At 62.0% G+C, this 57,466-nt stretch carries 55 protein-coding genes and 1 pseudogene (1 of these 56 cut by a window edge); 30 read left to right on the top strand and 26 right to left on the bottom strand.

The features are described from left to right. Positions 1-249, top strand: a pseudogene (locus EA473_RS13405) (IS66 family transposase); the annotation flags it as partial. Between the two features lie 277 nt (positions 250-526). On the opposite strand, the gene EA473_RS13410 reads toward EA473_RS13405, so the two are convergent. The 9 genes from EA473_RS13410 to EA473_RS13450 form a co-directional block, all read right to left on the bottom strand. Further along, complete coding sequence (locus EA473_RS13410) at positions 527-1,231, bottom strand: ABC transporter ATP-binding protein (protein ID WP_124196171.1); 705 nt, start codon at positions 1,229-1,231, stop codon at positions 527-529. Next, entirely contained in the window at positions 1,231-2,106 is an 876-nt protein-coding gene (locus EA473_RS13415; RefSeq protein WP_124196172.1) for an ABC transporter ATP-binding protein, read from the bottom strand. The genes EA473_RS13410 and EA473_RS13415 overlap by 1 nt, the downstream gene beginning before the upstream one ends. Then, entirely contained in the window at positions 2,099-3,430 is a 1,332-nt protein-coding gene (locus EA473_RS13420; protein ID WP_124196173.1) for a branched-chain amino acid ABC transporter permease, read from the bottom strand. Before EA473_RS13420 ends, EA473_RS13415 begins: the two co-directional genes overlap by 8 nt. Then, positions 3,427-4,557 (bottom strand): branched-chain amino acid ABC transporter permease, encoded by a 1,131-nt coding sequence (locus EA473_RS13425; RefSeq protein ID WP_124196174.1) that lies wholly within the window; start codon positions 4,555-4,557, stop codon positions 3,427-3,429. The genes EA473_RS13420 and EA473_RS13425 overlap by 4 nt, the downstream gene beginning before the upstream one ends. Positions 4,558-4,688: 131 nt before the next feature. Further along, positions 4,689-5,510, bottom strand: a complete 822-nt coding sequence (locus EA473_RS13430) for a metallophosphoesterase (protein WP_124196175.1) — start codon at positions 5,508-5,510, stop codon at positions 4,689-4,691. Between the two features lie 7 nt (positions 5,511-5,517). Continuing rightward, complete coding sequence (locus EA473_RS13435) at positions 5,518-7,362, bottom strand: hypothetical protein (protein ID WP_124196176.1); 1,845 nt, start codon at positions 7,360-7,362, stop codon at positions 5,518-5,520. Beyond that, entirely contained in the window at positions 7,359-8,633 is a 1,275-nt protein-coding gene (locus EA473_RS13440; protein ID WP_124196177.1) for a Single-stranded DNA binding protein, read from the bottom strand. Before EA473_RS13440 ends, EA473_RS13435 begins: the two co-directional genes overlap by 4 nt. Positions 8,634-8,764: 131 nt before the next feature. Continuing rightward, on the bottom strand, positions 8,765-9,493 hold the full coding sequence (locus EA473_RS13445; protein ID WP_207890182.1) for a DICT sensory domain-containing protein: 729 nt from the start codon (positions 9,491-9,493) through the stop codon (positions 8,765-8,767). Then, entirely contained in the window at positions 9,486-9,848 is a 363-nt protein-coding gene (locus EA473_RS13450) for a DUF7344 domain-containing protein (RefSeq protein WP_124196178.1), read from the bottom strand. The genes EA473_RS13445 and EA473_RS13450 overlap by 8 nt, the downstream gene beginning before the upstream one ends. 251 nt (positions 9,849-10,099) lie before the next feature. On the opposite strand from EA473_RS13450, the gene EA473_RS13455 reads away from it, so the two are divergent. From EA473_RS13455 to EA473_RS13465, 3 genes are all read left to right on the top strand, one after another. Further along, positions 10,100-10,456, top strand: coding sequence for a hypothetical protein (locus EA473_RS13455; protein ID WP_124196179.1), 357 nt, complete (start codon positions 10,100-10,102; stop codon positions 10,454-10,456). 204 nt (positions 10,457-10,660) lie between these two features. Further along, on the top strand, positions 10,661-10,870 hold the full coding sequence (locus EA473_RS13460) for a hypothetical protein (protein ID WP_124196180.1): 210 nt from the start codon (positions 10,661-10,663) through the stop codon (positions 10,868-10,870). Between the two features lie 379 nt (positions 10,871-11,249). Next, positions 11,250-11,447: a hypothetical protein gene (locus tag EA473_RS13465; RefSeq protein ID WP_124196181.1), complete on the top strand. Its 198-nt coding sequence runs from the start codon at positions 11,250-11,252 to the stop codon at positions 11,445-11,447. A 1,240-nt stretch (positions 11,448-12,687) separates the two neighbouring features. Here EA473_RS13465 and EA473_RS13475 read toward each other — a convergent pair. The 4 genes from EA473_RS13475 to EA473_RS13490 all read right to left on the bottom strand — a co-directional run bounded on the left by EA473_RS13475 (position 12,688) and on the right by EA473_RS13490 (position 15,743). Beyond that, on the bottom strand, positions 12,688-13,062 hold the full coding sequence (locus tag EA473_RS13475; protein WP_124196183.1) for a DUF7344 domain-containing protein: 375 nt from the start codon (positions 13,060-13,062) through the stop codon (positions 12,688-12,690). 208 nt (positions 13,063-13,270) lie between these two features. Beyond that, a complete protein-coding gene (locus EA473_RS13480; protein ID WP_124196184.1) occupies positions 13,271-14,068 on the bottom strand; it encodes an alpha/beta fold hydrolase in 798 nt (265 codons plus the stop codon). Positions 14,069-14,336: 268 nt separating this feature from the next. After that, the gene (locus tag EA473_RS13485) at positions 14,337-14,651 is read right to left on the bottom strand and encodes a HalOD1 output domain-containing protein (protein ID WP_124196185.1); all 315 of its coding nucleotides are present in this window, start codon (positions 14,649-14,651) and stop codon (positions 14,337-14,339) included. A gap of 129 nt (positions 14,652-14,780) precedes the next feature. Beyond that, positions 14,781-15,743 carry a winged helix-turn-helix domain-containing protein gene (locus EA473_RS13490; protein ID WP_124196186.1) on the bottom strand — a complete coding sequence of 321 codons (963 nt, stop codon included), beginning with the start codon at positions 15,741-15,743 and terminating at the stop codon, positions 14,781-14,783. A 215-nt stretch (positions 15,744-15,958) separates the two neighbouring features. Between EA473_RS13490 and EA473_RS22565 the strand changes: the two genes are divergently transcribed. Both EA473_RS22565 and EA473_RS13500 read left to right on the top strand, forming a co-directional pair. Next, on the top strand, positions 15,959-16,939 hold the full coding sequence (locus EA473_RS22565; RefSeq protein WP_124196187.1) for an ester cyclase: 981 nt from the start codon (positions 15,959-15,961) through the stop codon (positions 16,937-16,939). A gap of 284 nt (positions 16,940-17,223) precedes the next feature. After that, a complete protein-coding gene (locus EA473_RS13500; RefSeq protein ID WP_124196188.1) occupies positions 17,224-17,658 on the top strand; it encodes an ester cyclase in 435 nt (144 codons plus the stop codon). Positions 17,659-17,820: 162 nt separating this feature from the next. Here EA473_RS13500 and EA473_RS13505 read toward each other — a convergent pair whose 3' ends face one another. Next, complete coding sequence (locus EA473_RS13505) at positions 17,821-18,444, bottom strand: hypothetical protein (protein ID WP_124196189.1); 624 nt, start codon at positions 18,442-18,444, stop codon at positions 17,821-17,823. Positions 18,445-18,849: 405 nt separating this feature from the next. Between EA473_RS13505 and EA473_RS13510 the strand changes: the two genes are divergently transcribed. From EA473_RS13510 to EA473_RS13540, 7 genes are all read left to right on the top strand, one after another. Then, positions 18,850-19,527 carry a 2,5-diamino-6-(ribosylamino)-4(3H)-pyrimidinone 5'-phosphate reductase gene (locus tag EA473_RS13510; protein ID WP_124196190.1) on the top strand — a complete coding sequence of 226 codons (678 nt, stop codon included), beginning with the start codon at positions 18,850-18,852 and terminating at the stop codon, positions 19,525-19,527. Positions 19,528-19,639: 112 nt separating this feature from the next. Beyond that, positions 19,640-20,173: a peptide-methionine (S)-S-oxide reductase MsrA gene (gene msrA / locus EA473_RS13515; protein ID WP_124196191.1), complete on the top strand. Its 534-nt coding sequence runs from the start codon at positions 19,640-19,642 to the stop codon at positions 20,171-20,173. Positions 20,174-20,264: 91 nt separating this feature from the next. Next, complete coding sequence (locus EA473_RS13520; RefSeq protein WP_124196192.1) at positions 20,265-20,954, top strand: cob(I)yrinic acid a,c-diamide adenosyltransferase; 690 nt, start codon at positions 20,265-20,267, stop codon at positions 20,952-20,954. Positions 20,955-21,213: 259 nt separating this feature from the next. Beyond that, positions 21,214-21,969, top strand: coding sequence for an ABC transporter ATP-binding protein (locus EA473_RS13525; protein WP_124196193.1), 756 nt, complete (start codon positions 21,214-21,216; stop codon positions 21,967-21,969). Then, positions 21,966-23,459, top strand: coding sequence for a hypothetical protein (locus EA473_RS13530; protein ID WP_207890183.1), 1,494 nt, complete (start codon positions 21,966-21,968; stop codon positions 23,457-23,459). The genes EA473_RS13525 and EA473_RS13530 overlap by 4 nt, the downstream gene beginning before the upstream one ends. 139 nt (positions 23,460-23,598) lie before the next feature. Further along, complete coding sequence (locus EA473_RS13535) at positions 23,599-23,811, top strand: hypothetical protein (RefSeq protein WP_124196194.1); 213 nt, start codon at positions 23,599-23,601, stop codon at positions 23,809-23,811. Between the two features lie 153 nt (positions 23,812-23,964). Then, positions 23,965-25,638 carry a cobyric acid synthase gene (locus EA473_RS13540; RefSeq protein ID WP_124196195.1) on the top strand — a complete coding sequence of 558 codons (1,674 nt, stop codon included), beginning with the start codon at positions 23,965-23,967 and terminating at the stop codon, positions 25,636-25,638. A gap of 137 nt (positions 25,639-25,775) precedes the next feature. On the opposite strand, the gene EA473_RS13545 is transcribed toward EA473_RS13540, so the two are convergent. Next, positions 25,776-26,165, bottom strand: a complete 390-nt coding sequence (locus EA473_RS13545; RefSeq protein ID WP_124196196.1) for a CopG family transcriptional regulator — start codon at positions 26,163-26,165, stop codon at positions 25,776-25,778. A 146-nt stretch (positions 26,166-26,311) separates the two neighbouring features. Between EA473_RS13545 and EA473_RS13550 the strand changes: the two genes are divergently transcribed. Then, positions 26,312-26,563 (top strand): MTH865 family protein, encoded by a 252-nt coding sequence (locus EA473_RS13550; protein WP_124196197.1) that lies wholly within the window; start codon positions 26,312-26,314, stop codon positions 26,561-26,563. Between the two features lie 541 nt (positions 26,564-27,104). Next, positions 27,105-29,084, top strand: a complete 1,980-nt coding sequence (locus EA473_RS13555; RefSeq protein ID WP_124196198.1) for a bacterio-opsin activator domain-containing protein — start codon at positions 27,105-27,107, stop codon at positions 29,082-29,084. A gap of 200 nt (positions 29,085-29,284) precedes the next feature. Here EA473_RS13555 and hutH read toward each other — a convergent pair whose 3' ends face one another. Next, entirely contained in the window at positions 29,285-30,916 is a 1,632-nt protein-coding gene (gene hutH, locus EA473_RS13560) for a histidine ammonia-lyase (RefSeq protein ID WP_124196199.1), read from the bottom strand. Between the two features lie 381 nt (positions 30,917-31,297). Between hutH and EA473_RS13565 the strand changes: the two genes are divergently transcribed. Both EA473_RS13565 and EA473_RS13570 read left to right on the top strand, forming a co-directional pair. Further along, the gene (locus EA473_RS13565; RefSeq protein WP_243645263.1) at positions 31,298-31,564 is read left to right on the top strand and encodes a hypothetical protein; all 267 of its coding nucleotides are present in this window, start codon (positions 31,298-31,300) and stop codon (positions 31,562-31,564) included. Between the two features lie 85 nt (positions 31,565-31,649). Further along, complete coding sequence (locus EA473_RS13570) at positions 31,650-32,441, top strand: peptidase M10A and M12B matrixin and adamalysin (protein ID WP_124196201.1); 792 nt, start codon at positions 31,650-31,652, stop codon at positions 32,439-32,441. 317 nt (positions 32,442-32,758) lie between these two features. Here EA473_RS13570 and EA473_RS13575 read toward each other — a convergent pair whose 3' ends face one another. The 4 genes from EA473_RS13575 to EA473_RS22345 all read right to left on the bottom strand — a co-directional run bounded on the left by EA473_RS13575 (position 32,759) and on the right by EA473_RS22345 (position 36,318). Next, on the bottom strand, positions 32,759-33,118 hold the full coding sequence (locus EA473_RS13575) for a winged helix-turn-helix domain-containing protein (protein ID WP_124196202.1): 360 nt from the start codon (positions 33,116-33,118) through the stop codon (positions 32,759-32,761). Positions 33,119-33,226: 108 nt separating this feature from the next. Next, positions 33,227-34,129 carry a trehalose-phosphatase gene (gene otsB / locus EA473_RS13580; protein ID WP_124196203.1) on the bottom strand — a complete coding sequence of 301 codons (903 nt, stop codon included), beginning with the start codon at positions 34,127-34,129 and terminating at the stop codon, positions 33,227-33,229. Positions 34,130-34,132: 3 nt separating this feature from the next. Further along, positions 34,133-35,761 carry an alpha,alpha-trehalose-phosphate synthase (UDP-forming) gene (locus tag EA473_RS13585; RefSeq protein WP_124196293.1) on the bottom strand — a complete coding sequence of 543 codons (1,629 nt, stop codon included), beginning with the start codon at positions 35,759-35,761 and terminating at the stop codon, positions 34,133-34,135. Between the two features lie 380 nt (positions 35,762-36,141). Continuing rightward, positions 36,142-36,318, bottom strand: a complete 177-nt coding sequence (locus EA473_RS22345; protein ID WP_165875289.1) for a hypothetical protein — start codon at positions 36,316-36,318, stop codon at positions 36,142-36,144. A gap of 203 nt (positions 36,319-36,521) precedes the next feature. On the opposite strand from EA473_RS22345, the gene EA473_RS13590 reads away from it, so the two are divergent. From EA473_RS13590 to EA473_RS13620, 7 genes are all read left to right on the top strand, one after another. Further along, a complete protein-coding gene (locus EA473_RS13590; protein ID WP_124196204.1) occupies positions 36,522-37,250 on the top strand; it encodes an SCO family protein in 729 nt (242 codons plus the stop codon). A gap of 2 nt (positions 37,251-37,252) precedes the next feature. Next, positions 37,253-37,804 (top strand): TlpA family protein disulfide reductase, encoded by a 552-nt coding sequence (locus EA473_RS13595; protein WP_124196205.1) that lies wholly within the window; start codon positions 37,253-37,255, stop codon positions 37,802-37,804. A 1-nt stretch (position 37,805) separates the two neighbouring features. After that, positions 37,806-38,480, top strand: a complete 675-nt coding sequence (locus EA473_RS13600) for a cytochrome c biogenesis CcdA family protein (RefSeq protein WP_124196206.1) — start codon at positions 37,806-37,808, stop codon at positions 38,478-38,480. A gap of 353 nt (positions 38,481-38,833) precedes the next feature. Next, on the top strand, positions 38,834-39,256 hold the full coding sequence (locus EA473_RS13605; RefSeq protein ID WP_124196207.1) for a universal stress protein: 423 nt from the start codon (positions 38,834-38,836) through the stop codon (positions 39,254-39,256). A gap of 325 nt (positions 39,257-39,581) precedes the next feature. Then, positions 39,582-42,728 (top strand): bacterio-opsin activator domain-containing protein, encoded by a 3,147-nt coding sequence (locus EA473_RS13610; protein WP_124196208.1) that lies wholly within the window; start codon positions 39,582-39,584, stop codon positions 42,726-42,728. A gap of 482 nt (positions 42,729-43,210) precedes the next feature. Then, positions 43,211-43,909: a helix-turn-helix domain-containing protein gene (locus EA473_RS13615; protein ID WP_124196209.1), complete on the top strand. Its 699-nt coding sequence runs from the start codon at positions 43,211-43,213 to the stop codon at positions 43,907-43,909. A 260-nt stretch (positions 43,910-44,169) separates the two neighbouring features. After that, a complete protein-coding gene (locus EA473_RS13620) occupies positions 44,170-44,349 on the top strand; it encodes a hypothetical protein (RefSeq protein WP_124196210.1) in 180 nt (59 codons plus the stop codon). A 110-nt stretch (positions 44,350-44,459) separates the two neighbouring features. On the opposite strand, the gene EA473_RS13625 is transcribed toward EA473_RS13620, so the two are convergent. Further along, complete coding sequence (locus EA473_RS13625) at positions 44,460-44,828, bottom strand: methylglyoxal synthase (RefSeq protein ID WP_124196211.1); 369 nt, start codon at positions 44,826-44,828, stop codon at positions 44,460-44,462. Between the two features lie 201 nt (positions 44,829-45,029). Between EA473_RS13625 and EA473_RS13630 the strand changes: the two genes are divergently transcribed. From EA473_RS13630 to EA473_RS13645, 3 genes are all read left to right on the top strand, one after another. After that, complete coding sequence (locus tag EA473_RS13630; protein WP_124196212.1) at positions 45,030-45,455, top strand: VOC family protein; 426 nt, start codon at positions 45,030-45,032, stop codon at positions 45,453-45,455. A gap of 284 nt (positions 45,456-45,739) precedes the next feature. Next, on the top strand, positions 45,740-47,473 hold the full coding sequence (locus EA473_RS13640) for a cation:proton antiporter (protein ID WP_124196213.1): 1,734 nt from the start codon (positions 45,740-45,742) through the stop codon (positions 47,471-47,473). After that, the gene (locus EA473_RS13645; protein ID WP_124196214.1) at positions 47,466-49,142 is read left to right on the top strand and encodes a cation:proton antiporter domain-containing protein; all 1,677 of its coding nucleotides are present in this window, start codon (positions 47,466-47,468) and stop codon (positions 49,140-49,142) included. The genes EA473_RS13640 and EA473_RS13645 overlap by 8 nt, the downstream gene beginning before the upstream one ends. Positions 49,143-49,270: 128 nt before the next feature. On the opposite strand, the gene EA473_RS13650 is transcribed toward EA473_RS13645, so the two are convergent. Both EA473_RS13650 and EA473_RS13655 read right to left on the bottom strand, forming a co-directional pair. After that, positions 49,271-50,965, bottom strand: coding sequence for a cation:proton antiporter domain-containing protein (locus EA473_RS13650; RefSeq protein ID WP_124196215.1), 1,695 nt, complete (start codon positions 50,963-50,965; stop codon positions 49,271-49,273). After that, positions 50,958-52,715: a cation:proton antiporter gene (locus EA473_RS13655; RefSeq protein WP_124196216.1), complete on the bottom strand. Its 1,758-nt coding sequence runs from the start codon at positions 52,713-52,715 to the stop codon at positions 50,958-50,960. Before EA473_RS13655 ends, EA473_RS13650 begins: the two co-directional genes overlap by 8 nt. A gap of 314 nt (positions 52,716-53,029) precedes the next feature. Here EA473_RS13655 and EA473_RS13660 point away from each other — a divergent pair, with 314 nt between their 5' ends. From EA473_RS13660 to EA473_RS13675, 3 genes are all read left to right on the top strand, one after another. After that, positions 53,030-53,695 (top strand): HAD family hydrolase, encoded by a 666-nt coding sequence (locus tag EA473_RS13660; protein WP_124196217.1) that lies wholly within the window; start codon positions 53,030-53,032, stop codon positions 53,693-53,695. Positions 53,696-53,944: 249 nt separating this feature from the next. Beyond that, the gene (locus tag EA473_RS13665) at positions 53,945-54,640 is read left to right on the top strand and encodes a nucleotidyltransferase domain-containing protein (RefSeq protein ID WP_124196218.1); all 696 of its coding nucleotides are present in this window, start codon (positions 53,945-53,947) and stop codon (positions 54,638-54,640) included. Positions 54,641-55,161: 521 nt separating this feature from the next. Beyond that, on the top strand, positions 55,162-55,407 hold the full coding sequence (locus EA473_RS13675; RefSeq protein ID WP_124196219.1) for a hypothetical protein: 246 nt from the start codon (positions 55,162-55,164) through the stop codon (positions 55,405-55,407). 23 nt (positions 55,408-55,430) lie between these two features. Here EA473_RS13675 and EA473_RS13680 read toward each other — a convergent pair whose 3' ends face one another. The 3 genes from EA473_RS13680 to EA473_RS13690 form a co-directional block, all read right to left on the bottom strand. Beyond that, positions 55,431-56,558: an ATP-binding protein gene (locus EA473_RS13680; protein WP_124196220.1), complete on the bottom strand. Its 1,128-nt coding sequence runs from the start codon at positions 56,556-56,558 to the stop codon at positions 55,431-55,433. A gap of 300 nt (positions 56,559-56,858) precedes the next feature. Next, positions 56,859-57,254, bottom strand: coding sequence for a hypothetical protein (locus EA473_RS13685; protein ID WP_124196221.1), 396 nt, complete (start codon positions 57,252-57,254; stop codon positions 56,859-56,861). A 23-nt stretch (positions 57,255-57,277) separates the two neighbouring features. Further along, positions 57,278-57,466 carry the 3' end of a DUF2240 family protein gene (locus EA473_RS13690; protein WP_124196222.1) on the bottom strand. Its footprint extends 270 nt past the window's final position, so only the last 189 of its 459 coding nucleotides appear in the window; its start codon lies beyond the right edge, outside the window; the stop codon is at positions 57,278-57,280.

Consider the following 57,466-nt stretch of genomic DNA (forward strand, 5'->3'; position numbering starts at 1 on the left):
GGTGAGCCAGCGGTCTCCCCGACGAACAACGCAGCTGAGAATGCACTTCGTGAACCAGTCGTTCTCCGGAAAATCATCGGGACACTCCGGAACGATCGAGGTATGTTCGTTCACGAGACGATCTTGTCCCTGCTGGCGACATGGCGCCAGCAGGGACGCAATCCCTACGAAGAACTTCGCCGAGTCGTCAGCAACAATGAGATGATCTCACGGGCTCACGCTGTACCGGCTGTCGAGACTTCGGGGTAAACTCATACCACGAAGGTAACCTACGTGAATACTTCCCAGTCACATAATTGTTAACTTCAACCCCGGTAGTGGATATGGTACGGGCTAACACCGGCCCAAGATTACAGGGACTAGCGGCAAGACGCCCGATTATCGGCACGCGACGGGGGACTATCCGGCCGATTTTCTGTCGACGACCGACACTCGAGTGTGGATTTCATACTGCCGGAGAAAACGCCTCACACAATCGCCCTCGAGGGTGATCCGTACGAAGGCGACGCGAATCGAGAGACGATCGTTATCCACCGAGGAAGTCCTGGCGAACCTGCTCGTCGGCGAGCAACTCGTCGCCGCTTTCCTCGTATCGGTTCTGGCCCTGAACGAGGACGTATCCGCGGTCACAGCGTCGCAACGCCTCTTTCGCGTTCTGTTCGACGAGCAACACGGCCGTTCCGTCGGCGTTGATCTCGTCGATCCGGTCGAACATGTCGTCGACCAGATCCGGGGCCAACCCGGCACTCGGCTCGTCGAGCATGAGCAACTCCGGTTCGAGCATGAGCGCCCGACCCATCGCGAGCATCTGCTGTTGGCCGCCGCTCATGGTCCCCGCCTTCTGTTCTTTGCGCTCACGGAGGATCGGGAATCGATCGAAGACGTCCTCGAGTCGGTCTTCGGGAACCTCGTCGAGGATGTACGCGCCCATCTCGAGGTTTTCCATGACCGACAGCGACGGGAACACGTTGTCGTTCTGTGGAACGTAGCCGACGCCGGTCTGGATGATGTCCTCGGGTCGGTAGCCGTGGATCTCCCTGCTGTCGAAGACGATGGATCCGCCCATGTACTCCGTCAAACCGAAGATCGACTTCATCACCGTCGACTTGCCGGCCCCGTTGGGGCCGACGATCGTCACGTACTCGCCGTCCGCGACGTCGAGGTCGACGCCCTCGAGAATCTGGAGGTCGCCGTAGCCAGCATCGAGGTCGGAGACTTCGAGCAACACCATCAGATCTCACCTCCGAGGTAGGCCTCGATCACTTCTTCGTTGGATTTGATGTCCGCCGGATCCCCTTCGGCGAGAACCGTTCCCTGGTGCATGACGATGACGTGTTCGCAGTGGTTCATGATGACGTCCATATCGTGCTCGACGAGCAGGAACGTGTAGCCCCGTTCCTGTAGTTCGTGGACGTGCGAGAGGAGTTTCTTCTCGAGCGACGGGTTCACTCCCGCCATCGGCTCGTCCAGTAACAACATCTCGGGATCGGTCAACAGCGCCCGTGCGAGTTCGAGCAGTTTTCGCTGGCCACCCGAGAGATTTCCGGCGTACTCACCCGCGAGATGATCGATCTCGAAGAACTCGAGCATCTCCCACGCGCGCTCTCGAAGCTGTTCTTCCTGATCGACGACCTCCCGGCGGGCGATCGGCACGACGGATCGCCACAGCGACTCCCCGAGCTGGTTTTTCGGCGCGAGCATCATGTTCTCGAGAACGGTCATCTCGGGAAGTTCGCGGGCGATCTGGAAGGTCCGGACGAGCCCCTGGTTTGCGACCCAGTGTGGGTCCCGACCGGTGATGTCGGTTCCGTCGAAGACGACGGCCCCGTCGTTCGGGTCGTAGACGCCGGTGATGCAGTTGAACGTCGTCGATTTGCCGGCGCCGTTGGGACCGATGAGTCCCGTTATGCTCCCTCGTTCGACCTGGAAGTTCGCGCCGTCGACGGCGGTGATGCCGCCGAAGTGTTTGACGAGGTTTTCGACCCGGAGAATCGGATCGTCGACGGGACCACGACCCGTCCGTTCGGTCGCAGATTCGGCTGATTCCGCCGCCTGGTGAGGAGTCGCGGCGGCCTCGGATTCTGCTGTCTGTTCCGAGTCACTCATCGGTGTCACCTCCGTCGGTCGCCGTCGGTCGACGGGAGAGATCCGTGGCGGCGGCGAGTTCCTTTCGGTGACCCAGGAGTCCGTCGGGTTTCCAGATCATGAGCACGATCAAAACGACGCCGACGAGGACGAACCTGAGTTCGTCGAGCGTTCCGATCACGTAGCCCAAAAGCGGGAGTGGATCGCCAGCGGCGAGTTCGACCCCGGCGTCGTAGATCGTCTGCGGGGCTCGAACGTCGACGTTGGCCCGAACGATGCTCCTGATGAACCGCGGCCCCTGCCAGAGGAACGCGGCGAACACGAACGCACCGACGATGCTACCAGTGTTCGATCCGGATCCACCGACGATGAGCGCGACGAAGATGTAAAACGTCACGATCGGCATGAAGCTATCGGGGTTGACCCGACTCTGACTTCCCATCCAGAGGATTCCGGCGAGTCCCATCAACGCACAGCCGACGACGAAGACCGTGATCTTCACGCGGTCGGTGTTTTTCCCGAGCGATCGGGCCGCGAGTTCGTCCTCGCGGATCGCTTTCAGCACGCGACCGAACGGCGAGTACGCGATCCGGGTGAGAAACAGGTAAAACGCGACGACGAAGAGGAGCAACACGCCCGTGTACAGACCGCTCTGGATGATCGACGACTCGATGCCGACCATGTCCCCGAGTGCGAACAACTGATCGCCGGCGAAACCGATAATCGGTCGCTCGAGCAGCCACGGAATCACGCTGTCGACAGGCGTGTAACTGATACCGCTTCCGCCGCCGGTGCCGTACTCGGTGTCCCCGACTTCGACGGAGCGAAGCGATCCGGAGAGCAACGCGAGTCGGATGATTTCGGAGAGACCGAGCGTGACGATCGCGAAGTAATCGGCTCTGACCCTGAGGGCGGGAAGCGCCGCGACGAGTCCGACGAGACCGGCGGCGATCATTCCGCCGACGACGCCGATCGGGATCGGCAGTCCGAGGCCAGCGGGCGACCCGTCCGGCGACGCGGTCAGAAACGCCATCGTGTACACCCCGACGGCCATGAACCCGGCGACGCCGATGTTGAACATCCCGGTGTATCCCCAGTGTAAGTTCAACGCGAGGACGACTAGGGCGTAGACGGCGGCGAAAAACGTGACCAGACGCATGAAGCCGACGGTCTCGTTCAGGCCGACACCGGTCAGCAGACCGATAATGGCGAACATGGCGTACGTCGCGACGACGATGCCCGCGATCAACACCAGGTCCGAGGCCCACTGTGGCAGGTCGGTTTCCTCGAGCGGGTTGAGAGAGTTCCCCGCGTTTTCGCCGTCCAGTTTCGACGATCCGCTCATGCCGTTTCCACCCCGCTGAACAGGCCGTCAGGCCGGAAGATCAACACGATGATCATCAACGTGAACGCGGCGATCTCGTTCAGGTCCGAGGGGATCCAGATCAACGAGAGGTTGATCGTCAACCCGATGACGAGCGATCCCGCGAGCGCGCCGTAGATGGATCCGATCCCGCCGAGGATAACCGCTGCGAAGATCAACAGCAGCAGGAACCAGCCGAGGTTGATCGTGATCTGGCCGCGGTCGAGGACGATCAGGTAGCCGGCAACCCCGGCCAGACCGGATCCGATCACCCACGTCGCGAAGATAACTCGCTCGGTCGGAATACCGGTGATGAGCGCGAGGTCTTTGTTGTCGGACATCGCCCGCATCGATTTCCCGAGTTTCGTATACTGCAACAGGAGGTGAACGCCCAGAATCAGTGCGAGCGCGGCGATCACGAGCGTAGCCTCGTGGAGATTGATCGTCCGTTCGGCGAGAAACGCCGGCAACTCGAGCCAGACGAGCTCCGACAGCTCCGGCTGTGGCGGCGACGCGACGACGATTCGCGTGTCGGTCGTGTAGACGAACGCGATCAGATACCGAAGCGCGAGCGCGACGCCGACGCTGGCGATCAACAGCGGAATGCCGCCCGCATCCCGGAGTTGGCGGTAGACGAGTCGGTCGATCGCGAGCGCGACCAGAATCGTGACGATCGCAGCGACGACGAGTCCGAGAATAATCGCAACGGGCGCGGCCAGCACGTCCATTCCGACGCTTCCGGGCTGTGCACCGCCGTCCGCTCGAAGCAACAGTCGACTGCTCAGATCCGCGATCCCGATCCCACCGACGAGATACGCGACCGTCCACCCGGAGAACGCACCGGTCGTCACCAGATCACCGTGTGAGAAGTTCGCGAATCGCAGGATGCTGTAGGTCATCGAGAGGCCGATCGCGGCCAGCCCGATGTACAGCGAATCGACGATCCCGTTCCACGTGAACGACCACAGTCGACTGAGCGGAAGTTCGCCAGTGACGAGCAACCGGACCAGATCGAGAATAAGAATCCCGATCAGAGCCAGCAAGAGACCTCCCACGACCTCTTGTGCTGTGACGTTCGAAAGACGCCCCCTTCCGTACCCTGTACTCATACGTGCGAGTGTTACACCGCGAGTTGAAATAGTTCACGCCGCGCCTCCCCCGATTTCGGCCGGGAGCGTCCGAACAGTTCACGGGCGGTTCCCCGTCGGCGGGAACCGGTGAACGGCTCCGACAATCCCGATCAGACGTCGCCGTAGGTGCCGAGACGGGTTCCGTCGAGCAGGTACGCCTCGGCGTCTGCGATCCCTCGAGGAAGAAACGGCGAGAGAAACGACCGGTCGGAGACGTTGACCCACGTTCCGCCGACGAGGTCGTTAAACGCCGGGACGACGACGAGCTGTGGTGGCGTTCCGTCCTCGAGCCAGGCCACGTCCTCGTACTCGGGGCGTGCGCGAAACGGCTCCGGATCGGCACGTCCCCGCAGCCACGCTCGTTCGACCCGACTGCCGCCGATTTCGTCCTCGAGACGGACGCGAGGGTGTTCGTGTCCGAGACAGATCACGTCGCTCTCGAGGACCGACGGCGCCGGCCAGGTGTGTCCGTGACAGATGCCGAGTCCGTCGAGCGCGACGCCCTCGCCCGGAACGACGGTCACGGTGTTATCCTCGTCGTTCGATACGTCATCACCGAGCCAGGTTTCGATGAGCCCGTCGTGGTTTCCCTTGACGATCGTCACATCGAGTGTGGCCGGAACGGACTCGAATAGCACCTCGAGCTCGCCGCGCTCGGCACCGCCCGGATCGCCGATCGAGTGCATCAGATCGCCGAGAACGACCAGCCGATCCGGTTCGGTGCGCGCGACGAGTTCGAGCAATCGGCGCCGTCGGTCGGGACCGCGGCTGGGAACGTCGACGCCACGTTCGTATCGGAGAGCGTGTTCGTAGCCGGCGTGATAATCCGCCACGAGCAGCGCTCGCTCGGCGCCGTCGGTTGCGATCGCCGCGGGCTCGCCGGGGACGGGCTCGATCCGCGTACCCGATCCGGGTCGGTCGTCCGGTTTCACGTCGAATTCAGATCGGTTTCAACGTGCCGTCGTCGGGTTCGTAACACCGCCCGCCCATCAGCGCATCCTGGATGGCGTCTTCGACGTCGGCCGACGGTGCGCCGGTTTCCGACTCGACTTTTTCGACGACCGAGTCCCGATCCGCGCCGTCGCCGTCGTCCAGTTCCGTCATCGCTTCGACGACGTACTCCTGCAGATCGACGTCCTCGGCCGGCTCGTCGTCTTCGGGCTCGTCGGCGATTTCCCCGGCTTCGTCCTCCTCGTCGGTGGCATCGGTTTCGTCCTCGGTAGCGGCGATTTCGGCCTCGTCGTCCGTCTCGGCGGTTGCCCCGGCTTCGTCCTCGGTAGCGGCGATTTCGGCCTCGTCGTCCGTCTCGAGGTCGGTTGTCTCCTCGACGGGTGAGCTCACCGACTCTTCGTCGAGCGCCTCGTCGCCGGAGGATCCCACCGACTCCGCGTCGGCCGTCGATTCGTCCCCGAGCCGCGACGCCGGCGGGGCCCCGAGTTCGTCCTCGTCGTCGGATTCGGGCGTCGCGGTTCCGGTTTCCGATTTAGCGACGTCATCGGTCACGTCGGCACCCGACGCGCTCGAGGCGGATTCCGCGTCGTCGGCTCCGGAAGCGTCGTCGGCGTCCGGAACGTCGATGTCCGCCTCGCCGGGGTCGTCGACTTCGCTTCCCGTCGTAAACTCGGTGCCGAACTCCGACTCGAGCCGTTCGCGCTCGTCGTCGTCCATTTCGTACATCCCTGCGTCGGAATCGAGGTCGTCCTCGGTCTCTTCGCCTGCTGGTTCGGCCACGTCGTCTCCGTCCTCGAGAGAGGGGCCTGTCGTCGCGTCGGCCTTTTCGGCGGCGGAATCACTCGCCGAATCGGTGTCCGTTTCGGGCGCTGTAGCGGCAGGTTCCGTTAGATCCGCGCTATCACCGTCGGAACTCGATTCTACCGAAGTCGGTTCGTCCCTCGACCCGCCGTCCGGATCCGATTCGTCGACGGTACCGCCGCCGGCCGTTCCCGCGACCTGTCCCGCCTCCGCCGGGGTCGTTTCGGCGGGAGCGTTCGCAACCGGCTCTGCCGGCGCTTCGCTCGTCTCGAGGGCGTCGAAGCGAACGCTGGCGAGATTCGAAAGCGATTCGAACGTCGAATCTCCGGAGACGGAGTCGGACGGACCGACGTCGAGGGCGCTCACCTGGTCGCGCTCGTCGGCGACGACCTCGACCGCCTCGAGCGCACAGTCCCGGAGCGAAGCGAGGTAGGCGGGTGTCGTCCCGTAATGGTTCTGTGCGAGCGGGATGCCGGCCGCGAGGCCGTGCTCGACGTCCGACGCGAGCAGCGCCTCGGTGAGCGCCTCTCCGCCCGCCTCGAGGTTTGCAGCGCCGGCGTACGTGCCGATGCGGTCGAGGGTTTGCTCGGCGGCGCTGACGACCCAGCGATCTCGGGTGTCCGCGTCGACGGTCGCGATGCTCTCCGGGCGTACCGACGTGTAGATCCGATCGGAGTCGTCGGGCTGGAAGGTGCGTGCCTTGCCAGTCACCGCGACGAACGCCGGCGGCTCGAGCCCTTCGAGGACGGCCAGTTCGTCCGGCTGGTACTGGCCGGCGTAGACGACGAACGCGCCGGTCGGGTCGACGATTCGTGCCCGAACCATCTCGTCGTTGACCGACGTCACTTCGGTGAGCGTCCCGACGACGAACAGGCGGTTCACCCGAGCGCCAGTCGGCGTGACGACGTAGTTGGGCGCTCGCTCCTCGTCGCTTTCGGTGTGTGAAAGCGTCGCGTCGTCGTACTCGGCCGCAAAGAGGCGATAGGCGAGTTCGCGTCCCTGGAACTCGTCGTCGTCACCGTTCGCGCTCATGCGTCTACCCCCTCGAGGAAGGCGGTCGCACGCGCCTCGGGATCGTCGCTACTCTCCTCGAAGGTTTCGGCGTCGAGGTTCGCCCCGTACTCGTCGACCGAGAGGTGACCGCGTACGCGGTACTCCCGCCCGACGATCCGCTCGCGGATCCGGTCGGCGACGACCTCCTGATCCATCGCTTCGCGGGCCTGTTCGAGGGCGTCCTCGAGCGTTCCGCCGTAGACGTCCTGGGTGAGTTCGTCGTCGAGGACGACGGTGACGGCTCCGGTTCCGTCGTCGAGGATCGCTTTCACGCGCATGTCGTCGACCCCGTCGACCTCGCCGTGGGTTCGGCACTGTCCTTTCTGGATGACGCGGTGACACTCCGGACAGCGCTGGATGAGCCCGGAGCCGTCCCGGACCGCGATGAGGTTGCCGACGACCTCGACGTCGTAGATGCCGCCGGTTGCGACCGCTTCGCCGACGCCCATCTTCGTCGTGTCTGCACCGACGTCGATCTCCTCGTCGAGCGTCGTGACCGTCGAGAACTCCGAGACGTTGACCTCGGGGACGCCACGAAACTCCTGGACGTAAGCGTTTTCGATACGAACCGGGCCGCCGTTTTCGATTTCGGGTGCTGGTTCCCAGTTCGTAAACGGGAGACGCCCGCTCTCGTCGCCGAAGACACCGCTCAGGATCTCGGTCTCGCCGTCGCGTCCGTCGATCGTCCGTCGCTCACACTCGAGGACGGCCACGTCGACGGTCATCGCACGGTCGCCCGTCTCGAGGTCTGCGAGCCGCGCGTTGCCGCCGATCTCGTGTTGGATTTCGGGGGCGTCGTCGGTAAACGAGAGCGACGTGCTCTCGCCGAGGTTGAGTTCGGGTTCGCCGTCCCACTCGCGGACGCCGGCGTTGCCCGCTGTGATCGCGTCCCCGGGCGAGAGTCCGAAGTCCTCCCACGCGGTGTAATCGATGACACCCGTTTCGTCGCCGAGTCTCCCCTCGACGATGACGTGGTCGTCACCCTGGTACCGGATCGACCGCTTGCCGGCCGTCAGCACGACGCCGGAGACCGTGACGTTTCCGTCGTCGGGGTCGATGTCGGCGACGTCTTTCGTCGACGGCGCTGTGGCCCCGCCGCTCGAGCCGTCGCCGTACTTTCGTCGGAGACTCCCTTTGGCCTCGTCGATCGGGACACTGTACTCTACCAGGTTCTGCAGGTCGGATTTGACCTCCTCTTTGTCGACACCGAGGTCGGAGGCGAGATCCTCGGCATGATCGTCGAGTTCCATCACTCGGTTTTTCGGGCGGGGGCGTAAAAAGCGTTCCCGCACGCGTGACCGTCGTCGATCCCGATACCGTCTGCGGTGGTGCCCGAAAGAATCGCCTCGGAAGCGGCCGGCCCGCGACCCTCGGTCCGCGATCAGGGCACGTCGTACGTCCGCTCGAGGTGATCGATCAACTCGATTACTCGTTCGGACTCGTACGTCCAGAACCCGTAGTATCGTCCCTCCGATCGTTCCTCTGCGAGTAACGCACAGCACTGACGTTCGTCGTTACCGCCGTCGAAGACGACGAACCAGAAGTCGCCGAGTTCGCTGCCAGGTTCCGAGACGACGGCGACGTCTTCGACGGTCTCGTCCCAGTCGTCGTCGATGAACACCGTGATGGACAGGGTTCCGCGGCCGGCGAGCCGTTCGTAGACGTCTCGCTGTTCGAGAAACGGCGTCTTCCGCTGGAAACCGGTGTACAGCCGTCCGTCTCCCACCCGCCACGCTCGGTCTTCGATCTCTCGAGTCGTCGCCAGCATCTGTCGGCGATCGTACGCGGCAAACAGCGTATTCTCGAGGAAATCGAACAGGTCCTCCGTCTCGATTCCCGTGTCTCTCAACTCCCACGGCGGGTGTATCTCCGGAGAGAGAACGGCACCGAACTGGTCGAGTCCGAGCGCCCCCCGGAACGCTCCGTCCGGACCCCGTACGACGACGAACCCCGGCTCGCGCAGGCCGGTCACCGGGTTGTGAACGACGTCGACGTTGACCGTCGAAAACTGCTCTCGAAGCTCGCCCGCCACGTGGTCATCGGTCGTGTACACCGTCAGGTTCGATCGGCGTCGTTCGACGGCGTCGATAGCGTCGCAGAGGCTATTCATCGGTATCGACCCCGAGGAAGGTGTAGATCGGTTCGGGAACGTTCCGTTTTGCAACCGTCCCCGCCTTCGGGTCGAACTCGAGGAAGCCGTGATCCTCGAGGCGAGGAAGCGTCGAATGATAGAGGTGAGTCCGGGCGCGGTCGTACTCGGATTCGGTCGCCATAGACGCTTCGGAAACGGCGTCGTTCGCCGCGATAATCGCTGCGAGTTGATCGGCCGTCGTATCCGGATGGTCGTAGAGATAGATGATCGTAAGACGCGTCGCTGGCACCGAGAGCAAACGCAGCAGTTCGTCGACGGAGAGGTGGGTATCCGCCTCCTCGAGAACGCCGACTGGTCCGAGATCGTCGTCCATTTCGGTTCCCCTTCGTTGTTGGTAGCTTCGTTATCAACGGACAAGTACTCACTGCCATAACTGTTCATATAGGCTGTCAAGACGCCAGATATTTGCATTACATGTGTATAAGAGGATAAATAAGCCACAATCGAGTTAACATTCCCACAGCAGCCGAACGCATAGCGGTCCGACGAACCGATACTCTAGTCTGCGTCTTTTGTGGCACGTGCAGGCAACAGGATATCGTTCTGACTCGATGAATCGTTCGTATGGTCGTCGCCACAGCAGTCGTCTTCCTCGTCAGCCTCCTGCTCGGAGCAGTGGGTATCTACGCAGGCGCACGAATCATCGTCGGCGCGAACGACTTCGATCACGCGATCGTCACCGCCCTGCTCGGTGCGATCGTCTGGACCGTCGTCGGCTACCTCGTCGGCTGGATTCCCCTACTCGGTCCGGTCGTCGCGCTCGTCGCTTACGTCGGCGTGATCAACTGGCGGTACTCCACCGACTGGACCGCGGCCGCGATGATCGGTCTCCTCGCGTGGATCACGGTTCTCGCCGTGTTGTACGTCCTCGCGTTGGTCGGGGTCACCGGGTTCGAGGCGGTCGGCGTCCCCGGCGTCTAGTGGCGGTCCAAGACTGAACTTCACGGGGAGTGGCGGTTCAAGCATGGACTGACGGGCAAAATCATGTGGTGGGGCTCGATTCCGCTCATCAGTCGATGGTCGGAACGGATGATTCGTCACGTCTGGGCGAGCGAACGACCCGAGAGCGGTTACCCGGCTCCACTCAGACGGTGAATTCATTTGAGTGGCCGATCCGGTGTATCTATGGAACGAATCGGCGCGGCGCTGGGCGGACTCGCGTTCGTCGCGGCGATCTTCGGCGGCATCGTCGTCATCAGAATCCTCACGCGGGCACTGTACGCCGCTATCTGGTTCGCCGAGACGGTCGCGACGCTCGGGTTCGCCCTCCTGATCGGCTACGTCGTCTACCGCATCCTGCTCGGCTCGAGCGACGATCCCCGCCGGATCGATTGAGCTCTGTCGGACACTCGACCACGGATCGCTCGAGCGCGGCCGTCTCCGCCAGTAACGGCCGCCGCGGTTACGTAGTACGCTCGAGTTGGTACTCGGTCCAACTGCGACTAACGAACAATATCCTAACGTTCTTTACGTTGGTTGAATAACGTACAGACGCGCACTTAAGATGCGCAGGAGCCGGAGTTCTAGCTTGGAGGCTCAGACTCCGGCTCGTACGACTCCCGCGGAGCGGGAGCAATCCACCATAGAAAGCGGCGAAATAAAGACCTACCGACGTGTCGTCGACTCACGGTCGTCGTCGGTCCCCGAACCAGCAGCGACTGCTTTGGGTCTCTGGCTGGATCGTTCCCCGCTCCGTCGGGTCTCATCACTACACATGAGCACACAACTCACGATCCACTGCGACTGTGGTACCGACGTCCGGACGGAGACGACCGACGATGCGGTCGCCGGCGAGAGCGCGATCGTTTGTCCCGACTGCGAATCGGTGTTCGCGACGACGATCGTCGAACTCACTACCGATCAGGAGAGGCCCCGCACTCGCCACGGCATTCGCTCGTGTCGCGGCCCGTGAGGGCCTCGACCGGCCGGCTGCCACCGCTGTAAGAGTACGGAGACACCGAGGCGCGAACGTCGCTGCTCGAGTTTCCCGGCGGCGTCTCGGTTTGGTTCGAGTACGAGGACTACCGCGTCGTGTTCGGGCTCGAGTTCACTGGGGCCTACATCTTCGTTCAGATATCTCTCGCCGGTATTCGTCGGGGGATCATATCCGTCATCGGTACGGTCGAGAAATCCACTGCATCGGCAGTCGGTTCGAACCTGCTATAGTAACAACTGGAACTTTTTTACACTGATCGCACAGCTCACGGCTCACTTCGTTCCCCGCTCGCAATTCCGCGGTTCTCGCTCGTTCCACTCGCTCCGAACCGCGCACGCTCCGAACCGCGCACGCTCCGAACCGCGCTCTCGTCGTGCGATCAGGTGTGCAGTGACTTCCAGTGGCTACTATAGGTATACTTGCGTGTTGACCGCCGGCGGTTCTGGAAATTCTGACACCCATTTACAAGATTTTTAATACTTGTGTCATCTTGTATGGATATGCTGTCTGCCCTCCACTCACGTAGCATTTCTCAGGTATGGCAGATTGCGATATCCGGTATGCTGGTCGCACTATAGTAACAACTGAAACGATTGACACACCGATCGCCGATCTGTCTGGCGATCGGGTGTGCAATGACTTTCAGTGGCTACTATAGTTGTCAGTGTTATTCTCGGCTGGGTGCTGGAATTTGAAACGGACGGGTTGATAACGGTAATCGGTGCAGTCATTGCAGGAGGGATCGCAGGTACTCGGTCGGTTGACCCGAGCGCTGCTGGACTCCGCACCGGGCTTTTCGGTGCTAGTATCGGAATTTTGTTCTCCCTTTCCGACGTACTGATGATTGTTACGGAGTCAGCGGGCGTCATACCTGTGTTTATTTATACTAGTGGGTTCGCGCTGGTCGTAATGTCCCTGTTGGGGTGGGTCTTTGGTCGTCTTGGCGGGTGGGTGACGAATACGTTGAGTACACGCTGACCTGTACTGACCGGCAAATCAGTAGTCCACTGATCGGGGATAGTCGGTCAAACTACGTGGTAATCGGGAAATCACGGACGTACACTACATTTGCTTAGTGACCGCTTGGGTTCCTACCAATCAGCGTACCTCTTCGAAAAGTCGTGATGGATACAGGGCGCGAATGTGGCACAGACTAAGGGGCAATCTGCGAGGGGAGTGACCGATCAGCACAGACTATCAAAGTAAGTCTCTGAACTCAATCTACAGTAAGATCGTTCACTCGTTCGTATGCTGTTTCGAGACGTTCATTTTCGTGATAACGGATCGTTTGGCTCCGAATATCGTAGTCAATAACGCCTGCATCGGCCATTTTCGGGAGATGATGGTGCTGGAGATCAACCTGAATGTCGTCGTGATTCGGTTGTACACCTCGTCTCTTTCCTATTTTCAGTATTGTATGCTCGGTCGCTTCTTCAAACGATCCGCTATTCTCGGGTTTGTCCCACAGGTATTCTAATAGAAAGCGACGACGGTGATTTGCCAAAATGTCGAGAACGGCATCAAGAGATAACGGGATTTCGTGAAGCGACTGCTCCCCTGACTCGTCCGATGACTCGTTATTGGGTGTCATTCTCACTCACAGCCACTATCGTGTATAATATCCGAACAGATAGAGTTACGCCCGTAGGTTCGTGACGTTCCGTTCACAGGTTTCTACACCGGATGGTTCGAGGACAAATATCAAAGGCTAGCTGCACTCCTTCTCTGGATTCAGCAGGCATTTTCTGACAGAATCCGAGTAGGACTTCAGTCTTTGTTGAATGCATAGCGGGTCTGCATCAAAGAGATTCGACGAAGTCGCTCACCACATCATTAAACCGTTCTGGTTCCTCGACAGTTAGACAATGCCCGCTTTCCTCGAAGAGTTCGACTTTGGCGTCAGGGATCAGTTCCGCCGCGTGCTCAACCGCCGGGACACTTCGCCACTTCTCGTCTGCTCCGGCGCACACGAGTGTCGGGACGTCGATGGCAGGTAAGACGTCGCGGTAATCGCAGAGCAACTCGAGAAGCATCGCACTCTTGATCGATGGAGGCGTTCGAGACATTTCGTCGAACATCATCGTTCGCAGTTCCCGGGAGGACGCGTCTTTGAGCAGCAGGTCAATCGTCCGTTCGATGACTTCTGCCGGCTCCGACTGAATACGCCGGTGTAACTCTGTGAGTCCATCGACGTTGTATGACCCGTGCTCGTTGTCGTCGCGCTCCATCGGTGATGGCTCCATGTCCACATCAACGAGTGCTCGCACGCATTCGGTACCGAACCGGTCGATATACTCCCACGAGACGATTGCGCCCAGCGACCAGCCGACGATGACGACATCATCAAGATCGAGGTGATCGAGAATGGCGTGAACATCTTGGGCATATTGTGCGAGGGTATGACCGACTTCTGTCTTCGTCGACCGACCGTGGCCTCGAAAATCGAACGCGATGGTGCGGTACTCGGGGGAAAGGCCGGTTAGCTGGGCCTCGAAATATCGGCACCCTGCCCACGCGCCATGGAGGAAGAGAATCGGTTTCCCTGTTCCGTGATCCTCATAATAGATCTCTGCATCGTTGCAGCGCACGAGTGGCATAACAGTGATTACAGGCTGTACAAGTACATAATCATATCACGTACAACCGTAATGAAATGTTGCATCCACCCTCTGTATCTTGCAAGGACTCTTTGCCTGCTTCAGGATAGAGTGAGCGAGGCATGCGAGATACACGGTGCGAATGTCGCACGAGATATGGCCAAGAAATAGTTGAGCATAGTGTTTCCTAAAACAAGCAGTCCAAGGGACGTACGGTTTCTACGTCTGGATCTGAGTAGACATCAAGCCATGTACTAGCCGATAGAAGTCACTCAGAAGGCGTAACAGTCACAGCATCATCGTCGATTGTGATGCTACATCCCTCATATTGAAATGGCATCAAGCAGTTGGTCTGCTCTCCCGGTTCAGGGGTGAGAAGTGTATTAAGCGCGTCAGGATCGATGGCTTCGTAAAGCGGGGATAACGCGGCCACCTCATCCTCATCGCTACCAATTTCTGGAGTGATGGATTTTCCTGTTACGTTAGATACTGCAATTACAACCGACTCACTTGGCGATTCATCGAAATCACGTTCGTATCGAATCGGACTCGTACTGCCGATCTCCGAGTCCTTCTCGTTCATATTGGAAAGGCCCATTATAGAAATTGTCGAACGAAAATTGACCGGGAGTTAGTCAGTTACCCTGAAGATTCACCAGATGGCCGTCCGAAGGGTACACTGGTAACGAAGTATCAGAAGAACAGATAACGCTCACCCATACCGTTCCGTGGAAATGACGTCCAACTGGTTATCGTACGTGAGGTTGAGTTCCTCATCCTCCAGGTGGATCGTCATCCGGATACGAAGGGGATCCTCCGAAAGGAGCTCTTTCTCTACGTCAAGGAGGAGACCGAATTGTTCGGGCGTCCCAAAGTCGAATTCAACCCCGTGATCGTAGTAAAATGCAGCCACCGCCGGTTCTCTCGTCAGATAATTGGATATCGGCATCGACCAGCGGTACTCACACTGCTTACAGACGTGAGTCACGAGTATCCAGAAAATCGACTCGCAGTGCTCACAGAACTGGTATTCCTCCCAATCGGGCTGGTGATCATCACAGATATAGATCGAAGTGATGGGCATGTCACCCGCACACTCCGGACACACGCCATCAATGACCGATACCCGACGGTGGGCAGCCCAGATCCAATCAGCGTGGCCAATCTCGTTCGGGGTCCGGTTCCGCACTCCCGACGGCGGGAACTCGCTCATGCTGATGACGCCCGGGGGAAAGCTCGGGACACACCGCACGTCACAGTCGGTGCATTCTAGATAGCGCCATCCATCCCGGTAGCTGCACAGCGTCTGTCCACCACAATACGGACACGAGACGTCGATCTCGACCGGTTCGATCTCTGGATGCTCCAGGGCGATACCGGAGAGGAGCATTCGGACGATCCGTTTGCCCGATTCCCTGAGTTCGTAGCCCTCCTCGGAGTTGCGAACGAAGTGGGCCGTGAGTTTATCCAGGTGATAGTGGATTTGACCGGGGTCGTCGACGGTGACTCGCTCCCGGAGATCGGCGAACCGCATCGGCGACGAATCCGTCGGATCGTCGCCCTCCCAGAGGGCTTCCAATAATTCGAGCCGGGTTTCGTCGGATAGCAGCTTGAAGGCCTCGGTTGTGGCGGCCGTATCCGGTTGGCTCGTATCCTTCCGGGGCGATCCCTCCATACGTGTTGTTGACTAGCACGGCACAAAAACCCCCACCGCACGTCACTACGATCAAGTGCCGCGTTGGGTTCGGGCTCAGACCCCAGTAGATCGTCAGCCCAAACCTCAACAGCTAGTATACCTTATTGAAGATTCGTTCTATCGAAATTCCGATTGAAACCTCATTCAAATAACATTTATTTCGGAGTCCGTCGAATGGTAGTTGAGGATTGACGATGAGGGGTATGGAGACCCGAGCTGACCCCAACCAAGTCCGCGATAACCGAGGGCTCACTGAGCGAGCACTTGGTAGTCCGGTCAATCTTCAGCCCTCGAGGAGGCAATACATGTCACAGACACAAAAACAACGAGAAGCGAATAAACGAGCCGCACACCAGGTCTACGACGTTTGGGACGGTGGCGATATTGAGTCGCTTGACGACATCATCGCCGAGGACGTTGTACTCCATGGTCCCGAGCCGGTCGGGACCGTTCACGGGCGGGAGGCGTACACGGACAATCTCCGGATGATCCGGGCGGGATTTCCGGACTTGTCCTTCGAAGCCCACGATGTCGTCGCCGAAGGCGACACGGTGATGGCGAATTGCACGTTCGGGGGCACTCATAAGGGCGAACTGATGGGAATCGAACCGACCGGAACCTCGGTCGAGGTAAGGTGGTTCGGAAGCTACCGGTTCGACGACGGAGAGTTGGTCGAAGTGACCGGCCTCCCCGACCTGTTCGGCGCCTTCCTGCAAGTCGGCGCCGTCGACCCGCCTGGAAGCCCGTCAACAACGGAAGCCGAAAACAAGGAGATCGCCCGTACCTACGCACACGAAGTCATTAGTGAGGGTAACCTAGACCTTATTGATGAACTCTTTGCAGACGATTACGTCGAGTACAATTCTGCCCTCCCCGAGCCAATTCACGGCCCGGAGGGGGTCGAGGAATACGTTACGAAGCTTCGATCCGCGGTTCCGGATATCAATTGTGGGGTCGAGGATCTGATCGCCGAGGGCGACATGGTGGTCAGACGAGACCGGGCTACCGGGACCCACGAAGGCGGGTTCATGGGGGTCGAAGCGACGGGGGAGGCCGTGGTAGAGGGCCACCACATCCACCGAATCGAGGACGGGCAGTTCGTCGAGTCGTGGGCTCAAAACGACGTGATGGGGCTCCTGATGCAACTCGGTGTCGTCGAGCCACCCGGAAAATAACGCGACCCACCGTTCAATATTTTCTTCCTCGACGAATCGAAAACTCGAGGGGTGACAACGTGATAGATATATGCTCTGTGCTCTAAGTCGGTCACGCAGGTTCTGACAGTGATCAGAAGGATTGTTCGGGGGCTGCTGCAGAGAGAGCGCGAATGCAGCACAAGCTTCCTGTTCCGCTTGATGTTCGGTAGTCCTTATCATGGTGTGTGTCATAGAGCACATTAGTCCTTACTCGGAGTCCCCATTGGAGGCAGATTCCTTGTTTTGGGCACCTGGGGAAAACAATGGCAACAACAGCAGATACAGCGGAGAACAAACGAATTTCACGACGGTTTCCAGAAGAAGTCGCAACCGAGCGTAACCTAGACCTCATCGATGAGATCTGTGCCGAAGGTGTGATCGATCACAGCCCGCTTGGAGAGATGAAAAGCCGCGAGGAACTCAAGGAACAAATCGAGTACCTTCACACAGCGTTTGAGGACTTCTCCGCGACCGTCGAGGACATCGTCGCCGAAGGAGATACCGTCGCTATGCGTGTACTCCTTCGAGGGAGGCACAATGGAGAGTTCATGGGTGTTGCGCCTACTGGAGAAGAATTTGAGGTCGAAAATATGGTCTTCACCCGTATTGAAGAACGCAAAATCGTCGAACGATGGGTCCAGCCTGACATGCTCGGATTGTTTGTACAGCTAGGGATCATCGAACCACCCGGAGAATAATCCGGCCACCCCAATATTTCACTCCACACGAGTAAGTTATCTCAGTCACTGTCGATACTGCTTTGCCAAATTTAGGTCTGTATCGCGTCCGCTATTCCCCCAACTCCCGAATAGGTTGGCCGTCTAGTTCAATGACAAAATCGCGTATTCAGCAGCGGCGTTTTAGGCCGTCCCGTCTTCCAGTCTCTCGGCAAGCCGCGGCCTCGGTTCAGTCCGGAGAGCGGTGCCAACGCCAAGTAGTACGAGTCCCCATAGCACCATCATCACGAGAGCAACCACTTCGAGTTCCCAGAGAATCGTATTAGCGATGTAAACAAGAAGGAACACCCCTCCCGCCACCAATAATCCCCCAGTAATGCGTTTGACGGCCTCAGTCTTCCAGATGGCGGCCCCGAATGCCAGAAACCCGAGGGCGAGGGCAGCTAACGTCCCCATCCAAATGACGAGTTCGAGAATCCCGGGGTTCCAGCCGGTAACCGAAACGACTGCAAGCATGACCAACGCAAGGAGAGCACCGACGATAGCAATCGCTGCTCCGAGGGTACCGACATCGGTTAATCGAGCGGCACGATGCTGCAATTTCGGACGGAGTCCACCCATTCCAACCGCGACGAGCACGAATACGGCCACCAATGCCAGTTCGAGACCGATCTCTGGCACGGTCTCTCCGAGGGCGATGAGGCTTACTACGACGAGCGTGAATAACACGCCTCCGAGGAGGAATGCCAGGGCACTCGACTGTTCGAATGTCTCCCACTGTGGCTTGGTAACAATTCTCGTAGACATATGGTTGGTACGCGACTCAAGAAGATCAGCGTATATATTGGTCTGAAAACCAGATTGAAGGGATCACCGTAGGTATCTGCCTCACGTAATCGTTGGAAATATACGAAATTGACGCGACCACCTTGAGGAATACACGCTCTATATTCAGCAGCCGACTTTTAGCACATTTCGGATAGGCCAATATAGTAGCCACTGAAAGTCATTGCACACCCGATCGCCAGACAGATCGGCGATCGGTGTGTCAATCGTTTCAGTTGTTACTATAGCTGCTTCGGTAATTGCTTACCCTGTACTTACCGTCGTTGATGGATCGTTGATCCCTCCGGGTTCCAAATCTTCGGTGTCCGCGCCCAGATCTCGAGTCAGGACGCGGGTGTTCTTTAGGATGGGCGACGAGCACCACCTATGCACGTCGTCGTCAACGCGGCAATGAGCGCGGACGGCAAACTCTCTTCGAGACGCCGCGAGCAGATCGCGATCAGCGGCGAGGAGGACTTCGCCCGGGTCGATCGACTCCGAGCCGACAGCGACGCAGTCGTCGTCGGCGTCGGCACCGTCCTGGCGGACGACCCGAGTCTCACCGTCAAGGACGAACGGCTGTGTGAACGCCGACTCGCGAACGGCCGGTCGAAACACCCTGCGCGAGTCGTCGTCGACTCGAAGGCGCGAACGCCCTCGGACGCCGTAGTCCTCGACGACGCGGCGTCGACGTTCGTCTGCGTCGGCGAGGTCGCCCCCGTCGACGAACGCATGGATCTGGCCGCACACGCAGAGCTCGTGACGGCGGGCGAGGAACGCGTCGACCTCCTACGCGCGTTCGCGGCCCTCGAGTCGGCCGGACTCGAACGGATCATGGTCGAGGGCGGGGGCGAACTCATCTTCTCGCTTTTCGAAGTCGGGCTGGTCGACGAACTCAAGGTGTTCGTCGGCCCGAAACTGATCGGTGGCCGGGAGGCTCCGACGCTCGCCGACGGCGACGGTTTCGTCGCCGAGTTCCCGACGCTGACCCTCGAGTCCCTCGAACGGCTCGACGACGGGGCGTTGCTCACGTGGTCTGCCGGCGGTTCGTCGACGGACACGTGATCCGGATAGATTTCGAACCGTGTGACACCGGCCCGTATAAACCGACCGTCGACGACAGGCACTAACCTCGTTTCCCGTCACACCTTTCCTCGAGCGGGGCCTACGACCGGCTATGAAACGAGCGACGTTCGGCGGCGGCTGTTTCTGGTGTGTCGAAGCGGCTTTCGAGGAACTCGGTGGCGTGGAATCCGTGACCTCGGGCTACGCGGGTGGCGATACCGAGGAACCGACCTACGAGGCCGTCTGTTCGGGGAAAACCGGACACGCGGAGGTCGTCCAGATCGAGTACGATCCCGACCGGATCGCTTACGAGGACCTCCTCGAGGTGTTCTTTACGATCCACGACCCGACGACGCTGAACCGGGAAGGCCCCGACGTGGGCAGCCAGTATCGGTCCGCGATCTACGCCCACGGCGACGACCAGCTCGAGACGGCCGAGGCGTTCGCCGAGGAACTCGAGGCCGAAGGAGTGTACGACGGGATCGTTACCGAAATCGAACCGCTCGACACCTTCTACGAGGCCGAGGAGTACCACCAGAACTACTTCGAGAAGAATCCGACCGACGCGTACTGCCGGATGCACGCCGCGCCGAAAGTCGAGAAGGTTCGCGAGACGTTCGCGTCGAAGACGACGGGCGGCGACTGACGGGGGCCGTGAGCGGAGATCCGGTGTCCGGAGACGACCAGGCCACCGCGAATCGGACAGCTACATGTACGGTCGGCGCCAGATCATCCGTATGAACGACGATCGGCAGTCCGAGGCGACGCTCGAGAACACGCCGGGGCAGGGGCGGTCACCGGAGGCCAGCCGAATCGAAGCCGACGCGCCGGAGGAGTTCGGCCTCGTCCAGGTCTGGTGGGGTGACGGCAAGGGAAAGACGACGGCCACCCTCGGAATGGGGATGCGGGCCGCGGGCCACGGCTACCGGGTCCACGTCCTCCAGTTCATGAAAGGCGGTGCCTCGAGCGTCGAGGCGGTTCGGGGCGAGTACAACGCCATCGAGGCCCTGCCGGGGATCAGCTACGAGAACCTCGGCCACTACGGCTGGCACGGGATGGCCGACGGGAGCGACGAAGCAGACCACGAGCGCCAGGCCCAGGCGGGCCTCGACCGGGCGGAAACGCTGCTCGAGTGCGGCACAAATGCGGACCTCGATGCGCCGATCGCACTCGGTGCGCCGCCGGAAGACGGCGTTCACATGCTGATTCTCGACGAAGTGCTGTACGCCGCCGATCGGGGGCTGATCGAGACGGACGACGTTCTCGCGTTGATCGACGCGAAACCGGACTCGCTCGAACTCGTGCTCTCGGGAAGTCACGAACCGCCGACGTATCTCGAGGATCGGGCCGACCTGATCACGAACGTTCGCAAGGAGAAACACCCGATCGAGGACGGACAGCGAGCGAGACGAGGAACGGAGTACTGAGACGGTTTGCTGTCGGTCAGTGTCGGCGTAGCGGCCGTCCGAGTCACTGATGTGCCGGTACATCGGTCGATGCGCGGTACATCGGTACAGTAATTCGTAGTTACAGAAATTCGTAGGAGGCGGTCTGTTGAGGCGGTCGGCGACGGCGAACTCGCTCGAGCCGGCGCGCTGTCTGTCGACGAGTCCAGCCCACTCGAGGCGTCACCAAGGGCGCAACGCCGGTACGGTTATTATCTATCTCTGATAACAACATCGCCCGATGGACGCAATCCGCGTCGACGAGTTGTGCAAGTCCTACGGCAGCGTGCGTGCGGTCGACGGCATGAGTTTCGGCGTCGAACGCGGCGAACTCTTCGGTTTTCTCGGGCCGAACGGAGCCGGAAAGACCACGACGATACGTTCGCTGACTGGGCAGATACGTCCCGATAGCGGCGAGATAACCGTTCTCGGAACCGACCCGATTACGGATCCCCTCGAGACGCGACGGCGGGTCGGCATCCTGCCGGAACAGGGATCACCGCCGAGCTTTCTGACCCCGCGTGAGTACCTCGAGTTCGTCGGGACCGTCCGGGACCTCGAACCGGACCGTATCCGCGAGAACACCGAGCGCTGGGCTGATCGACTCGGCTTTCAGAACAAACTCGAGACGCTTCACACGGACCTCTCACGGGGCCAACAGCAGAAGGTGATGATCGCGCAGGCGTTCGTCCACGACCCCGAGGTCGTCCTCATCGACGAACCCCTGGCGAATCTCGACCCGCTGGTTCAAGAACAGGTCAAGCGGTTCCTCGTCGACTACGCGGCAAAGGGCAACGCCGTCTTCGTCTCGACGCACAACATCGACGTCGCGGAGTCGATCTGTACCCGCGTCGGCATCGTCGCCGACGGTGCGATCGTCGCCGAGCGATCGCTCGAGGACGGGGTCGACGACGCGTCGCTGCTCGAGGTATTTCTCGAACACGTCGGGGACGCGGACGCCCGGGACCTCCCGGCGACGGGATCGATCCGTCCATGACGTCCGGTTCCCCCCGGACCGATCCGTCCGCGACGCCCGATTCCGCCCGCTCGTCGAACACCGGACGGACGTCGAACTGGTTGTTGTTCGTGACGCTCCTCCGCGAGGAGTGGCGACTCCACACGAGACTGTTCGGAGGGTGGCGGTTCGCGCTCTTTCCGGTCGTGATCGCTGGCCTCTCGGTCGCCGCGTCGGTCGCACTCCTCGAAACCGGAACGCCGGCCGAGCGAATCGGCCGGTGGGGCCACGTTCTGGCGCTCGGCTTCGGCCTCTACAGCGGAACGGCCGCCTTCGCCGGATCGGACATGCTCGAGAACGTGTTCGGTCGGCTCTCGCTCGTGCTCTCGACGTCGTCGACGTTGCCGCTGTCCCGAAAACGACTCCTGAGCGTGTTTCTGGTCAAAGACGGGCTCTTCTACGCGCTCGTCGTCGTGCTTCCGATGGCGATGGCTGCCGTTCCGTTCGGCGAGCTATCCGGGTCGACGCCCGTGACGGTGCTCGGGTACTGGCTCTCGCTCTCGCTCGTCTTCGCGTTCGGGATGGCGGTAACCGTCGCGCTGGTCGCCGTTCGAAGCCGCGGCGTCCCGACGGTGGCCGTCCTCGGCGGGCTCGGAACCGGTGCGGTCGCCGCGATAGCGACTGGCTCCGCCGGAACGGTTCGACGCCTGCTCGTTCCGCTGGAGGCGGCGACGGTCGACGCGCTGGTTCTCGGACTCGTCACGGTGATCGTCGCCGTCGGGGCGCTCGCGACGTACGATCCGACGTACGGCACACCGACGCGGACGGCGAGCGATCGGTTCGCCCGACTGAGCGACACCCTTCCCGTCGGTGACGACGCGCTGGTCGCGAAGACGTTGCTCGACCTCGCGCGGTCGTCGGGAGGGGTCTGGAAGCCGTTCGTCTCGGCTGGAATCTTGCTCGCGCTCGTCGCAGCGCTCGTCGGCGTCGTCGACGCGATCACCGGAATCGAGCCCGCGCCGGGGGTCTTCTTCGGCGGCGTCCTCGGCCTGTCGGCGTTTACGACCTACAACTGGCTCACCCAGTTCGACTCGCTCGAGGCGTACCTCGTCTACCCCGTCTCCGTCGAAGCGGTGTTTCGTGCGAAACGAACCGCGTTCGTCCTCGTCGGCGTTCCGACCGTCGGCGTCCCGTATCTCGTGGCGGTCGTCTGGTTCGACGCGACGGCGGTCGACGCCGGCGCAGGCGCGATGATACTCGCAGGGTACGCCCTGTATTACTACGGCCTCACCGTCTATCTCGCCGGCTTCTCGCCCAACGAGTTCCTCTTCGACGCCGTCCGGTTCGCGACGTTTACCGCCGGCGTCGCCCTTCCGCTCGTCCCCACGCTGGTCGCCGGCTTCGTCGTCGTGCCGCCGTCGACGACCGTCGCCGTCGGTCTCGCACTCGCCGGCATCGGGTTCGCCATCGTTGGATACGCCCTCTCGAGTCGCGCGGGGCCTCGGTGGGAACGGCGACTCCTCGAGCGCTAGCGCGACTTTCCTCACGGAGGTCGAGAGTCGTCGACGAGACGATCGCACCGAATCGAGGGCCACAACCCACAGTCGATCCTGAAACTCCCTTTCGCTTGCAAGGCGGATCGGGAACAGCCAGTACGTCGATACGAATCGTATGAAAGTCGTCTTCAAACCCGGAAACGCGTACGAGGAGATCAACTGCTTCGACTTCCGCGAGTACGACCACGGAATCGTTCTCCACGACGAACAGGGGTACAACATCGGCTACGTCCCACACGAAATTCTGAGCCACATCGAGCCACACTCCGGGGAAGAAGTGGCGTTCGAAGGCGGTGAGCCACCCGAACGAGCGGACGAAGAGGACTGATTCGGATCGCCGTCACTGTGGACCTGAGACCGCGGGACGGCTCTCGGTCGCTTCGGACATGACGTACAGTAACCCGTCTGATACGGTTTCGCGCGACGGAGTCTGAGAATCGACAGGTCGATAGCCCCGCCCGGTCGAGTCGGTACCACGCAGATGACCCGGACGCTCCTCGTCGCCGGGACGGCGAGTCACGTCGGCAAGTCGACCGTCGCCGCCGGCCTCTGTCGACTGCTCGCCGACCGCGGCGTCTCCGTCGCCCCGTTTAAAGCACAGAACATGAGTAACAACGCTCGAGTCGTCGTTCGCCCTGACGGGGCGCCAGACAACGGAGCGAGGGACGACGTCGCCGGGAACGCCAGCGGGGCGGAGCGAAACGATCGACTGGATGCGGGAAACTGGGGGGAGATCGGCGTCTCACAGTTCGTACAGGCTCGAGCGGCGCGAACGACGCCGACGACCGACTGCAATCCCGTGCTGTTGAAACCGCGCGGCGATGGCGAGAGCCAGCTCGTAATCGACGGGGTGGCACGCGGGCACATGGCAGCGGGGAGCTACTACGAAGATCACTGGGAACGCGCTCGTACCGTCGCCGAGGCCGCGTATCGGCGGCTCGCGGCCGACCACGACGTGATCGTCGCCGAAGGGGCGGGCAGTATCGCGGAGATCAACCTCCACGACCGGGATCTGGCGAACGTCGAGACCGCTCGCTTCGCCGACGCCGACATCGTTCTGCTCGTAGATATCGAACGCGGCGGCGCGTTCGCGAGCCTCTACGGGACGCTCGAACTCGTGCCCGAGGCTCTGAACGAACGGGTCGTCGGCGCGGCGATCACGAAGTTTCGCGGTGATCCATCGTTGCTCGAGCCGGGTATCCGGGAGATCGAAGCCCGAACCGGCGTTCCGATCGTCGGCGTCATCCCGTACGACGACCCCGGGCTCCCCGAGGAGGATAGCGTCTCGCTCCCCGATTCCGAAAGCGGGGGCGTTCTCGGGGATGACGACGGCGTCCCGGACGACCGGCGCGTCACCGTCGCAGTCCCCCGGCTCCCGCGACTCTCGAACGCCACCGATATCGAGGCGCTGGCGGACGAATCGGGCGTCTCCGTGGCCTTCGTTCCGGTCGATCCCAACGGAATCGACGCGTCGTCCGAGACGTCGGGAAATCCGTTCCGTGGGGTCGACGCGGACGCGGTCCTGATTCCGGGAACCAAAAACACCGTCGACGACCTGCTCGCGCTCCGGAAGGCCGGATTCGAGGAGTTCTTGCGGGACTTCGACGGACCGATCGTCGGCATCTGTGGCGGCTACCAGATACTCGGCGAACGGATCACCAACGCTTCCCTCGAGGGGGTCGGCACGGCGGAGACTGTCGAGGGACTGGGTCTGTTACCGGTCGAGACCAGATTCGAGTCGGAGAAACACCTCGAGCGGACGTCGGTTCCGGTCGACGGATCTGTGACGCCGGTGCTCGCCGGTGCCGACGGGACCGCGTCGGGATACGAGATTCACGCCGGTCGGACGCGCGTCCTCGAGGGTGCGGACGTCGGCCGTCCGCTCGGTGACTCGAGTGCCGCGTCTGGCCTGGTTCTGGGGACGTATCTCCACGGATTGTTCGACAACGACGCCGTTCGGAAGGCGTTTATCGCGTCCGCTGCGGACGACGCGAGCCCCGAGGGACCGACTCGAGGCGAGCGTCCGGTCACGCCGTCCCCTGCTGGTCGGGAACGCGGACGGACGCCGTACGATCGAGCGGCGACACTCGTCGGCGACCACCTCGATCTGGACGCACTCGGCGGCCTCGCTGACGTGTGGACGGACGGTCGTTGACACTATCGGACAGGCGTCAGTAAGAGCTGGTCGCGAATTTTCGGCCGCCGCCACCTGAGTCGGTCGCAGGAGGGCGACCGATCTTCACAGATAGTAACAACTGCAACTATCGTTCTGTGCGATAGTGTGAGAATCCGCTATTCGGTTCCGTTTCGATAGGTTCCGAGCAGTTCCTCGAGGACGATACACTCCTGATCGGTCGCCTCGTAGTGGGTATCGATGAATCGTTCCGCTGCCTCGTAGTTACCACGAAGCCCCTGCTTTCGGACCGTGATTACGGCGTCGAGAAAGAACGTCCCGCCGTCGGTTCCGAGCGCCCGTGCGTGATCCGATTCCGAGATGTCGAGTTCCGATTTGATCTCCTCGAAGTTGAACGTCCTGACGTCGTGTTCCGGGTTGATGAGCGAGAGAACGTACTCCGCGGAGAACCGATAGAACTCGGATTTGCTCTCGAACATACCGTCGTCGACGAGCGTATCGATCTCCTCGACCACCTCGTCTGGGTACCTGACGGTATCTTTCGCCATGAGAAGAAATTCCACACCGCTCATTAATTATTGTTTCGGAGAACGCTCCAGACCGATCCTGTCCGGAAGATAGTAGGTTCACGCGCCTCGCCGGCGGTTCAACTACCTACAAATTTATTATTTATCGGGCGTAAGTGGATCACGCGATGACAGATGAAGACGAAATCCGCGAGCAGATGATCGACGCGTTCGAAGGCGCCGATTACCCGATCTCGAGTCCGATGGATCTCGTTCCGGCGCTCCCGGACGGACCCGGAACGAAATTCGAGTCCGGGGAGTTCTCGATGACGGCGATGGAACTGAATACGAAGACCTCCGGCGGTGAGTTCCCATACGACGACGTCGAGACGTTCGTCGACGACGTCATCGAGGATCTCAAAGAGCAAGGCGAATTGTAGCTCCCAGTTCGAAACGAATCCCCGGAAATCAGTTCCGTCACACCTTGACTCGTCTGTGTCTGTGCCGACAAATCGTCACGACACACCGCCGGAGTGATCCGGCCTCTGTTATGGAAACCGGGAGACGACAAACGGAAGAATCGCGCTCCCAGGGTACCGACGGAGTCCGTGTGGATTCGGCGAGCGAAACACCTCTCATACGGTTTACTGTCAGTCCTTACCGGCGCACCCGCCGCCCGAGTGGTCTGCATAAGTTCTGAACAAGCACCAAAGCTCGCTCAGGATCTTCTCTTTTCGGACGTGGTTTGCTCTCTCACTCAAGGGGTTCAGCTGTTGCGCTGATCACTCTGGTCGCGGGTGCGCCGGTAAACAGTGACAGTAATCCGTATCACGTGACGACCGCCGGAACGCGACGACGACAGCTCAACACCGGACCATCGGGTTTTTTATCCTACAACATTATTTTGAGTAGAAGGGAGAGGTGCGCTTGGAGAGTGAGATCCGGCGCGACCCTCCGAAACGCATGGTGTCTATCGACGGTATGAACGGTGACAGTGGTACCGGATTGATCGTCCTCGTAACCGACTCTCGAGGGGGAGAGTGCCGTACTGTCGAGGATCTGCGAGGTCGAACGGAGTACCGAGTTCGTCGTATTTCGGTCGACGCTCTCGGGAGCGTACTCGACGAGCGATGCCCGGACGGCATCGTACTGGCACTCGACGATCCCGAAACCGTTCGGGAACAGGGCGAACTGATCAACGGCCGGACGATAGACGTTCCGGTGGTCGTCGCACCCAGCGCCGGAGGGGAAGCACTCGCGATCGCTGCACTCCGTATCCGGGCAGCCGAGTACGTTCGGTCGACCGCCGACCGGCGCGTCGATCGGATCGTCGAGGCCATCGAAGCCGACTCACACGCGGATCGAGTTCGGGACGACGAATTTCGTCGGATCCTGGCCACCGAACTTCCCGACGAGGCCTTCGTCATCGGCGAAGACGGCACGTATCTCGAGGCGAGAGTTCGGCCGGAGTCGGAGGATCTGTACGAGATGGACGCTGCGGACCTCGTCGGCATGGAACTCGAGGGCGTTTTCCCGAACGACACCGCAGAGACGCTCCAGGATTGTATCGACACCGCGATACGAACGGACGAAATCCAGTCGGTGGAGTACGACGCCCAGACGAACGACGACTGGCTTCGGTTCGAGGCCCGCGTCGTCCCGATCGACGGCTGGATCGACGGCCAACGCGCCGTCGTCTGGCTCGCACGGGAGATCACCGAACGAGTGAAACGCGAACTCGAACTCCGGGCTCGTCAGGCGGAACTCGAGACGTTGAACCGGATCAACGCGATCGTGCGACAGGTGATCGAGACGCTGGTCGACGCCCCGAGCCGGAACGCGATCGAACGCGACGTCTGTCGACAGCTCGTCGATTCGGAACTGTACTGTGGCTCGTGGATCGCCGAGTGGACCGGTGACGGCCAGCTCAGATACCGGACCGGTGCCGGCGAAGCGACGGCCTACCTCGAGTACGTTCGCGAACGGACTCCCGACGGCAACCGCCCGTTCAGGCGGGCAGCGAGAACCGGTGAGATTCAGACGGAAAATTACGGTGTCGAGCGAGAATCGGTCCCCGAACCGCTTCGGGATGCCGTCCGCGAAGACGACGTGCGAGGCGTCGTCGCGGTTCCGATCACTCACGAGGGCACGGACTTCGGCGTCCTCACGGTCCTCGCCAGTCGCGACGATGCGTTCAGCGAGAGCGAGCGGGCCGGATTCAGACTGCTCGGCGAAACGATCGGATTTACGATCATGGCCGTCAAGAACCGCCAGCTGTTGTTCGCCGATACGGTCGTGGAACTCGAGTTTCGGATCGACGGCGGCGACACGTTCTCGTTCGACCTCTCCCGGGAGTACGATTGTACGTGTTCGCTCGAGTGGGCCGGGACGACCGCGAACGGACGTGCGTTCCAGTTCGTCACTATCGACGGTCTCGACGGGGAGACGGTGATCACGGAAGCCGCCGACCACGACTCGGTCGAGGAGTGTCGGCTCGTCCACGACGGTACCACCGGCTGTACGATCGAAATCCGCCTCTGTGAATCGGGCGTTCGGACGCTTACGAACCACGGCGTGACGATCCGCGACGTGACGGTCGAAGACGACGTCGGCACCTGTCTGATCGAAGTCCCACAGAACGCAAACGTCAGGGAGGTCGCGGACGCGCTGTCCGCTGTCTACGAGAACACGGAACTGGCCGCCCGCCGCGAAGTCGACCGGGAAGTCCAGACCGCGGCCGAACGTCGCAACCGAATTCTCGACGAACTCACCGACCGACAGCTCACGACCCTCCGACTCGCGTACTACGGCGGCTTTTTCGACTGGCCTCGCGAGAGTACCGGCGAAGAGGTCGCGGAGGCCATGGACGTCTCACCGCCGACGATGCACCAGCACCTTCGAAAGGGACTCAAAACGATTCTCGGCGAGTTCTTCGAGGCGGGTGCCGGGACGGTCGATTGACCGGAATGGACTGGCGTGCGTCAGTACCGCTATAAGACCGTATGTCCCGTCGGCGGGCGTTTCGCCGGCGTTCGGCCGACACTACCCCCCTCGTACAGATCGCCGTACTGATGTACCGCTACACCCGCCACCCGGTGATGTACCGCCACATCCGTCGCCCGGCTCGCAGATGCGCCGAAACTGACGGACAGTAAACCGTATCAGTCGGTCGCCTGTTCGAGTTCGTCGGCGACCACTCCGTCGGAGACGAGGTCGGCAACCCGCTGTACGTCGTCGGCCGGGGACCGATCGCCGGAAAGCGGTGGGACGACGTCCCGGATCAGGTCGTAGAGCGCCCCCGTTCCCATGCCGAGCGAGAGGCGGTCGGTCGTATCGAAGGCGTCCTGGACGTACTCCGCGGCCTCGGCGGCACAGACCAGTTCGGCGGCGACGACCCAGGTCGCGTCCTCGAGTGCCCGCCGGACGTGAAAGGCGGACTGGGCACTCATGCTGACGTGATCTTCCTGCCCGCCGCTGACGGGCGTGTTGTCCGTCGACGCCGGCCCGAGCGAGCGCAACTCGTTGACGAGCGACGCAGCCGTGTACTGGACGATCATGTACCCCGATTCGACGCCGCCGTCCGCTGCGAGAAACGGAGGGAGATGGGGCTCTTGCAGGTTCGGATTCAACAGCCGGTCGATCCGCCGTTCGGCGATCGCCGCGAGGTCGACCAGCGCGAGACGGACGTACTCGAGGCGCGTTGCCAGCGGTGCGCCGTGGAAGTTCCCACCGGAGAGGACCGATGCGTTGTCGGTCCCCGACGCGCGCTCGTCGACGCGGTCGGCCGCGAAGACCAGCGGGTTGTCGGTCGCGCTGTTGAGTTCGATCTCGACGGCCTCCCAAAGGTGGGAAACGGCGTCCCTGACCGCCCCGTGGACCTGGGGAAGACAGCGAAGCGAGTAGGCGTCCTGGACGCGATCGCAGTTGCGGTGGGCCTCGACGATATCGCTGCCCGCCGTGAACCGCCGGACGTTCGCCGCGGTCGTGCGCTGTCCCGAGTGCGGACGGACGTCCTGGATGGCGCGGTCTGACGTCGCGGTCGTCGCGAGCGTCGTCTCGGTGGTCAACGAACCGGCCCCGTCTGCGGCGAGGAGGAGACGTCGGCTGTCGACGACTGCCAACGCCGCCAGCCCGGTGGTCAACTGCGTGCCGTTGATCAGCGCCAGCCCCTCCTTCGGCGCGAGCGAGAGGGGCTCGAATCCGATCTCCTCGAGCGCTCGGTCACCGGCGAGGCGTTGTGCCGGCTCCGACCGGTCTGCGGTCGATTCGCCGGCCGCGGATTCCGCCCCCGCGGGCGGTTCGACGAACGCCTCGCCGTCGCCGATGAGGACGAGAGACAGGTGGGCAAGCGGCGCGAGGTCGCCGCTCGCGCCGAGGCTGCCTCGCGATCTGACGACCGGATGGACCCCGCCGTTACACATCGCGACGAGGTGATCGACGACGGCCTCGCGGATGCCGGAGTGGCCCGTCACGAGTGCGTTGATCCGAGCGACCATCATCGCCCGTACCTCCTCGCGGGTGAGCGTCCGACCCGCGCCGGCCGCGTGGCTGCGAAGGAGGTTGTGCTGGAGCGCCTCGAGTTTCTCCGGCGGTATCCGCTCGTCGACCAGTTCGCCAAAGCCGGTGTTGAGTCCGTACACCGGTTCGCCGCTCTCGACGACGTCCTCGACTCGCCGCCGCGACTCCCGAACGCGCTCGCGAGCGGCCTCCGAGACCTCGATTCGAACTCCGTCTCTTGCGACCGCGGCGACGGCTTCGGGCGTGAGGGTGTTTCCGTCCAGTTCGACGGTCATCGACGATCAACTCGGTAACTGATTCGTCTCGCGTGAGTTCCGATACCGGCCTCGGTCGAAGGGACCATATCCGACCCGTACGCTCGGGACGCTCAAGGAAATTCGGGTGATCCGAGAACACCGTCGGCCATTTCCCCAGGGGGCAGATCGGGTACAGTAATCCGTATGAAACGATTTCCACACCGGTCGCCGAGCCACCTGGCGATCGGGTGTGCAGTGACGTTCAGTGGCTACAGTACGCAGCTTCGTTCGGACTCCCGGACAGTCTCGATAGTATAAAAGTCTCCATTGTGAACCCGAGCGCCGATGTGGTCCAGACCGTATCGTCCGAACGAACATGACCGGCCGTCGCAGATGGGGAGCGCCTGTGGTGACCGATCCGTGAACGTCGTCGAGTCCGTGTACGAGGCATCGAACGGTCGGTACTACACCGACTGGCAACTCCACCGGCGACTCGAGAGCGGGCGCTGGCGGCGCTGTCTCTCCCAGCGCGATCCCGATCGGCGACTGGTCGAGGCGGACGGCGGGGAACTGCTCTTTCTCACTCCCGTCGACCCGGAGGAGTTGCCGAACTGGACCGAAATCCGTATCGAACGGCGAGCCGCCCACGTCGTCGAGACGCGCCAACCACTGTGCGGGCCGCGGTGACTCGAGTCCCCTCTCTCCCTTTCGGTCATAAAACGTGAATATGGTAACCGATACATAGAGTGTGCTCCACTCGCTACCGAACCCCGTGAATCGGCGGCACGTGCTGGGAGCGCTCGGTTCGTTCGCCTCGGTCGGGACGCTCGCGTACGCGACCCGCGACCCCGTCGAAACGCTCGAGTGTCGGATCTGGCTCTCCGAGCGCGCCGCCGAGTACGACCGCGTCGCAGACAGGGCACTCGAGTACGTCCAACGGCTCCTCGAGTTCGAGTTCTGGTCTCTCGAGGCCTCGATCGGCGGGACCGTTTCGGTCTCCACCGAAGACGGGGCTCGCGTGACGAGCGGCGGGGAGTGGCCGCTTGCCGTCACGATGGGAGCAGTCGGCTCCAGCGACCTCGACCCCGTCGCGGACGTCAACCTCCTCGTTACGGACGGCCAGATGAAGCGGGCACCGACGGGGTACGGGCTGCCACACATTGCCTCCGTCGGCGGTGCGCGGTACATCGACCGACTCCCTCCTTTCGACGAACTCGTCGGTTCGGGCCCCGAGGGAGACGTCGACCGACGACTCGTTGCGCTGACGACGCCGACGCGGACGATGCAGGTGCTCCTCCACGAGGTGGGTCACGCGCTGGGGTTGCACCACGACCACGGCGTCGCATTTCGCTACGGGGACGCCGTCGTGGCGACGCCGATGCTCAGCACCTACGCGTTCGATCCGGAGTATCGAGGCGATCGCTCACGGTGTGGAACGAACTACCCCGATCCGAACGGGCTAGAGCGACAGCTCAGTCTGGCGTTTTCCACCTGCGCACGTCGCGAACTCTCGACGTACAGCGGTGGAGTTCGGGTTCGAGACCAGTGTTGTGACGGTCTGTAAGGGTGACACCCGCACAATCCCGGTCGCCCGCTACGATCCCGGCCGTTTCGGGCAGATCGACTCGTGCCGTTCTAACCGTCGACTGACGAGCGATATCGGCTCCCTCCGCACGAGTTCGCTCACCAGTCCAGGGTCAAAACGCCACTCGAGGGACTGCAGACGAAGCGCCCTCACGAGATGCCGGTACGACCCCGATCGGTCTTCGATCGTATCGTCACCGAGTTACAACGCACCGACTCATACCGATTGCTGTCCCCGTCTACCGGAGCGCCCAGGACCGTCCCGCGGTCTTCGGAACCGACGTACAGCAGTCCGTATCACTCGCCGTCGCCGTTCCCGTCGGAGTCGTCGCCGCGGGCGAAACTCGCCTGGGCGTCGACAGTTTCGTCGACGTCTGCCGCGGACGGACCTTCGATGAGCGACTCGAAGTCGTCTGCGTCGTCGTACTGGTCCCGGTAAACGAGTGCCGCTTTGCCGAGGGTCGTAATCTCGTACAGTCCCGATCGTTCGGCGGGACCGATTTTCTCTACGAGCCCGTAATCCTCGAGCACAGGCAGTCTCGTGTTGATGTTCTTTCGGCTTTTGCCCGTGTGGGCGGCGAGGTTCGTCGCGACGTTCCGGCCCTTGTCCTCCAGCGCATCGAGGATCAAGAAATCAGTTGGTTGTCGTAATTTCACGGTCGTTCACTCTCTAGACACACTATATTTCCAGTGGTAACTAATACTTTCGGCTCGTTCCGGTTAATTACCAATGGGGGTGGCTAACACTTTCCGGAATGGAGCGGCTCATCCATCACGACTTTTCGGGAAGTACTCGAGATCGATCTGTCCCCGTGACGGGTACGCTCTCGGGGGGTCCACAGGGGTTTCGTCGCGTCGTCCGGACTGCTCGATCAGATCGACGCCGGCCGACCCGAGCCACTGTAAAAACGACACGACGTCGGTGGGCGAGCGAACTCGACAGGATGCGGCGGACGGATCGTCGGCGCCGACGCGAACGCCGATCCCGGCTGGTTCGACGACGCGAAATGCCGACTCGTCGGTCACGTCGTCGCCGACGTACACCGTTGCCGCGTCGTCCGGCAGTCCGGATGCGATCAGTTCGACTGCGTTGCCTTTCCCCCACGGAATCGCAGGACCGATCTCGAGGACGCGTTTCCCCCGTGATAACTCGAGTTCGTCATCGCCGAACCGATCGAGGATCGTCGTCGTTCGTCGATGAACGATCGGCCGAAGGGGCTCCGGGACGTTTCTGGTGTGGACCGTCGCGGTCAAGCGCTTGTTTTCGATGCGACTACCGGGGACCGGGGAGAGAACGGGCTCGAGTGCCGAGCAAACCTCGTCGATCGAGGCGGCTCGTTTGCGAGCGATCGGGTGAACCGAAACCGCTCCGGAACGGGCGAGTTCGAGGCCGTGATTGCCGGCGTAGGCGTCCGCCTCGTCGATACGGTTCCGAACGTCCGGCAGGGACCGACCGCTGACGATGGCCGTCGAAACGGTCGGTTCCGCTACGAGTTCCGAGAGGGCCCGCTCGTTCGCCTCGAGGGGTGTCGCCTCGTCCGGTTCGTCGACGATCGGGGCGAGCGTTCCGTCGAAGTCGAGACAGACGAGCAGGTCCGATGCTCTGGCGAGGCGTGATCGAATCTGTGGCAGTTGCTCGTCGAGTCGTGGTGGCGGTTCCTCAGACATGACTCACACCCGTGGCGTATACTCGGGAGAGTCGGGGTCAGTGTCGGGATCCTGATCGATCGCTTCCGAACTCGAGCCCTCGTGTATGCTTTGAATCCAGTCGAACTGGCTATCCATCCACGATCCGATGTCGTTTTCGAAGACGCGGTGTCGAAGCGTGTTCATCCGTCGCCGTCGCTCGTGGCGTGGCATCGACAGTGATTCGGCTATCCGTCGAGCGAAGGCGTCGGTGTCGGTCGGGTCGATACCGAGTGCGTGTGAGCCGAGTCGTTCGTATGCGCCGGTTCGATCGCTCAACAGCAACGCTCCGTCACAGTCGACACTCGCCGCCAGGTACTCCTGTGCGACGAGGTTCATTCCGTCGATGATCGGGCTTACGATCATCACGTCCGCCTGCCGGTACAGCGCACAGAGGTCGTCGGGTTCGACGTACTCCTCGGTGTAGACGATCGGTTTCCAGTCGCCGGATTCGAACCGTCCGTTGATTCGTTCGACTTCGTTTCGGACGAACTCCCCGTAGCGCTCGTACGTCGGGATTTCCGTGCGCGAGGGAGTCGCTTTCTGAACGAACGTGAACTCGCCACACCAGTCGGGGTTGCGTTCGAAAAACCGCTCGAGCGCGGCCAGCCGTTCCGGAATACCTTTCGTGTAATCGAGGCGGTCGACGCCGAGCCCGACGACGGTTTCCTCCGAGACCGCGTCCGTCAAAAGCGCCGACGGATTCCGTCGATCGGCTGCACGTGCGCGCCGGTCGAAAGACGCGGCGTCGACACCCATCGGCGTTGCGACGACCGTCGTCGGCTCGCCCTCGTAGCGGACGAGTCGCTGGTCCCGGTCGACTGTCGCGTTCGGAACGTATCTCTGTACGCACTCGAGGAAGTTCTCCACGTATCGATCCACGTGAAAGCCGAGCAGATCGTTTCCGAGCACCCCCTCCAGCACATCGACGCCGGCGGGGCAATCCCGGAAGGTTTCGGGCGCCGGCCACGGGATGTGCCAGAACTGTGCGACGGTTGCCGAAGGCGGGATCGAATCACGGACGAGTCGCGGTGCGAGCGCGAAGTGATAGTCCTGAATCCAGACGACCGAGTCGTCGGTCGCGTGGTCCGCGACGGCAGACGCGAAGCGTTCGTTGACGGTTCGGTACCACTCGAAATCGGTCGGTCGATCCTCGAGGAGATCCGAGAAACCGTGGCAGATCGGCCAGAGAACGCGGTTGCTGAACCCGCGATAGTACGAGTCGACGGCCGCTTCCGAGAGGTCGAGTCGGTGGAGCGTGTACCCCTCCGAATCCGGCGGAACCGACACGCAGTTTCGGTCGTCGGTGACGTCGAAGTCGGCGCTGCCGTCACCCCAGGCGATCCAGGTTCCGTCGGTTCGCTTACAGACTGGGTCGAGACCTGCGGTCAGTCCGCCCGTCGGTTCGTCGACCGTCACCGATCGTTCGGTGTCGTCCTCCGCGTCGGCATCGTCGTACTCGTGGCGATACGGTTGCCGATTCGAGACGACGATGAGCGGGCCGGGACAGGCCGCTTCGTCGGAGGCGTCGTCGCTCGTTCGCCCTCGTCCGTCGCACCGCAACTGTCGGCTATACGGGTTCGTCAACGACAAACGCTCGTCGGGAAAGCGCATTCGCTGGAACAACACAGCGTCCCCACGGGTTGATTCGCGGCCTGCACCCGCATGGAAGTCTAATACGCACCCCATACCGTTCAGCTTCGATGGACTGTCCGGTCAGACGGTCTGTTGGAACCGATTACTGGTAGGGAGTCTCGGAGGAGTTCCCGTACGAAGAACGCGACCCACTGTGGAAGGCCGGGCTTTGGAATCTCCGATCGGCTATGCGACTCCCTATGACTTCACCGATACGTCGTTCCGACAGACCCGTCACTCCCGACGAATGAGGCGGATAACAGCCCGCCCCATACGAATCGCTGTACCGATGTACCGGCGCACCCGCGACCCTGGGGCGGGTGTGCCGACAATGACGGACAGCAGTACAGCAAACCGTCTCAGTAGTAGTAGAGCTCGAGTTCGTGCCCGCAGTCTCGACAGACGGTTTCGCGTCCTTGCAATCGGTTCGAGTCGCTCTCTTCGTCGATTCCGGGCCCAGGCGGAACCGACGCGTTCACGATTCCACCACAGGCGGGGCACCCGACGTGCATCGCCGCACGGTTCGACTTCGACATGTCCGTAAGATAGACGACACCGTTCGATAGTTATACCAGCCGTACTATCCGGTTGCAGATCGTTTCGAATCGTTCGTCCTTCGTACGGTCGGATTTACCGATCGGACGAGCGGCGGTTTCGAGGCGGCGAGTTCGCTCGAGCGGCCGAACGGTTCGAAACGCGAACCAACGAACCTTTGATCGTCCCAGCCGAGACGTCGAGTATGGAACGACGGACGTATCTTCACTCGCTGGGGGCCGCGGGAATCGCGGGGATCGCAGGCTGTCTCGACGACGTCCCCCTCGTCGGCGGTGACAGCCGAACCGTCCTCGGGCCGCCGGACGAAAGGCGGGGGGACCCGATTCATCCGACCCACGGCGACGAGTTCCCCTCGTTTACGCTCCCGGATCCGCTGGCGGACGAGACCGTCTCGCTCGAGGACGTCACCGGCGACCGGGCGTTTCTGATGACGTACTTCTTTACCGCCTGTCCGGACGGTGCCTGTCCCGCATTGCTGTTGCGACTCCGTCGGACGCAAGCAGACGCGATCGAACGGGGATACGACGACGACATCGCGTTGCTCGCGATGACCTTCGATCCCGAGCGGGACACGCCGGAGGTCATAGAGGAGTACGCCGGCCAGCAAGGGGTCGACCACGAGGCGGACAACTGGCACTTCCTTCGCCCGGAAAGCTACGAGGAGGGGAAGCAACTGCTCGACGACACGTTCGGGATGCCGATCCAGCGTATCGAAGACTCTGACGACCACGACCACGACGATTCCGAAGACGACCACGACCACGGCGAGTACACGTTCGAACATTTCAACCTGGTGATGCTCGTCAACCACGACGGGGTCGTCGAGCGGGCCTACCCCAACGCAGTCGATCAACGGGAGGCGGTCAGCATCGAAACGATCGTCGAGGACGCCAGAACGGTCGCACAACGATAATCATGCGCCGACGGGAGATCATCGCCGGCATCGGAAGTGCGGGTGTCGTCGTCGGAGCCGGTGCACTCGCCGTCGTCGGCGTCCCGTCCGGTGACGATCTGTTCGGCACGGACCGGGAGTACGATCCGCTCGAGATCGAAACGGTCGACGCGCCGGGAAGCGAGGCTGGTGAGGTTCTCGTTCCGCCGGGCGATCGGGTTGCGTTCGTCGACATCTTCGGCACCTGGTGTCCACCCTGTATCGAACAGATGCCGGCACTGGCCGAGGCGAACGAGCGCGTCAGCGACGACGTGCTCTTTCTGTCGGTGACCAACGAATCGGTCGGCGAGAACGGCGCGATCACCGAGGACGAACTCGTCGAGTGGTGGAACGACCACGACGGGAACTGGACGCTGGGACTCGATCCGACGGCAGAGCTGACCGAACGGTATCTGGCCGGCGGCTATCCGACCGCCGTCGTCATCGACGCCTCCGGTCGAGTACACTGGTCGGACGACGGGGTCAAGACGGCGGACGAACTCGTCAGTCGAATAACGGACGCCCAGGAGGAGTAAGATGCTCGACGCACCGCTCGTACTGACGCTCGCGTTCGCGTTACAGGCCGGTTTCATCACGTTCTTCTCGCCGTGTGCCTATCCGCTGTTGCCCGGTTACGTCGGCTTTTACGTCAGTCAGACCGAGGGGAAAGAGCCGTCGCTCGGCGGAGCGCTGGGTCGAGGGATGATCGCCGGTGCCGGCGTTCTCCTCACGCTCGCCGTCCTCTTCGGGGCGGCGTTCTGGGTCGGTCACTCGACGATTACGAACGTCACCCTGTTCGAGCCCATCGTCGGCGCGCTTCTCGTGATCTTCGGTGTCCTCGTGGTGTTCGACCGCGCTCCCTCGGTGTCGATCGCGCTCCCGAAACGGCGTTCGGGCCTCCTCGGGTTCGGGATATTCGGCGTCGGCTACGCGCTGGCCGCCGCAGGCTGCGTCGCACCGCTTTTCGGCACGGTGGTCGCGAGCGCCCTCTCGTACCCGACGGTGCCGGCGATGTTGATCGTCGGAACCTACGTCGGCAGCGTCGTCGCGTTGATGGTCTCACTGACCGTCGCGACGGGAATGGGGCTCGTCGCCAGCACCGGGACGCTTATGGCCTACAGTCACCACCTCAAACGAATCGCAGGGGGAGTCATGATCGTCGCCGGGCTCGGTCAGTTGTACCTCGCGATCTTCGTCCTCGACGTGATCTGACGATCCGTCGTGCGTCCAAATCCCGTTAGCCCCGCTTTCTTCGGCCGACGGTGAACCCCACAGGGCGTGACTGCCGTCCGGTGTCCCAGTTGTCTCGAGGACGAACGCACGGAACTCGAGCGTATCGTGACGGATTCGGGACTCAAGCGAACGTTCGAGTGTCGAAACTGCGGTCATCGCTGGGCGGTCTTTTTCTATAGTAACAACTGCAACGATGTACACACCCATCGCCGAACAGTCTGGCGATCCGGTGTGCAATGACGTGCAGTGGCTACTATAGGTAGCTCGATTTCAAGACCCAGCATCGGCAAGTCAGGTGTGTATCCGGCCGGCGGACGAACGGTAACCGAGTGATGTATCACGACCTCTTGCTCGCGACCGACGGGAGTGACGGCGCTCGGCGTGCGACTCAACACGCGGTATCACTCGCGAACCGTCTCGACGCGACCGTCCACGTCCTCTCGGTCGTCGAGGAGGGCCCTCACAGTTCCGAAAAGCGCGACGAACTCCGATCCGACCCCGAACAGGAAGCGACCGAAGCCGTCGAAGCGGCCGAACGGGTCGCGACCGCCGAAGGCGTCGACGTGACGACGGCGATCCGAAGCGGTGTCCCACAGGAGGAGATACTCGACGCTGCAGACGCCACCGGCGCCGATCTGATCGTCGTCGGAACGGTCGGTCGGACAGGTCTCGATCAGTTGATCGTCGGGAGCGTCGCGGAGGAGGTCGTGCGTCACGCCACGGTTCCCGTCGTGACGGTCAGGGAAAATCCCTGACGGTTCTCGCCGGTTTCGACCCCTCGTAGGTCTGGTGTGACGGGTTTCCGATGGAATCGAAAACGGGTCCCAACCTCACCGGAGCTGATACGGATTACTGTACCGATGTCTCGGCACACCCGCGATCCGGACGGCGGGTGCGCCGGCAATGACGGACAGCAAACCGTATGGGACACCGATCGCTGAACTCGAGGGCCGACCCCAATCGAAATCGAGTACTACCCGTGAGTATCGAACCGATAATTTTCCCACTCGACGGAAAATCGGAACCCACCGTGGCCGCCCGTCTCGAGTCAGTTCTCGCGGAATCAGGGGTGAGCATCCGGTGAGCGACAGCGCTACGGCCGCCGTTTCCGACGTGTACAACGTCCTCGCCGTCGGCGAATCGGTGGCGATCGAAGACACCGTCGACGTCCTCGAGTCGGCGTTCGGTCACGAATCGCTGTGGCACGAACGGACGACAGTTGAGGCGCGGGAACGCCTGCGTTCGACCGAGATCCACTGTGTCGTCTGCGAGTTCGATCCGTCAAAAATCGACTCGACGTTCGAGGACCTCGCGGCGTACGCGGGCGAGGTTCCGATCGTGGCCGTTACGGATGGAACGTCGTCGGGGGCGGCGATCGAAGCGGGCGCAACGGACGTCATCGAGTCGACCGACGCCCGGCCGGTCGTCGCCGCTCGCGTCGAGAACGCGGCCAGCGGATACCGCCGCGTCGACGAGCGACCTGATCGGCGATACCGATCGATCCTCGAGAACGCCGACGCGGTCGTCGTGGTCCTCGAGACAGACGGAACGGTGACGTACGCCAGTTCGGCCGCCGAAAGTCGAACTGGATACACCCCCGACGAACTCGAGCGAACGCCAGTTACGCGACTCGTCCACGCCGACGACCGCGAGCGCGTTCGCGAGACGCTCGCCCGGGTCAGCGAATCTCCCCTCGGCTCGAGCGAGAGGGTCGACGTCCGGGTTCGGGCGGACGACGGGACGTGGCCGCTTTCCGAACTGACCGTCGTCAACCGCCTCGACGATCCCCTCATCGAGGGCCTCGTCGGAACCGTCTCGGAAGCGGTGGCAACGAACGACGCACTCGAGACGGCGATCGACCGGCTTCGCGATCCGGTGTGTACACTGGGGACGGAGTTCGAAGTGGTGTACGCAAACGAGGCTGCAGGGCAGTTGTTCGACGCGGAGCCACAGCGAGGAACTGCCGTCTGGAACGCCGTTCCGGACGCGGTCCGTTCGGTCTTTCGAGAGCGGCTTCGAGAGGCGAACGCGAGCGGGGAACCCCTCGAGTTCGAAACCACGCATCCCCAGTTCGCAGGTCGAATCGTGGTTTCGGTCTTCCCGGGAGAAGACGGAGTCTCGATACACGCGCGGGAATCGACTGGCGACGACGTTCCGGACGAATCTCACCGCGAGGCAGACCGTCTCGACCTCCTCGAGTCGACGATCGACGCTCTCGGTGACGGCGTGGCTGTCCTCGAGGGTGCGTCGATCCACCTGGCGAACGGGGCCCTGTTCGAACTGACCGGGGCCGAGCGGCTGATCGGCCGGGAGATCGACGAGGTGTTCGACGACGAACTCGCCGCGGCGGTACGCGACCGACTGGAATCGCCCGCCGTCAGGTGGATGGAACCGGTGTCTGGGACGCTCACGACCGGCGACGATCGGCCGGTCGACGTGTTCGTGACGCCGTTTTCCGACCGCGACGGGGCGGTCTGCGTGGTCCGGGATCGACGGCGCTCGGGAGCAACGCTGCGTTCGGCCGTCACCGACGTGCTCGGAGAACTCCGCCACGTCGAGACTATCTCCGGGATCCACCGGTCGGTCGTCGACGCCGTTCTCACCGCCACGGGTGGTGTGTTCGTCGGCTGGTACCGACTCGCTGGCGACCGACTCGAACCCGTTGCGGTTTCGACGGCCGACTCGAGGCCGAGACCCGACCCGCCGCCGGTGTCGGTAGACGGCACGCGGATCGAGGGCGTTCTCGAGGACGATGGCGCAGTCGTCACCGATCCATCGATTTCGGAACCACTCCTCGCAAGCGCGGGCGTTCGTGCCGACCGCGTCCTCGCCCTCCCGATAGACGACGAGAACCTGATCCTCGCAACCAGCACGGAACCGCTGGCGTTCGAATCCCTCGATCTCGGCCCGATCGAGGCCCTCGCGGACGCGGCGTCGATCGCACTCCACTCGCTCGAGAGCCGTCTGCAGATCCGGGAGTTCGACTACGAACGGGAGCGATTCGAAACGCTCGTCGACCGGTACGATCGCCTTCGAGCCGACGAGCGAGCGATGCTGACTGCGGAGACGAAAGCCGACGTCGACCGATTGCTGTGTGAAGCGGTTGCCTCGTTGACGTCCGCCGAATCCACCGGATCGATCGCGCTGGCGACGGTCGGACGGGTCGACACGGGAGGCGATGCGATCACGCCGTCTACCTGGGCCGGCGACGACGCCGAGTTCCTCACCTCGGTGACGATTCCGGCCGACGTGGGCGGAGACGACGAAACCGACGCGCCTTCGAACCGGCCCGAGCCAACCGTGATCGCGGACCTCGAACGCGTTCGAGACGAGCCACCCGACGAACGGTCGGAGTGGAAACGCGAGGCCCTCAGACGCGGGCTCCGATCCGTGCTGTGGGTGCCGATCGAGTACGAGGGATTTCGGTACGGAACGCTGATCGCATTCGCGGATCGCCCGTCGTCGTTCGACGATCGGACGCGAGAGATCTGCCGACACCTGACGACGGTCGCCGCCTGTGCGATCGTCGCGATCGAACGGAAACGCGCGTTGCTCTCCGAGGCCACCGTCGAACTCGAGGTGGTCCTCCGCGACCCCGAGGAACCGCTGTCGACGATCGCACACCACCTGGGCGGCCCCGTCGAGGTCCGAGCAGCCGTCCCTCGGTCGTCGGGCGGATCGACCGTCTACTGTACGGTCCCCGGCGACGGCCCGCTCCAGTCGGCGACCGAAGCGATCGACGCCGTCGAATCGACGCGCCGACTCGACGCCGACTCGATCGACGCTCCGGTCGAGTTCGTCCTCAATACGCCGACGATAGCCGAGAAAATCGCGGATTACGGGGGCACGATTCGGTCGATCACCCCCGTCGACGACCGAACGAGAATCGTCCTCGAACTACCGAACGCCGTTGCGGTTCGCCCGTTCGTTCGGATGCTCGATCGAACGTATCGAGGGGCGGAACTGCTCGCTCGGCGGGAACGGGACCGATCCGGCCCCCAGGCCCGGACGTTCGACGCCGAATTGCGGGATCGACTCTCCGAACGACAACTGCGAACGCTCGAGGCGGCGTACTACGGCGGATTCTTCGAGTGGCCGCGGGAAAGCACGGGCGAGGAGATCGCACAGTCCCTCGGCGTCTCCCAGCCGACGTTTAGCCGCCACTCGCGTCTGGCACAGCGAAAACTGTTCGAATTGCTGTTCGACCGACGAGTGAGCGAGGAGTGATACGGTTTACTGTACGTCATTACCGGAGCGACCGCGGGACGGCGCCCGGTCGCTCCGGTAAACAGTTACAGCAATCCGTATGAGACGGTCTGCGATCCGTCATCGCCGGCCGGGGGCGACCCACCAGTAAATCGGTACACACGGACTCTCCGGTACAGACACGATTGTACTGGGCCATCGCTGACGGTTGTGCCTACGAGTCGATCGACCGGTTGTATTCAGCCTGACTTTCAGGTCAGTCGCCCCGTTTATCAGGCTATTACTGACTGGTCGAGAGGGATTTCAACGAGTAACTGGGTGTTTCTTTCTCGGACGAACGGTCTCGATTTCGGACGGATGAATCAGTATTGAGCGACGATCACCGACGACTTTGCTGTATAGCCCCTCCGACCATGTGGCTACGCTCTAATCAACCGTTTAATGAGTGAATCCACGGTAACGACCGATTACGCAGCGTTCTCGTCACGCGGAGAGGTGATTCGGTGAGCATCGAACTCGCCGAGACGAACGGCGATCGAACGACGTTGCAATCCCAGGCGGACGGCGGGATCGTCGCACAGGTCCGCCTCGACCACAGCGACCTCGTCTTGCGACCGACACTCGAACGCGCCCCCGACGTCACCGTCAAACCGGAGTACTGGACGACCCTCGAGACCGGGCGGACGCTCCTGTTCGTGACTGCGCACGCTGACGAATTCGGCGGCCTCGAGGCCGCACTCGAAACCGATCCGACGGTCCGGGAGCCGATACTGGTCGACCGATATCCGGACAGACGCGTCTACCGGGTTACGCTGACCGACCGCGCGCTGACGTTCACCGCGAGCGCCGCCGAAGTCGGCGGTCGACTGCTCGAGGTCACGAGTTCTCGAGACGGGTGGCTCGCCCAGTTTCGGTTCCCGAGTCGTGACGCGCTCGTGGCGTTCAACGAGATCTGTCGCGACGACGGCATCTCCGTGTCGGTCGAGCACTTGCGCGTCTCCGACGACGGCGACGACGGCGTCGTTACGCTGACCGAAAAGCAACAGACCCTCCTCGCGGTCGCTTACGAAGAGGGGTACTTCGACGTTCCGCGGGGGATCTCACAGGACGAACTCGCGGATCGACTCGGCGTCTCCAAGTCGGCGATCTCCCAGCGACTTCGGCGAGCGATTCGCGAACTCTGTACGGCTTCGCTCACGTGATGCGGATTGCTGTCTGATACGGGCCACTGTGATACGGTTTACTGTAAATCAGTACCGGCGCACCCGCGACCCGGGCGGCGGGTGCGCCGGGAGATCGGTACAGCAATCCGTATGAGAGGGATCGTCGTCCCCGAGCGGTGATCTCTCCGACGGATCGATGAACGATATGCGGCCGTGGCCCTCCGCACTCGAGGGTTCGGCCGAGCAGGTCGATAGTAAGCGGTGGAAAGTTTATACGTACGACACGTATTCGTGCAGGTATGGTAAGCAGAGAAAACCAGATCCTGGGGGGTTTCATCCTGATCGCTGCCGTCGTCTTCCTCCTGCTGACTGGCTTTACCGAACTGAGTTCGGTCGCGATCATCGGTATCGTCCTCGTAATCGGCGTTATCGTTCCACAACTGCTGTTTCAGCTGACCGACGTCGGCTCCGACCGGTGACGGGGAGCATCTCCACGTTGGTTCGACACAACGACGTATTACCCGCGTTCGGAGGGTGACTGCCAGCAGTTCGCCGGTTACGACGCGCTCGAGTCGAGGCAGAATCGAGCCTACTCCGCGAGCCCCTCGATGAGAAACGCCGCCGAGGCGAGGTTCGTCGCGAGCGCGGTGTCGTGAACGTCGCAGATGCGCAACAGCGCCGAGATGTCGGGCTCGTGGGGCTGGGCGCGAAGCGGATCCCTGAGAAAGACGATGCCGTCCAGTTTCCCCGCTGCGACCTCGGCACCGATCATCAGGTCGCCCCCGAGCGGCCCTGATTCCTTGCGTTCGACCTCGAGATCCGTCTCCTCGGTCAGCCGTTTACCGGTCGTCCCGGTGGCGATCAACTCGTAGCGACGCAACTGATCCTCGTGCGTTCGAGCGAAGTCAATGAGATCAGGCTTCTTTTCGTCGTGAGCGATGAGCGCGACGCGCGTCATACCCCACGGTTCGTTCGAACCGAAAATAGGTGTGGTGCTACGCGAGCGAACGACCAGGCACAAACCGCGATCCATCTGCACGTCGTCATCCCGCCGCGGCTCGAGTACGGCGCCACCTCGCCGGGACTCGAGTACGACGCCACCCCGTCACAGCCCACCCGAACGGAACCATTTACCTCGGTGGTCGCGCGAGAGGTGGGTATGTCCGAGACAGATCTTAGCGCGCACCACGTCGGAATCACCGTCAGCGACCTCGAGTCCACGCTTCCGTTCTACCGGGACGTCCTGGGCCTCTCGGTCGTCGATCGGTTCACCGTCTCCGGAGACGCCTTCTCCGACGCCGTCGACGTCGACGGCGCGAGTGCGGATTTCGTTCACCTCGAGGCCGACGGAATACGGATCGAACTCGTCGAGTACGAACCCGAGGGTCGTCGCTCCCCGGCGACGGGACTCAACCAGCCCGGGGCGGCACACCTCGGGCTCACCGTCCCCGATCTCGACTCGTTTGTCGACGGACTGCCCGAGGACGTCCCCGCGCTCAGCGAGCCGCGAACGACCGAAAGCGGGAGTTCCATCGTGTTCGTCCGAGACCCCGAGGACAACCTCGTCGAACTGCTCGAGCGCTGACCGAACGGGTGGAATCGTTTGGTTTCTCGTGCTCCCGGCTGTAAGTCAGTCGCTGAAATCCGCCAGCCGTGACCGGTCCCGTCACTCGAGGACGGCGTCCGGACGAACGACGAAGACGTCGGCTGGCGCTTCGTTGACGACGTACTTGGCGACCGTCCCGAGCAGTTTCTCGGTCACGTCGGACGCTCGTCGTCGGCGGATCGCGAATGAATCGCGGCGAAATACGGCACGGAAGACAACGCATAAAGTCGGGATACACAAAGGGGGAGGTGAACTGACACTCGATGAGTGAAATTGCTCTCGCTGCCGATTTCGCGATCATCGTCGTCGTCGCGACGACTGTCGGCCTCGTCGCCCGACAGACGGGACAGCCGACGATCATCGCCTACATTCTGACCGGATTGATTCTCGGCCCGGTGATGTTCGGAATCGTCACCGAAGAGGGCCTCGTCGAGAGCATGGCCGAACTCGGACTCGGCTTTTTGTTGTTTCTGCTCGGAATGAAGATGCGGTTCGAGGACATCAGGGAAATCCTTCGACCGATCGTCAATATCGCCGTCTGGCAGACGATTCTCCAAACGGCGCTCGCGCTCGCGGTCGCGTGGGCGCTTGGATTCGATCCAACCGAGATCGTCGTGATCGCCCTGGCGACGGTCTTCGGCGCGACGCCGATCATCGTCAAAATACTCACCGACAAAGACGAGATCACGTCCCTTCCCGGAAAGATCGACGTCGGCGTCCTCATCGTCCAGGACATCTATCTCGTGGTCGTCCTCGCCCTGCTCGGAGCCGACGAACTCGGCAGCGCGAGTGAGATTGCCACGACGCTCGCGGTCATCGCCGTTATGATGGCGTTCATCGGACTGTTCTCGATCGCTTCCTCGCGGTACCTCCTGCCGGGACTGTTTCGCCGGATCGCGGACGACAAGGACGTCTTCCTCGTCGTCGCCATCGCGTGGGCGTTCCTGTTCATCGCCGTCTCCGAACAGTTCGATCTCTCCCTCGAGGTCGGTGCCTTCCTCGCCGGCATCAGCATCGCCCAGTTGCCCTACAGCACGGAACTCGAGGATCGAATCACGCCGATCACCGACTTCTTCATCCTCGTCTTCTTCGCGAGCATCGGTCTGCGCCTCGAAGCCGGCGACCTGCTCGCGTACTGGCTCGAGGCGATCGTCGCCTCGGTCGTCCTCATGATCGGAAACTTCTGGATCATGTTCTACCTGATCGACCGGGAGGAGTTCAGCGTCGAAACGTCGTTTCTCGGCGCGGTGAACATGGTCCAGGTGAGCGAGTTCTCGCTCGTCGTCGGCGCACTCGCCGTCAGCCGTGAGTTCATCGGCACGGAAGTTCTCGGCTATCTCAGCCTGATGGCACTGCTAACGATGAGCGTCTCGACGTACATCATCAACTACAATCACGCGATCTACGATCGTGTGAAACCGTGGTTCAGCCGATTCGAGTCCGAGGAGAAAGGGGACGTCGACCTCGAGAAGTATTCGAATCACGCGATCGCGATCGGGTACGACGAGATCACCGAGCGCGCGCTCCCGATTCTGGAAGACGAGTACGGCGAGGTCGTGATCATCGACCGACGAACCGACCACATCGACGCGCTGGCGGAAGCCGATCGGTACGAGTACATTTACGGCGACTTCCGTCACGGCGAAATACGCAAGGAGGCGAACTTGAAGGGTGCATCCTTCGTTCTAAGTTCGACCGTCCAGCCCGACGTCAATCGCGCGTTGTTGGACGAAGTCTCCGACGAGACGACCGTGTTCGTCGAAGCAGAACGGATCGACGACGCGCGCGATCTCTACGATCGCGGTGCCGCGTACGTCGTGATGAGTACACACCTGACCGGCGAAAAGTTGAGCGAGTACGTAGAACAGTACTTTACCGACCGCGACGCGTTTCGGAGCTCGATCGAGGCTGACATCGATCGAATACAGCAGCGCGTCAACGGTGAGACGCCGCGTCGTCTCTCACGAACACAGTCGGGGGGTGACGACGATGACTGAACTGATTACGACGCTCGCGGTCGTCTTCATCACCGCCGGTCTCTTCTTGCTGATCGCGAACCAGCTCTCGCTGTCACCGATTCCCTTCTTCCTCGTCGCGGGACTGGTGACGGGACGGTTCATCGAAGATCCGGAGCTCGTCGAACTCGCTCAATGGGGCATCGCGTTTCTGGTATTTACGTTCGGCTTCCGGACGGACTTCGGGTCGGTCGAAGGAGTTATTCGAGACGCCGAAACCGCCGCGGTGACGCAACTCGTCGTCGTCGGCCCGATCGCGTTCGCCGTCGCGACCCTGTTCGGGTACGGCGTAGAGAACGCCGTCTACTTCGCGGTCGCTGCGACGTTGAGTTCGACCATCGTCGGCGCGCGGGAACTCGAACAGGAGATTCGGAACAACCTGGTGTACGGACGACTCGCATCGTCCGTCCACCTCTTCGACGACCTGCTCGCGATCGGGCTGATCGTCGTACTCTCAGCCGATCAGTACACGACGACGATCGTAACCTCGAAGATCGGCTTCGGCGTCATCTTCCTGCTCGCGGCGTTGCTCGTCTATCGTCACGGATTTCCGCTGTTGGTCCGCCTCGCGGGCGGCTCCGACGAACTCGTCATGATGGGGAGTATCTCGATCCTCATCGCCTTTATCGCGGGTGCCGAATTCGCCGACGTCTCGATCGTCGTCGGCGCGTTCGCCGCAGGCATCGCGGTCCGCGGCGACGACGTCTCGTCGATCGGCGTCCGCAACGGAATCGCCTCGATTCGGGACTTCTTCGTGGCGATCTTCTTCGTCACCCTGGGGGCGCTCGTCTCGATTCCGAGCGTCGAGGTGCTCGTCGTCGCCGCCACGCTCGCTGTACTCGTCCTCTTCGTCAATCCGCTCGTTCTCATGATCGCGTTCGTCTTCGAGGGGTACGACGCCCGAACGGCCTTTTTCGCCAGTACGAGCCTCAATCAGGTGAGCGAACTCTCGCTCGTCGTCGCGATACAGGCGTGGTTGCTCGGGACCATCACGGAGGCGCTGTTCGACGCGATCATCCTCGCGGCGGCGGCAACGATGATCCTGACGTCGGTCGCGCGAAGATACGAGGAACCGGTCTACCGATCGATAGTCGGACGGATTCTCGAGGAACGTCAGACGCAAAAGATCGACGATCGGAGTTATGTCGAATCCGACCTGACCGACCACATCGTGATCGTCGGCTACGGCCGTCAAGGCCGTCGCCTCGTGGAGACGTGCGAACGACTCGATCCCGAGTACGTCGTCGTCGAGAACGACCCGGTCCTCTGGGACGACATGCGCGCCGAGTGCGAAAACTACGTGTTCGGCGACGCCATGTCGCGGTATCCCCTCGAGAAAGCCAGGATCGGTGCAGCCGCGTTGGTCGTCTCGACGGTCGATCACCGTCCCCTTTCGGAGGCGCTTCTCGAGATCGAAACCGACGCGGATCTCGTCCTCCGAACGGAAACGTCCGTCGAGGCCCACGAACTGCTCGATTCGGACGTGACGTACGTCAGCGTCCCGAACGTGCTCGCCTCAGATCAGCTGTCGGATACGGTCGAAGCCGTGGTACGTGGGGAACTCGACGAAGCTGACGCGAGAGCCGAACACCTCGAGACGCTAGAGACCCTCGAACGGTACAAGCTCGATGCACGGTTCGGTAACCGATAATTCGAGGAGACGACCCTTACCAGGAGATACCGCTGAGAGCGATCGTCCCGCGTCGAAGTCGACTCGATGACGGCGAAACGTCCATCGTCATCCAAAACACCGGTCGAGTAACCGCTGGACCGTTCGACTTACCGGAGGTGAAGCGGCACGTGATCGGCGCGTCGCTCGAGTTCGGCTCGCTGGTTCTCCCGGAGTTCCTCGCGCGTCAGGTCGCCGTCGAACAGGTCGCGAATCTGCTGGGCCAACTGCTGGCCCGCGAGCAGATCCGGGTGGCCGACGTACAACGCGCCCTCGTCGACGAGTTCCAAAGCGGTCTTTCGATCGCCGGCCCGCAGCGTCACGTCGGCATCGAGGCCGAGCGAGAGGATACGTCGTGAGACTGGTCGCGAATCAACCGTCGAGACGACGAGTCGTGCGTCGACTGCGTTCGCCTTCTCCCAGGTGTAGCTCTCCATCGCATCCCCGACGACGACGGCGTCGCACTCCCTGTTGACGATCTCCCTGCGGGCAGGGTCGTTTTCGATGACGACGTAGGGTTGATTTAGCTCTTCAAAGGTTTCGACCACTTTCTGTCCCTGCCGACCGTAGCCGACGATCACGACGTGGTCGGCGATGTCGTCCGGCACGTCGCTCCACTCGTCGACCCGGTCGTGTCGGCCCGAAACCACGCCGCGGTTCGCGAGGGCGCGGTAGATCTCCTCGTCGTACCGCTGGCTCAGACTCGAGGTCACCATCGTTACCGCCGCAGCCAGGATGATCGCGTCGAAGACGGCCGAACTCAGCGCCTCGAGCAGGAACGCCTGAATGGCGATGATCAGGGCGAACTCGCTGATCTGGTCGATACTGAGGCTGGCGAGCGTCGCCGACCGGGCCTCGTACCCGCGGTAGATCAGTATCGCCGTGGTGACGGCCGGTTTCACCACCGCGGTCAGGACGACGAGCCCGGCGACGAGCACCAACTTATCGACGGATTCGGCCCATCCGATGTCGCCGATGAACGGGAAGACGACGAGTGCGCCGATCGTGACGAAGAAGATGGCGACGAAGAAGTCCCTGATCGACTGGAGACCGTTGAATAGCCCGAGATACTCGACCGGGTCGTGACGCACGGCGAGACCGGCCGCGAACGCGCCGACGACGATGGAGATACCTGCGAACTCGGCCGCGCCGACGAACACGGCGAGCAACGAGACGACCGCAAGAATCATGAGTTCGTCAGAGCTGCCGGCGAACCGTCCGATGGCGTCGAACAGGTATCGGTTGACGAGGACGGCCGCGAGAAGCAACGCGAGGCCGCCGGCGATCGCCGTCGCCACGTAGCCGGACTCGAGGGTACCGGCACCAAGGAGGAGTATCGCGAGGATTGCGATCAGGTCCTGTACGAACTGGATCGACGAGGCCAATCGACCGCGAACGAGTCCCTGATTTATTTCCGTTTGTAACAGCGCTGTTCCGACGATCGTCGACGAGAGCGCGGCCGCAATACCGACGTAAATCGCCTCGGTCGGAGAAATTCCGAGGGCTACGCCGATCCCGACGCCGAGCGAGCCAACGACGAGAATCTGGCCGATCGCTGCCAGTTCGCCGTCGAGGAGCACCGACCGAATCGCAGCGAGATCGATCCGGGTTCCGAACGTGAACACGAGCAGCGCAATCCCGTAGTACGCGAGTTCGAGCAGTATGTCCGGGTCGATGACCGAGCCACCGACGACCCCGGCCACGACGAAAACCGGCACCGTCGGCAGATCGAATCGATTCGCGACGACCAGGAGGGGTCCAGTTACGATGAAGAGGATCGAGACTGCGGTGAGTAGCTCACTCATCGCCACCACCCCCGAGCCGTCCGTTGACGTCCGGGAAGAGTTCCGGCGTCGCCAGCAGTTCGATGTCACCGTCGATCGCCGCTTCCAGGACGTCCACATCGTCCTCGAGGTACGCCCGGAGATACTCGGAGAGTCTGTCTGCCGCGAGGTAGGGAGTCATGACGACGCAGTGAGCACCGGCGTCGTAGAGGTCACGGGCGTGTTCGATTCGGTTGGCCTCGACGAACACCGTCGCGTCCTCGCTCACTTCTCGGAGCAGCGCCTTGTTCACTTCCGGCTGGACCGACGAGGAGAGGACGAAATCGGCCTTTTTGACCGCCACGTCCTTCCGGATCGTGGAGTTCCGGAAGTCCCCGTAAATCGCGTCGTACCCCTCTTCCTCGAGGGCTTCGATGTGACTGACCGTACGATCGACGACGACGACGTCCTCGTAGCGATCCGCGAGCAGCGGGAGGGCGTTTTTCGTCACCTCGTCGTAGCCGATGACGACGGCGTGGTCACGGTACTCCCGTTTCCCGCCCTCGAACTCTCCGTCGCCGGTCCACCTGTTGATCGTCGGCTCGAACCGTTCGAACAGCGCGTGGTTGAACTCGATGAAATACACCGAGACGCCCATCGTGAAGATGGCGAGCAGCGTCATGAACCCGAGCACTTCCGGCTCGATGAACCCGCCTTCGAACGCGACGGCGGCGACGATGATGCCGAACTCGCTGACCTGGATCATGTTGATCGAGCCGAGGAACGTCGTCTCGTGATCGAAGCCCTGCCAGTCGATCAGATAGAAGAAGACGAGGAACTTCACGGGCATCAACACCAGCGCGGCGACGATCGCCTCCTGCCAGTGTGCCAGCAACTGGGCCGCCTCGAGGTCGAGTGCGACCGAGACGAAAAACACCATGACGAACAGGTCGGTCAGTGGATTGACCCGATCCTGTAGTTCCTTGCTGTAGGGAAGCTGTGCGATGGCCAATCCTGCCATAAATGCCCCCATCTCGATCGAGAGGTACGCCTCGATACCGAGCGGCGCGAGAAAGAGGTTGACGTTGTCGGAGACGAACACGAAGAGGAACGCCCACGAGACTGCGACGAGGAAAAACACCTCCTTGTTGTCGGCGATCCGCCGGAAGACGATCGGCAGCAGGGTCCGGGACGCGAGGATTGCGGCGACGGTGATCAACGCGACCAAAACGAGCACGATGGCGAGCGTCGTCGCGACTTCTGCCAGATCGTCGGGTCGTCCGGCCGCGAGTACCGCCAGAATGATGACCACGACGATGTCCTGGACGAGCAAGACGCCGACGTCGATCTTGCCGTGCAGCGAGGTCGCTTCGTCCTTGTCCGTGAGCATCTTGATCACGACCGCCGTGGAGCTGTACATCACCGCGAGTCCGATCAAAAACGCCTCGAGGGGGTCGAAGCCGAGCGCGAGGGACAGGCCCGCGCCCGCGATGAAAACCGCTGCCATCTGCGGGATCGAGATCTTGACGATCGGCTTGAGGACGTGTTGGACCTCGTCGAGGCGCATCTTGATCCCGAGCAGAAACAGGAGGAACGCGAGTCCGAGTTCGGACAGCAACTCGGTGAGTTCGCTCACTTGGACGATGCCGAGGGCAGCCGGACCCAGCACCACTCCCGCGAGGATGTAGGCGATGATCGTCGGCTGGCCCGTCTTCTTCGCGAGGAAGCCGACGAACGTCGCACTCAGTAGAATGATTGCGAAATCGGCGGTGAGTGCCGGCTCGGCGACCATGTCGTACGGACGAATCAGGTCTGGCGAATTAACGGTGTCGATACCTACTGTGCGAGAGACTCGAGTCGGACTCGAGCGCCGACCCCGGACGCGGTAGGTTCGGACTACTGGACGTCATTGTCGGTGGGGCCGAAGACGGATTATGGCTCCACCGGGAAGTCGCTACGAGAGGCCGTACCCGTTACCGTCGCGAGCCACCATCACACGGTTAGCCGATTTCCGCCCGGAACCGTTCGAGAGATCCCCCGTCGTGGCGTTCGAGCCGGTCGGATCGAAGGGATAGCTTCAACTCCCTCGAGTCCTCTCTGACACCCATGCCACGGGCGATCGTCTTCGATCTCGATTACACGCTTGCAGTGCCGCGCCGGGACAGGGAGACGATCCTCCAGGAGGCGGTCGACGCGACCGACGCGCCCCACCTGAGTCGGGCCGAGTACGTCGAGGCCCACCGCGAGAACCTCACCCGCGAGACGCGCGAGCCGATCTTCGCCGACCTGCTCGACGGCCGCGAGAGCGACGCGGACCCGGCGGCACTCGCGACGGCCTACCGGGAGACGATCGCCGACGCGATCGAACCCCTGCCGGGGGTCGAGGGGATGCTCGAGGAGCTACGAGCGGAGTACCGCGTCGGATTGCTCACCAACGGTCCCGTCCGCGCCCAGCGGGACAAACTCGCGACCCTCGGCTGGGAGCGGTCGTTCGACGCCGCGCTGGTCACGGGCGAACTCGAGGCGGGCAAACCCGATCCGCGCGCGTTCGAGGCGATCGCGGACGAACTCGGCGTCGACCCCGCGGACGCCGTCTACGTCGGCGACGACGTCGACGCCGACGTCGCGGGCGCGACGAACGTCGGCATGCGGGCGATCCAGGTCCTCCTCGAGGACGGGCCGGACCCCGACCCTCGAGCCGTCGCCCACGTCGAACAGGCGGAAGTCACGACGGCGGTACCGACGATCGTCGCGGACCTCGAGCGGACGTGAACCGGTAAATCGGTACAATAGATCGTCTTTGGCTCGGACCGTTCTTCCGCTCTGCTGTACCACTACTCGAAATTTCTTCACATATAAGTTTCGTACTGTGTGACACTGTGCTCCGACGCGTCGAACTCGAGGTGCTCTCACATGGATCAGCCACGAACCGTTACCGACGTCGCCGAACGGATCGGCAACTGTTAATCCACACCAGCTATCAATATAAAATTTTTATAGGAGTGAGCCGTTTGGTGGCATATGAGCCATCAGACGAATTCTGACGGCGGCAATGGAACTTCGATATCCTTGTCTATACCCGTACTGGACCCCGATTTGTTCAAGAGAAAGGCAACAGATGATGCTCTTCTCTTTTTAACTAACCACCGGTTCAGGCAGTTCTCACTCAGGGAGGTTGCAAACCAAATAGGACATTCTCAGCAGACCGTTCGCAGAGCCATCGACACCCTAATCGAGAACGACCTAGTGGTCGAATCCCCGGACGGAAATCAGCGACTCGTCCAGATCAATCGGCAACGGCTATCAATTCCAGACGATCCGCTTCTCCGAATCCCACAGGCCGATTTTCAAGAACCGGTGAAAGCCGCCGTGGATAGTCTCGCTACTGCCCTCGATGATCTCTTGGCGGTTGTCCTGTACGGAAGTGTCGCACGTGGCGAGGCCGACCGGCGCAGCGATATCGACCTGTGGGTGCTCACCCGGAAGAACCGAGCCGCAAACCAACGCGAGGCAAATGCAGTCGCTCGAGACCTCGAAGAGGAAGAATTTGATGGGGACAGGTACGCCTACGATATCGATGTCGAAACAGTACAAGCGATCCCCACGTACACAGAAGATATCCGTGAAATTGTCGTCTCTGGCATTCCAGTTTACAGGACTGATGACTTCGCGACCGTCGAAAACCTGCTCCTTACGGAGTGTGGTGAGGGTGAGTAATGGATCTGACCCGGCTGCTATCCGTGACGCGCTCACCCGCGCTCAAGATGCCTTCGAGATGGCCGGTCGTGGACACGTAGAGTTCGAGGCCGGGATCAGTGGGGACGATGATTGGGAAACTCAACTGACGAAAGCGTGCCGGCTCCTCGAGGTCGTCGATGCGTTCCAGTCCCAGGGCGATTGCAGCCGTTATCTAAATACAGCTGCCTTTCTTCACAAATACCAGTAGTTATATTATTGTGTAGTACAAACGTCACGATGGAAGCTGCCCGCCGAAAATGCGTAGCAGGGGCGTGCACGCGAAAACGCCCCGGGTGTTGCACCACCCGAGGCGGGTGGCTTCCAAGCTCACACCTGGTTGCCATGCTTTCGTTACCGCTACCGAGACAAAAAGCTCTCGCACGACGGTCACGTATCGCGTTCGAACAGCGGCCGCTTCGATCGGAGCGCCCGTTCGTCCGGAGCCACGGCGAACGACGCCGCCCGAATCGCCGCCGCCCACGCCTCGAGGGGCGATCCCGATGAGTTCCGGTCGCGAAGCCGCCGACGCGGGACGCGTCGAGGCTCCGCCCGACCCCGTCTGCGATCGCTGCGGCGATCCGATTCCGGCCGAACGGGTGATTTTCCTCTCGAGTGAGCCCTGTGCCGCGCTTGCCGACCGGTACGATCCGGTCACGGCGACGTACTGTCCCGACTGCATCGCCGGCATCGGTATGCTCGCGCTCGGAGCCGAGACTCGAGCGCCCGCATCGATGGAAGCGGAGTGACGGCCCCTCGAGCGACCGACTGATCAGTTGTTGGGGGAAGTTGCGGTCGGAAGCGTAAACGAGAACGTCGACCCCCGTTCAGATTCGGATTCGACCCAGATCTCCCCGCCGTGTCGGTCGACGATCCGGTCGCACAGCGCGAGACCGATCCCCGTCCCGGGGTGTTCGTCCCGGCTGTGCAACCGGTTGAAGATCTCGAATATTTCGTCCTGTTTCTCCGGCTCGATACCGATTCCGCTGTCGCGGACCGAGACGACCGACTCGGACCCGTTTCTCTCCGCGGAGACGTGGATCCGGGGCGGATCGTCGGTGTACTCGAGCGCGTTACTCACCACGTTCAGAAGCAGCTGGTACAGCTGGTCCTCGTCGCCTTCGACGTGGGAGAGGTCGTCCACGGTGACTTCGGCGTCGGCCTCGTCGATCCGCACCTGCAGGTCGGTGACGACGTCCGCCGCGACGTCGTCCAGATCGACCGCGGCAAACGACTGCCCCTCCGAATCGATTCGCGAGTAGACGAGCAGGCTCTCGACCATCTCGTGCATCCGGTCGGCACCGTCGACGGCGAACTCGAGGAACTCCTGGTTCTCCTCCGAGAGGTCGTCCGACCGTTTTTCGATGAGCCGCAGGTACGCCGACACCATCCGAAGCGGCTCCTGGAGGTCGTGTGAGGCCGCGTACGCGAACTGCTCGAGGCGCTGGTTCGACTCCTCGAGGCGTGCGATCGTGTTTTCGACTTCCCGTTTGCTCGTCTCCGTTCGTCCCTCGCGTATCCCCAACCAGAATCCCGCGAGTGAACTGAAGGCGGGTAGAATCGTAAACGCCCTGTCAGGGTTGGTGATTCCGCCCTCCACGATGAAATCGTACACGATCAGGAACAGTACCATAGAGACGAACCCGCCGAGGGTCCACTTCGTCACCGTCGAGTGAAAGTCGGGGTGGATGTCGGTTTTCGGGAGACGATAGCCGCCGTAGACCAGCACCACGCCCGGGATGGTGACGAAGACCGAGACGAAAACCGCACTCGACAGGGGCGTACCCAGGTCGACCCGGAGGTATCCCCGTATCAACGCAGCCGTGATGAACACGGTCCCGAGGAGGATGATGATACGTCTCCCTCCGACTCGTTCGATGAGACGCCCCTCAAAATTCATTGGTAGGTATGACGCGACCTCGAACTTGTACCTTTTCATCAACCACGAGTCATTATGTGAAAATAGACGAGGGCAGTCCGATTCCGGTTCACATTCGGCGTGCTCCTGTTCACATTCGGCATGCTCCTGCCACCCTCGACGCGTTCCCCGTGAGCGCCCGGCGGGCGGGATTGCGGTGGGTGACGGATCACACCGAACAGGCACCGTCGTCGAGTTCGTCGTGCACGGCCTCTCCGGCTACACGTACTCTCTGGCACAACTCCCGAGAGAAAGACCGAGTCTCTCCGCGACGACTTCGCTCTACTCGTGCGTTCGAACCACTGCCTGGACGACGTCCGTCGCCCGCTTGACCGCCGCGCCGGACTCGAGCAATACGCTCGTCCGCGACGTCTCACCCTCGTTCGACCGAACGCGCAGGTCGACGTCCGCGGCCGCCTCGGCCGCGACGGCCGGTTCGACCGAAAACTCGAGTCTGGCGTGATCCTCGTGGACGAAGACGCGGGCGATCCGTTCGTCAGATCCGGACGGTGTGCCTCGAGTGACGTCGTACGCGCGAGCGCCGCCGGCCGTCGGCTCGACGTCCCGGTCGGCGTTCGCCACCGCGACCGACTCGAGTTCGCCGTCGTCGCGGCCTTCGAGTTCGGACGCGAGCAACTGGGCGATCCGTTTGCCGTCGGTGATCCGTTTTTCGACCATGAGGGCCGTCGGACCGGCAGGGATTAACCAGCTTCGTCTGCGGCCAGCGCGTCTTTCGCGACCGGGACGAGTTCGCTGACGTCGATTCCCTCTCGTCGGGCGTACACCACGGCGGCGGCTTCGATCGTCACCTCGAGTTCGCTCTGCAGAGCGTTGATCGCACCCACCGCCTCGTGTTTTTCCATCCCCTCGGCGACGAGGTCGCCGAGGAC

Origin of the sequence: Natrarchaeobius chitinivorans (assembly GCF_003841505.1) — an archaeon.
Classification (GTDB): domain Archaea; phylum Halobacteriota; class Halobacteria; order Halobacteriales; family Natrialbaceae; genus Natrarchaeobius; species Natrarchaeobius chitinivorans.

Bases quoted from the DNA above. Each gene is read 5' to 3' on its own strand.
- EA473_RS13410 (WP_124196171.1), bottom strand. From the start codon at position 1,231: ATGGTGTTGCTCGAAGTCTCCGACCTCGATGCTGGCTACGGCGACCTC.
- EA473_RS13415 (WP_124196172.1), bottom strand. From the start codon at position 2,106: ATGAGTGACTCGGAACAGACAGCAGAATCCGAGGCCGCCGCGACTCCT.
- EA473_RS13420 (WP_124196173.1), bottom strand. From the start codon at position 3,430: ATGAGCGGATCGTCGAAACTGGACGGCGAAAACGCGGGGAACTCTCTC.
- EA473_RS13425 (WP_124196174.1), bottom strand. From the start codon at position 4,557: ATGAGTACAGGGTACGGAAGGGGGCGTCTTTCGAACGTCACAGCACAA.
- EA473_RS13435 (WP_124196176.1), bottom strand. From the start codon at position 7,362: ATGAGCGCGAACGGTGACGACGACGAGTTCCAGGGACGCGAACTCGCC.
- EA473_RS13440 (WP_124196177.1), bottom strand. From the start codon at position 8,633: ATGGAACTCGACGATCATGCCGAGGATCTCGCCTCCGACCTCGGTGTC.
- EA473_RS13445 (WP_207890182.1), bottom strand. From the start codon at position 9,493: ATGAATAGCCTCTGCGACGCTATCGACGCCGTCGAACGACGCCGATCG.
- EA473_RS13450 (WP_124196178.1), bottom strand. From the start codon at position 9,848: ATGGACGACGATCTCGGACCAGTCGGCGTTCTCGAGGAGGCGGATACC.
- EA473_RS13455 (WP_124196179.1), top strand. From the start codon at position 10,100: ATGGTCGTCGCCACAGCAGTCGTCTTCCTCGTCAGCCTCCTGCTCGGA.
- EA473_RS13460 (WP_124196180.1), top strand. From the start codon at position 10,661: ATGGAACGAATCGGCGCGGCGCTGGGCGGACTCGCGTTCGTCGCGGCG.
- EA473_RS13465 (WP_124196181.1), top strand. From the start codon at position 11,250: ATGAGCACACAACTCACGATCCACTGCGACTGTGGTACCGACGTCCGG.
- EA473_RS13475 (WP_124196183.1), bottom strand. From the start codon at position 13,062: ATGACACCCAATAACGAGTCATCGGACGAGTCAGGGGAGCAGTCGCTT.
- EA473_RS13480 (WP_124196184.1), bottom strand. From the start codon at position 14,068: ATGCCACTCGTGCGCTGCAACGATGCAGAGATCTATTATGAGGATCAC.
- EA473_RS13485 (WP_124196185.1), bottom strand. From the start codon at position 14,651: ATGAACGAGAAGGACTCGGAGATCGGCAGTACGAGTCCGATTCGATAC.
- EA473_RS13490 (WP_124196186.1), bottom strand. From the start codon at position 15,743: ATGGAGGGATCGCCCCGGAAGGATACGAGCCAACCGGATACGGCCGCC.
- EA473_RS22565 (WP_124196187.1), top strand. From the start codon at position 15,959: ATGAGGGGTATGGAGACCCGAGCTGACCCCAACCAAGTCCGCGATAAC.
- EA473_RS13500 (WP_124196188.1), top strand. From the start codon at position 17,224: ATGGCAACAACAGCAGATACAGCGGAGAACAAACGAATTTCACGACGG.
- EA473_RS13505 (WP_124196189.1), bottom strand. From the start codon at position 18,444: ATGTCTACGAGAATTGTTACCAAGCCACAGTGGGAGACATTCGAACAG.
- EA473_RS13510 (WP_124196190.1), top strand. From the start codon at position 18,850: ATGCACGTCGTCGTCAACGCGGCAATGAGCGCGGACGGCAAACTCTCT.
- msrA (WP_124196191.1), top strand. From the start codon at position 19,640: ATGAAACGAGCGACGTTCGGCGGCGGCTGTTTCTGGTGTGTCGAAGCG.
- EA473_RS13520 (WP_124196192.1), top strand. From the start codon at position 20,265: ATGAACGACGATCGGCAGTCCGAGGCGACGCTCGAGAACACGCCGGGG.
- EA473_RS13525 (WP_124196193.1), top strand. From the start codon at position 21,214: ATGGACGCAATCCGCGTCGACGAGTTGTGCAAGTCCTACGGCAGCGTG.
- EA473_RS13530 (WP_207890183.1), top strand. From the start codon at position 21,966: ATGACGTCCGGTTCCCCCCGGACCGATCCGTCCGCGACGCCCGATTCC.
- EA473_RS13535 (WP_124196194.1), top strand. From the start codon at position 23,599: ATGAAAGTCGTCTTCAAACCCGGAAACGCGTACGAGGAGATCAACTGC.
- EA473_RS13540 (WP_124196195.1), top strand. From the start codon at position 23,965: ATGACCCGGACGCTCCTCGTCGCCGGGACGGCGAGTCACGTCGGCAAG.
- EA473_RS13545 (WP_124196196.1), bottom strand. From the start codon at position 26,165: ATGGCGAAAGATACCGTCAGGTACCCAGACGAGGTGGTCGAGGAGATC.
- EA473_RS13550 (WP_124196197.1), top strand. From the start codon at position 26,312: ATGACAGATGAAGACGAAATCCGCGAGCAGATGATCGACGCGTTCGAA.
- EA473_RS13555 (WP_124196198.1), top strand. From the start codon at position 27,105: ATGAACGGTGACAGTGGTACCGGATTGATCGTCCTCGTAACCGACTCT.
- hutH (WP_124196199.1), bottom strand. From the start codon at position 30,916: ATGACCGTCGAACTGGACGGAAACACCCTCACGCCCGAAGCCGTCGCC.
- otsB (WP_124196203.1), bottom strand. From the start codon at position 34,129: ATGTCTGAGGAACCGCCACCACGACTCGACGAGCAACTGCCACAGATT.
- EA473_RS13585 (WP_124196293.1), bottom strand. From the start codon at position 35,761: ATGCGCTTTCCCGACGAGCGTTTGTCGTTGACGAACCCGTATAGCCGA.
- EA473_RS22345 (WP_165875289.1), bottom strand. From the start codon at position 36,318: ATGTCGAAGTCGAACCGTGCGGCGATGCACGTCGGGTGCCCCGCCTGT.
- EA473_RS13590 (WP_124196204.1), top strand. From the start codon at position 36,522: ATGGAACGACGGACGTATCTTCACTCGCTGGGGGCCGCGGGAATCGCG.
- EA473_RS13595 (WP_124196205.1), top strand. From the start codon at position 37,253: ATGCGCCGACGGGAGATCATCGCCGGCATCGGAAGTGCGGGTGTCGTC.
- EA473_RS13600 (WP_124196206.1), top strand. From the start codon at position 37,806: ATGCTCGACGCACCGCTCGTACTGACGCTCGCGTTCGCGTTACAGGCC.
- EA473_RS13605 (WP_124196207.1), top strand. From the start codon at position 38,834: ATGTATCACGACCTCTTGCTCGCGACCGACGGGAGTGACGGCGCTCGG.
- EA473_RS13620 (WP_124196210.1), top strand. From the start codon at position 44,170: ATGGTAAGCAGAGAAAACCAGATCCTGGGGGGTTTCATCCTGATCGCT.
- EA473_RS13625 (WP_124196211.1), bottom strand. From the start codon at position 44,828: ATGACGCGCGTCGCGCTCATCGCTCACGACGAAAAGAAGCCTGATCTC.
- EA473_RS13630 (WP_124196212.1), top strand. From the start codon at position 45,030: ATGTCCGAGACAGATCTTAGCGCGCACCACGTCGGAATCACCGTCAGC.
- EA473_RS13640 (WP_124196213.1), top strand. From the start codon at position 45,740: ATGAGTGAAATTGCTCTCGCTGCCGATTTCGCGATCATCGTCGTCGTC.
- EA473_RS13645 (WP_124196214.1), top strand. From the start codon at position 47,466: ATGACTGAACTGATTACGACGCTCGCGGTCGTCTTCATCACCGCCGGT.
- EA473_RS13650 (WP_124196215.1), bottom strand. From the start codon at position 50,965: ATGAGTGAGCTACTCACCGCAGTCTCGATCCTCTTCATCGTAACTGGA.
- EA473_RS13655 (WP_124196216.1), bottom strand. From the start codon at position 52,715: ATGGTCGCCGAGCCGGCACTCACCGCCGATTTCGCAATCATTCTACTG.
- EA473_RS13660 (WP_124196217.1), top strand. From the start codon at position 53,030: ATGCCACGGGCGATCGTCTTCGATCTCGATTACACGCTTGCAGTGCCG.
- EA473_RS13665 (WP_124196218.1), top strand. From the start codon at position 53,945: ATGAGCCATCAGACGAATTCTGACGGCGGCAATGGAACTTCGATATCC.
- EA473_RS13675 (WP_124196219.1), top strand. From the start codon at position 55,162: ATGAGTTCCGGTCGCGAAGCCGCCGACGCGGGACGCGTCGAGGCTCCG.
- EA473_RS13680 (WP_124196220.1), bottom strand. From the start codon at position 56,558: ATGAATTTTGAGGGGCGTCTCATCGAACGAGTCGGAGGGAGACGTATC.
- EA473_RS13685 (WP_124196221.1), bottom strand. From the start codon at position 57,254: ATGGTCGAAAAACGGATCACCGACGGCAAACGGATCGCCCAGTTGCTC.